This is a genomic window from Tissierella pigra, assembly GCF_009695605.1.
Taxonomy (GTDB): Bacteria; Bacillota; Clostridia; order Tissierellales; family Tissierellaceae; genus Tissierella; species Tissierella pigra.
Window position 1 is genome coordinate 1 of record NZ_VUNQ01000030.1, and the last position, 42,781, is coordinate 42,781.

At 32.6% G+C, this 42,781-nt stretch carries 39 protein-coding genes and 2 tRNA genes; 34 read left to right on the forward strand and 7 right to left on the reverse strand.

The window, feature by feature from the left end:
• The first annotated feature begins 450 nt into the window (after positions 1-450).
• A complete protein-coding gene (locus tag FYJ83_RS12905; protein WP_154441094.1) occupies positions 451-1,596 on the forward strand; it encodes an S-layer homology domain-containing protein in 1,146 nt (381 codons plus the stop codon).
• Between the two features lie 91 nt (positions 1,597-1,687).
• Positions 1,688-2,692 carry a stalk domain-containing protein gene (locus tag FYJ83_RS12910; protein WP_154441096.1) on the forward strand — a complete coding sequence of 335 codons (1,005 nt, stop codon included), beginning with the start codon at positions 1,688-1,690 and terminating at the stop codon, positions 2,690-2,692.
• A 79-nt stretch (positions 2,693-2,771) separates the two neighbouring features.
• Here FYJ83_RS12910 and FYJ83_RS12915 read toward each other — a convergent pair whose 3' ends face one another.
• The 4 genes from FYJ83_RS12915 to FYJ83_RS12930 all read right to left on the reverse strand — a co-directional run bounded on the left by FYJ83_RS12915 (position 2,772) and on the right by FYJ83_RS12930 (position 5,339).
• On the reverse strand, positions 2,772-3,248 hold the full coding sequence (locus tag FYJ83_RS12915) for a hypothetical protein (protein ID WP_154441098.1): 477 nt from the start codon (positions 3,246-3,248) through the stop codon (positions 2,772-2,774).
• On the reverse strand, positions 3,245-3,904 hold the full coding sequence (locus FYJ83_RS12920) for a recombinase family protein (RefSeq protein ID WP_154441100.1): 660 nt from the start codon (positions 3,902-3,904) through the stop codon (positions 3,245-3,247). The genes FYJ83_RS12915 and FYJ83_RS12920 overlap by 4 nt, the downstream gene beginning before the upstream one ends.
• A gap of 152 nt (positions 3,905-4,056) precedes the next feature.
• Positions 4,057-5,049: a hypothetical protein gene (locus tag FYJ83_RS12925; protein ID WP_154441102.1), complete on the reverse strand. Its 993-nt coding sequence runs from the start codon at positions 5,047-5,049 to the stop codon at positions 4,057-4,059.
• A gap of 128 nt (positions 5,050-5,177) precedes the next feature.
• Positions 5,178-5,339, reverse strand: a complete 162-nt coding sequence (locus FYJ83_RS12930) for a ribbon-helix-helix domain-containing protein (RefSeq protein WP_154441104.1) — start codon at positions 5,337-5,339, stop codon at positions 5,178-5,180.
• A 260-nt stretch (positions 5,340-5,599) separates the two neighbouring features.
• Between FYJ83_RS12930 and FYJ83_RS12935 the strand changes: the two genes are divergently transcribed.
• The 9 genes from FYJ83_RS12935 (at position 5,600) to FYJ83_RS12975 (ending at position 17,291) form a co-directional block, all read left to right on the forward strand.
• The gene (locus FYJ83_RS12935) at positions 5,600-5,779 is read left to right on the forward strand and encodes a helix-turn-helix domain-containing protein (RefSeq protein ID WP_326828339.1); all 180 of its coding nucleotides are present in this window, start codon (positions 5,600-5,602) and stop codon (positions 5,777-5,779) included.
• 35 nt (positions 5,780-5,814) lie between these two features.
• Positions 5,815-9,084 carry a helicase-related protein gene (locus FYJ83_RS12940; RefSeq protein WP_154441108.1) on the forward strand — a complete coding sequence of 1,090 codons (3,270 nt, stop codon included), beginning with the start codon at positions 5,815-5,817 and terminating at the stop codon, positions 9,082-9,084.
• An 11-nt stretch (positions 9,085-9,095) separates the two neighbouring features.
• Positions 9,096-9,815 (forward strand): DUF4391 domain-containing protein, encoded by a 720-nt coding sequence (locus tag FYJ83_RS12945; RefSeq protein WP_154441110.1) that lies wholly within the window; start codon positions 9,096-9,098, stop codon positions 9,813-9,815.
• A gap of 24 nt (positions 9,816-9,839) precedes the next feature.
• On the forward strand, positions 9,840-10,367 hold the full coding sequence (locus FYJ83_RS12950; protein ID WP_154441112.1) for a hypothetical protein: 528 nt from the start codon (positions 9,840-9,842) through the stop codon (positions 10,365-10,367).
• 1 nt (position 10,368) lies between these two features.
• The gene (locus tag FYJ83_RS12955; protein ID WP_154441114.1) at positions 10,369-11,199 is read left to right on the forward strand and encodes a hypothetical protein; all 831 of its coding nucleotides are present in this window, start codon (positions 10,369-10,371) and stop codon (positions 11,197-11,199) included.
• A gap of 206 nt (positions 11,200-11,405) precedes the next feature.
• Complete coding sequence (locus FYJ83_RS12960; RefSeq protein WP_229768584.1) at positions 11,406-13,100, forward strand: site-specific DNA-methyltransferase; 1,695 nt, start codon at positions 11,406-11,408, stop codon at positions 13,098-13,100.
• A 15-nt stretch (positions 13,101-13,115) separates the two neighbouring features.
• On the forward strand, positions 13,116-16,088 hold the full coding sequence (locus FYJ83_RS12965) for a type III restriction-modification system endonuclease (RefSeq protein WP_154441118.1): 2,973 nt from the start codon (positions 13,116-13,118) through the stop codon (positions 16,086-16,088).
• A 193-nt stretch (positions 16,089-16,281) separates the two neighbouring features.
• Positions 16,282-16,611 (forward strand): MerR family transcriptional regulator, encoded by a 330-nt coding sequence (locus FYJ83_RS12970; protein ID WP_154441120.1) that lies wholly within the window; start codon positions 16,282-16,284, stop codon positions 16,609-16,611.
• Positions 16,612-17,051: 440 nt separating this feature from the next.
• Positions 17,052-17,291, forward strand: a complete 240-nt coding sequence (locus FYJ83_RS12975; protein ID WP_154441122.1) for a hypothetical protein — start codon at positions 17,052-17,054, stop codon at positions 17,289-17,291.
• 61 nt (positions 17,292-17,352) lie between these two features.
• On the opposite strand, the gene FYJ83_RS20460 is transcribed toward FYJ83_RS12975, so the two are convergent.
• Both FYJ83_RS20460 and FYJ83_RS12985 read right to left on the reverse strand, forming a co-directional pair.
• Positions 17,353-18,453 carry a helix-turn-helix transcriptional regulator gene (locus tag FYJ83_RS20460; protein WP_326828340.1) on the reverse strand — a complete coding sequence of 367 codons (1,101 nt, stop codon included), beginning with the start codon at positions 18,451-18,453 and terminating at the stop codon, positions 17,353-17,355.
• Between the two features lie 297 nt (positions 18,454-18,750).
• Positions 18,751-19,770, reverse strand: coding sequence for a class I SAM-dependent methyltransferase (locus FYJ83_RS12985; protein ID WP_154441124.1), 1,020 nt, complete (start codon positions 19,768-19,770; stop codon positions 18,751-18,753).
• 379 nt (positions 19,771-20,149) lie between these two features.
• Between FYJ83_RS12985 and FYJ83_RS12990 the strand changes: the two genes are divergently transcribed.
• The 3 genes from FYJ83_RS12990 to FYJ83_RS13000 all read left to right on the forward strand — a co-directional run bounded on the left by FYJ83_RS12990 (position 20,150) and on the right by FYJ83_RS13000 (position 22,895).
• Complete coding sequence (locus tag FYJ83_RS12990; RefSeq protein WP_154441126.1) at positions 20,150-20,536, forward strand: hypothetical protein; 387 nt, start codon at positions 20,150-20,152, stop codon at positions 20,534-20,536.
• Between the two features lie 552 nt (positions 20,537-21,088).
• A complete protein-coding gene (locus FYJ83_RS12995; RefSeq protein WP_326828341.1) occupies positions 21,089-21,289 on the forward strand; it encodes a helix-turn-helix domain-containing protein in 201 nt (66 codons plus the stop codon).
• A gap of 100 nt (positions 21,290-21,389) precedes the next feature.
• Positions 21,390-22,895, forward strand: coding sequence for a tyrosine-type recombinase/integrase (locus tag FYJ83_RS13000; RefSeq protein WP_154441128.1), 1,506 nt, complete (start codon positions 21,390-21,392; stop codon positions 22,893-22,895).
• A gap of 64 nt (positions 22,896-22,959) precedes the next feature.
• On the opposite strand, the gene FYJ83_RS13005 is transcribed toward FYJ83_RS13000, so the two are convergent.
• Positions 22,960-23,045: transfer RNA gene (locus FYJ83_RS13005), tRNA-Leu, on the reverse strand.
• A 310-nt stretch (positions 23,046-23,355) separates the two neighbouring features.
• Here FYJ83_RS13005 and polA point away from each other — a divergent pair.
• The 20 genes from polA to FYJ83_RS13105 all read left to right on the forward strand — a co-directional run bounded on the left by polA (position 23,356) and on the right by FYJ83_RS13105 (position 42,618).
• Positions 23,356-26,019 (forward strand): DNA polymerase I, encoded by a 2,664-nt coding sequence (polA, locus tag FYJ83_RS13010; RefSeq protein WP_154441130.1) that lies wholly within the window; start codon positions 23,356-23,358, stop codon positions 26,017-26,019.
• Positions 26,006-26,623: a dephospho-CoA kinase gene (coaE, locus tag FYJ83_RS13015; protein WP_154441132.1), complete on the forward strand. Its 618-nt coding sequence runs from the start codon at positions 26,006-26,008 to the stop codon at positions 26,621-26,623. The genes polA and coaE overlap by 14 nt, the downstream gene beginning before the upstream one ends.
• An 18-nt stretch (positions 26,624-26,641) precedes the next feature.
• Complete coding sequence (locus FYJ83_RS13020) at positions 26,642-27,292, forward strand: lytic transglycosylase domain-containing protein (RefSeq protein ID WP_229768585.1); 651 nt, start codon at positions 26,642-26,644, stop codon at positions 27,290-27,292.
• 12 nt (positions 27,293-27,304) lie between these two features.
• Complete coding sequence (locus tag FYJ83_RS13025) at positions 27,305-29,044, forward strand: peptide ABC transporter substrate-binding protein (RefSeq protein WP_154441135.1); 1,740 nt, start codon at positions 27,305-27,307, stop codon at positions 29,042-29,044.
• Between the two features lie 56 nt (positions 29,045-29,100).
• Positions 29,101-29,184, forward strand: a tRNA-Leu gene (locus tag FYJ83_RS13030).
• Positions 29,185-29,308: 124 nt separating this feature from the next.
• Positions 29,309-30,187, forward strand: coding sequence for an ABC transporter ATP-binding protein (locus FYJ83_RS13035; RefSeq protein ID WP_154441137.1), 879 nt, complete (start codon positions 29,309-29,311; stop codon positions 30,185-30,187).
• A gap of 1 nt (position 30,188) precedes the next feature.
• Positions 30,189-32,351: a M1 family aminopeptidase gene (locus FYJ83_RS13040; RefSeq protein ID WP_195838000.1), complete on the forward strand. Its 2,163-nt coding sequence runs from the start codon at positions 30,189-30,191 to the stop codon at positions 32,349-32,351.
• Positions 32,344-33,087 (forward strand): hypothetical protein, encoded by a 744-nt coding sequence (locus tag FYJ83_RS13045; protein ID WP_154441141.1) that lies wholly within the window; start codon positions 32,344-32,346, stop codon positions 33,085-33,087. The genes FYJ83_RS13040 and FYJ83_RS13045 overlap by 8 nt, the downstream gene beginning before the upstream one ends.
• A 39-nt stretch (positions 33,088-33,126) precedes the next feature.
• Positions 33,127-33,639, forward strand: coding sequence for an RNA polymerase sigma factor (locus FYJ83_RS13050; protein ID WP_154441143.1), 513 nt, complete (start codon positions 33,127-33,129; stop codon positions 33,637-33,639).
• Positions 33,640-33,659: 20 nt separating this feature from the next.
• Positions 33,660-33,971 (forward strand): hypothetical protein, encoded by a 312-nt coding sequence (locus FYJ83_RS13055; protein ID WP_154441145.1) that lies wholly within the window; start codon positions 33,660-33,662, stop codon positions 33,969-33,971.
• Positions 33,955-34,809: an ABC transporter ATP-binding protein gene (locus tag FYJ83_RS13060; protein ID WP_154441147.1), complete on the forward strand. Its 855-nt coding sequence runs from the start codon at positions 33,955-33,957 to the stop codon at positions 34,807-34,809. The genes FYJ83_RS13055 and FYJ83_RS13060 overlap by 17 nt, the downstream gene beginning before the upstream one ends.
• Before the next feature lie 5 nt (positions 34,810-34,814).
• A complete protein-coding gene (locus FYJ83_RS13065) occupies positions 34,815-35,966 on the forward strand; it encodes an ABC transporter permease (RefSeq protein ID WP_154441149.1) in 1,152 nt (383 codons plus the stop codon).
• Positions 35,932-36,576: a hypothetical protein gene (locus FYJ83_RS13070; protein ID WP_154441151.1), complete on the forward strand. Its 645-nt coding sequence runs from the start codon at positions 35,932-35,934 to the stop codon at positions 36,574-36,576. The genes FYJ83_RS13065 and FYJ83_RS13070 overlap by 35 nt, the downstream gene beginning before the upstream one ends.
• Positions 36,577-36,712: 136 nt before the next feature.
• Positions 36,713-37,231 (forward strand): adenine phosphoribosyltransferase, encoded by a 519-nt coding sequence (locus FYJ83_RS13075; RefSeq protein ID WP_154441153.1) that lies wholly within the window; start codon positions 36,713-36,715, stop codon positions 37,229-37,231.
• A 450-nt stretch (positions 37,232-37,681) separates the two neighbouring features.
• The gene (gene rsxC / locus FYJ83_RS13080) at positions 37,682-39,010 is read left to right on the forward strand and encodes an electron transport complex subunit RsxC (protein ID WP_154441155.1); all 1,329 of its coding nucleotides are present in this window, start codon (positions 37,682-37,684) and stop codon (positions 39,008-39,010) included.
• Between the two features lie 17 nt (positions 39,011-39,027).
• A complete protein-coding gene (locus FYJ83_RS13085) occupies positions 39,028-40,035 on the forward strand; it encodes an RnfABCDGE type electron transport complex subunit D (protein ID WP_154441157.1) in 1,008 nt (335 codons plus the stop codon).
• Complete coding sequence (locus tag FYJ83_RS13090; protein ID WP_154441159.1) at positions 40,036-40,584, forward strand: FMN-binding protein; 549 nt, start codon at positions 40,036-40,038, stop codon at positions 40,582-40,584.
• 19 nt (positions 40,585-40,603) lie between these two features.
• Positions 40,604-41,209: an electron transport complex subunit RsxE gene (gene rsxE, locus FYJ83_RS13095; RefSeq protein ID WP_195838001.1), complete on the forward strand. Its 606-nt coding sequence runs from the start codon at positions 40,604-40,606 to the stop codon at positions 41,207-41,209.
• A 15-nt stretch (positions 41,210-41,224) separates the two neighbouring features.
• Positions 41,225-41,797, forward strand: coding sequence for an electron transport complex subunit RsxA (gene rsxA, locus FYJ83_RS13100; RefSeq protein ID WP_154441161.1), 573 nt, complete (start codon positions 41,225-41,227; stop codon positions 41,795-41,797).
• Positions 41,798-41,808: 11 nt separating this feature from the next.
• Positions 41,809-42,618: an RnfABCDGE type electron transport complex subunit B gene (locus tag FYJ83_RS13105; RefSeq protein ID WP_154441163.1), complete on the forward strand. Its 810-nt coding sequence runs from the start codon at positions 41,809-41,811 to the stop codon at positions 42,616-42,618.
• The last annotated feature ends 163 nt before the right edge of the window (positions 42,619-42,781 follow it).

Here is a 42,781-nt window from a genome sequence, read left to right on the forward strand (position 1 = left end):
ACAGATTAAAAGATAGAAAAGAGTATATGTCTTCTAGAAAAGAAATCACAAATACTCTTTTAAATAAATAAATTCTCTGCACTTTTTAAATGACTTTTTTATGTAGAATTAGATTGTCGTTGACAATACCTATATGATACCTAAGAAGTGTGTAATAGACTATGTAACAGGTGAGCACTATGCCGAATACAAGTATTCTTTAAAGGTTCAGATATAGTATAAGGTAGTAAATAAAGTTGAAGCCATTAAGGATATACCCTACGAGATTTTTATTTGCCCGTAGGGTATATTTTTATTTAATAGCCTGCCTGTAATAGTTATTCCCAGTATCTATCTAAAGTGATATGGCTATTAACATTTGTACATGATATAATAATTGGTATTATGTGCCAGTGGCATACCAAGATAGTAAGCAATAGATAAAAGTTTAAAGGGGGTATTACAATAAAAATGAAAAGAATATTAAGTTTATTATTAGCATTAGTAACAATTTTATCAGTACCAATCACCTCATCAGCAGCATCGATAAAATACGAGAAAGTAGAAAAAATACCTAATGTAGGTATTCAGTTTTCTAATAAATTGGTTGGGATAGAGGTAGAAGTTCCAGAGGATGTATATAGCTACTATATAGGTTATGTAGAGCAGGCATTGAAGCATAACTTAATCCCAAAGGAAATTCAAGCAAGATATAAAGAGTCTATTACTAGGGGTGAACTCTCTACACTTATAGTAAGATTTTACGAACTAATTAAAGGTAAAGAAATAAGTGAGAGAAAGAAATTTACAGACACTAATGATGTAGACTTTGAGAAAGCAGCAGGTTTGGGTATCGTAACGGGCATAGGTGGAGGGATATTTAGACCTAATGACGTACTCACACAGGAGCAAGTTGTTGCAACATTATATCGTTTTATGGAAAAGGTGGGTTATTATTTCCAACCAGTTGATGAACTGGAATACGAATACAAAGAAGCTTATGAGTATTATCTTGAAGAAGCTAAAAAACTCGGAGCGTCTAGTTGGGCACAAACTGTGTTTGCAAAGGTTTCCATGACACCTGTAATATGTAACGTAGGCATTTTTGAACCTAAAGGGACGTACCTTGTTGAAGATGTTATCGTTCTTTTAATAAGCGTATTCAGAGAAGTGGATGTCTTACTTTTAGAGGGGCATAATAGTATAGACGAAGTAAAAGTAAAGGAGCAACTTAAAAAAATAGAAAAAATGTATCCAACTGGAACACCTTGGGGTTTAGAAAAAGAGTATACGTATATATATAATGTTTTTAGGTCACCTATAGTACGTACCGTTCATGCCTGCGATGCCTTTGCGACTATGGTTAGTGAATCTATCTTTGGAGACTTACCCGAACGTGTTATCAACAAAAACTTTGATGGAATTAGAGTGGGTGATATAGTAGGATATAATAACCACGTTGTTATAGTAATAGATAAAACAGATAATAAAATAGTAATTGCCGAAGGTAATAATGGTGGTAAAGTTAGATGGGGTAGGGTAATTACTCGAGAGAGATTTGAACGAGATGGCTACGGGTACGTTACTAGGTATCCATTAGTAGTCGAGCACTATTAATAGGTTATTATGTACACAACCCTATAAACAGTCGGGGTAAAACCCTTATCCCGATTAAAATAAAAACTAAACAACAAAGGAGAGATTTAGAATGAACAAGAGAATATTAGCAGTAGTCTTAGTATTAGTCTTAATGTTATCAATGGCAACAACATCATTTGCAGCACCGACGAGCACAGTAACAACTTTTAATGGACAAGTAGAGATAACAAATGTTAAGAAAGAAGTGCGTTATAGCGGCGACGCCGAATATGGTGGGGTAATTGGGAAAATGCACGAATTGCTTGAACTTGAGCTTGGGCTTGAAGACGCAGACCTAGTACACGATGGGTACTATGAAGCCTATGTTGTGGGAGCACCAGCGACAATAACAGTTAAAAAGGCAGCATACGACGATTATTATGGTGTGTTATGGTATTCAGTATATGCGGAAACTAAGGACAAGAGACCTAATTATGCCATGAATGAGTACACTAAGGGTGCGTGGGACTATAACTACGAGTTACAAGATAGAACAGCCTATGAGGGAACAATTACCTTGGAAAAACCCGGTGTCTATCATGTATACTTCTCTAACGGGAGTGACGCAAGCTCTGACGCAGCTATATCTATATACTTTGTAGTAGAAGATACAGCACCAACAACACCAACACCAGCACAGCCAAAACCAAACGCAACCCCAACAACCTCAACAGTTTTAGTCAACAACCAACCTACAACATTTGAGGCATACACAATAGACGGCAATAACTACTTTAAACTAAGAGATTTAGCCCAAGTAGTAAATGGAACAGAAAAGAACTTTGAAGTAGAATGGGATGGAGTAAAGAACGCAATCAACCTAAAATCCAACGCACCCTATACACCAGCAGGAGGCGAACTAGCAAAAGGCGATAATAAAGCTAAAAATGCAACCCAATCAACTTCTGTAATCTATAAAGACGGGGAAGCAATCAACTTAAAAGCCTATACAATTAATGGGAATAACTTCTTCAAACTAAGAGACATAGCCCAAGCCTTTGACATAGGCGTAACTTGGGACAATGCAACTAAAACAGTAGGAATAGACACAAGCATAGGATATACAGCAGAGTAGTACAAGCAATTATATGTAAGTAATACCTATATAATATAAAAGACCCTTGGACATTTTTATCCGTCCCAAGGGTCTTTTGTTATAGGTATCCAGCCAGTATTAATATAGCCTTACAGGCTTCAGGGTCCTTACTTTTAAGCCAAACTTCGAGGTTACTTATAGTAAGTAGTTTATCAAACTCTATGCTCAGATTATCTGATTCACTTGGTGGATGCCTACATACACAACCAAGCATGGATAACTCGGATTCTAATACTTGATTATTTTTCACTAGGTGATACCCGCTAATGAGCCAGTCGGGTGGAAGTTCGTAAAATATGGCCTCTGGGTATTTAGCCCCAAAGTCAATGCGAATATGAGTATTTTTGCCTATACCTTCTTGGTTCTCATGTGTCGTAGAACTAGCACCGACGACTATAAAGCCCCTATTAAGAAACATTTGAACAACTCCTATAAGTTCCACACTGAGACTAATGGTCTTAGACTCACAGTTACAGCAAGGCTTAGACCATAAGTCGCTATATAACTCAAAACATATAGGACACATAGACATCATATGGTAGAGACCCCCTTGGTATATGGCTCGTTCTTTACTTGTTTAGCATATTTATAGTAGGTAGACTTTGCCATACCTAGTTGTTCCATTAGTTCAAATGGCTTTGTTAGACCTGCTTCAACCTTACTATATTCCTTTTTGAACTTATCATAATCTATAGCAACAGGTCTACCATATTTACTCCATTCACCTCGGTCTTTCATGGCCTGTATACCCTCAGCTTGCCTTTTTTCTCTTTTGACCATCTCAGCATGTGCTATGGTAGCATACATCTCAATAAGCATATTATTTATAGTTTCCATTAACATGGTGGCCAAAGAGTTATCCATAGTAGAATAATCAACTAAGGTAGTAGGTATTTCTAGTATCATTAGTCTTACACCAAGACTCTTATAGTGTTGTAGTTCCTTCAAAGTCTCATATTTATTACGGCCAAGTCTGTCTACTTCCGAAATTATTATTATATCGTCCTTATTTTTGGCTATTCGTTTCAAAGCTAGATAGTCTGGCCTATTGAAGTTCTTCCCAGTCTGTTGGTCTGTAAACATTTCAGTCAGTTTAATGCCACTAGTAGAGCAATAGTCGGTAATAGACTTAATACCCCTGTCAAGATGCTGGTCTGTGGTACTGGTCCTATGGTAACCATAGATAGCCATAGTAATTCCCCCTTCCTAATATATTTAAAGGTCTATAAATGCCTACACTATCTATGGACTAGTCCATAAAGCCCAGTGTATATATTTATAGACCTATTATTAGTCTAAATAAGGCAGTCCATAAAGGTATACATTTATAGACTGCCTAGCAACTAATTAACTATATTCTCAACCATAGATATATAGTTGCTAGCTCCTTGTAGATTATCCAAGCCTAAATTCTTTAGCATATCTGCTAGGGCATCTAAGCCTTTATAATCTAATTCGTATCCTACAAAGTTACTATCATAAGACTTACGGACAGCGAAAATATCAAAGGTCATCAATTTACCGACAAATTCAGCAGTTATTGTAACATTAGCCTTATGCTTATCTATAAGTTTTTCAATATCAGCGTAAAGTGTTAAGGGGTCGTGTAGATGGTTGTCAGTCCAACCCTTAAGTAGCATACGGTGCATATGCTCTTTAACTTGCAAAGCATCTATAGATTTGTTATTTTCCAGCAATTTATTAAGTGAAGAACTAAATAACTGTATAAAGGTTTTATTAGAAATATCAAGTTTATAAATATAGCCTGTATCATAATAGCCTACCAAGGACCTCTTACGCCAATTAAGTTCCAGCATAGGCGACATACAAGTCCCGTATATCAAGTCAGAAAGTATATCGCCTATTCTAAGACCTTCATATTCTCCCTGTAGTAGATAATCCAATAATGGCATAGATGCCAGTGCTCGCCAATCTGTCTGGTCAGGTTGATACCAGTCATGCAATAAACCATCTCCAACTTTAGGAAGTGGTAGAGGGTCAAAGCCTAGGTAATTAACAAAAGGGTCTACATACTTGGTTATAGCCCTATCTAAAGCACTTGCAGGTGTCTTTTGAAGACCGATAAGTTTTTCCTCTAATAAGTCAGCCCTTCTACCTAATGCACCAAAGCCATAGCATGAGTGGTAGAAGCAATCAACTAATTCAGGTATTGTAGTAACGGACTTAATCTGTTTACCTATATAAGCCATTAAGTCCTGCTCTGCTCTTTTGTAAGCCCTTATAAGTGCTTCCTCTTTATCGTGATTAGATTTTAAGTTCTTGTAATCTAAGTTTTTATCAATAAGTTCTGCTGCTGTTGTTACTATTGATTTCATATATTTTCTCCTTTCAAATGTTCTTGAAGCTAGACTAGTATATGATATAATCATAGTGAGCCAGTCGCCTCAAGTGATTGGTTTGTAGGGAGCAACCTCTCCGCCAAGAGTAAGGGTTGCTTCCTTTATTATTTGCTTTCTTTAGCCTGTCCTTTTAAGTACAGGTCTATTCCTTGCCTAATAATGTTTGCCGTAGGTACTTCTTGCTCTTTAGATAATTTCCTTAGTTGGGTTATTGTACTTTCTGGCAGTCGTACCTTAATGGATACAGTTTTTTCATTAGTTTTCAATCTACCATTACTACTCCTTCCAATTTGTCAGCACCCCCTCTTCTATAAGGGTTCCCTGCTTAGTGACCCCACTTGATGATGTTATACCGCGCTAAGCGTGAAAATGTCAACATATTTTTAAGTTTTATTTGTGGCCTTAGCTTTTTTATCCTATAGAGTAAAGAAAACATCTAATTTGTGAGCATATAAAAACTCTTGCTATTGTTCGCACAATAGAATATTATTAGGTCATAGACTTCTAAAATTTGGAGGTGAAATTAGTGAATTATTTATCAGCAAAGGAAGTAGCTGAAAAATGGAATATATCAAGACGAAGAGTACAAGTTCTTTGCGAAGAAGGCAGGATTGAAGGAGCATTTAAACTAAGTGATGTGTGGGTCATACCCAAAGATGCTGAAAAACCTGTAGATAGAAGAATAAGGAAGAAAGCTGATGAATAATGGTATACGATAAATAGGGTTGGAGGGTTGATAATATGAAGCCACCTAAGGTATTGGATAATAAGAAATATAGGGTTGTAGATGAATTGAAAGAGGAACTTAATAAAGGTTCAAAGCTATCGGTTATATCGGCGTACTTTACTATCTATGCTTATGCAGAATTAAAAAAGGAACTCAGTAAGATAGATAATATGAGGTTCATTTTTACCGAGCCCACCTTTGTACATAAGGACCAAGAACTTATTAGAGAATATTATATAGAGCGTAACCTTGAAAAAAAGATGTCTGGTAATGAATTTGAGATAAAGCTAAGAAATGAGATGAAGCAGGCGGCCATAGCCAAAGAATGTGCAGAATGGTTGGAAAAGAAAGCAGAAATAAAGTCTTTAAGACGGGCAAACCCAGCCCAGCCAAGACTGGTTTACATAGAAAACCCCGAAGACAATGTTTCTATAAATGGAACCGTGGACTTTACTTCTGATGGTCTAGGTATTACGCCTTCTAATAGACTAGATAGCAATATGTGTCTATATGGTAAGGACTATACCATAAGTTTTTTAAATGCCTTTAATGACCTGTGGGAAGATGATACTGCAGTTCAAGATGTTAAACACAAGGTTCTAGAGCAAATGCGTATCCTTTATAGAGAAAACACTCCCGAGTTTATCTACTTTGTTACTCTTTACAATATATTTAACAACTACCTTGATGAGCTAACGGAAGATAACATTGTTAAGAGTCGTACTGGTTTTAAAGAGACCTTAGTCTGGAATAAACTTTATAAATTCCAGAAGGACGGCGTTATGGGAGCCATAGATAAGATAGAAAAGTATAATGGTTGCATCATAGCAGATAGTGTTGGGCTAGGCAAAACATTTACTGCACTTGCAGTTATTAAATATTATGAACTCCGGAATGATAGGGTCCTCGTTATAGTACCTAAGAAACTTCGTGAAAACTGGACTGTATACACCATGAACGATAAACGTAACATCTTCTCAGGAGACAGGTTTAATTATGATGTCCTAAATCATACTGACCTTAGTAGGACGAGTGGATACTCAGGAGAAATTAACCTTGCAACTCTTAATTGGTCAAACTATGACCTAGTTGTAATAGATGAAAGCCATAACTTCAGAAACAATCCCCCGGTAAAAGGGCGTATTACCCGCTATGAACGGTTTATGAATGACATTATAAAGGCAGGAGTTAAGACCAAGGTTCTAATGCTATCAGCAACTCCAGTAAACAATAAGATGAATGATATAAAGAACCAGATCGCTTTCATAACGGAGGGGAGGAATGATGCCTTTAAAAGCGTTGGTCTAGATAATCTAGAGATTATCCTTAGGAAAGCCCAGACTGTATTTAACAGGTGGTCTGAACTGCCCGACCTAGATAGAACAACGGAAACCTTTGTTAATATGATGGATTTAGATTACTTTAAACTACTGGATACTGTAACAATTGCCCGTTCAAGAAAGCATATAGAGAAGTATTATAACTTAGACGAGATAGGTAAGTTTCCAAAAAGACTTGCTCCTGAAAATAGATACCCTATTATTGATACCAAAGGAGAGTTTCCACCAATAGAGGAAATCAACAGACTTATAAAAAAACTTACCCTATGTGTTTATTCACCTTTGAGTTATGTATTACCTGAAAAAAGAGCCTCTTATGAGAGTAAATATGATATGAAGGTAGGGGTAAACAACAGTATTTTCAGGCAAGCCGACAGGGAACAAAGTCTAGTTGGGTTAATGCGTATAGGTATCTTAAAGAGGATGGAAAGTTCTATTAATTCTTTTGCCTTAACCGTTGAAAATATCCTCTATAAGATAGATAAAACTCTTGAGGCAATAGAAAAAAGACAATTTGATTATGATGCTGAGATGGATATTGGAGATATTGATATAGATGACCCAGAATATGACAGTCTGATGTTTGGTAATAATGTCAAGGTCCTACTGCAAGATATGGACCTTATAAAGTGGCAACAAGACCTTTTAGATGATAAGGACAAGCTTGAAACCATACTTTTAGAAGCCATAAATGTAACACCTGATAGAGACGCCAAACTAATAGAGCTTAGGCGGTTAATAGAAAACAAGATTAAGAACCCTATAAACCCTAATAATAGAAAGGTAATAATATTTACAGCATTTGCAGATACGGCCAAGTACTTGTACAAGCATTTATCCGAGGAATTTGCAAATAAGGGTATCTACTCTGCTATTGTAACAGGTAGTGGAGATAATCACTCTACTTTGTCAATACCAAAGGATTTAAGAAAGTCAGTTAAGATGACTGATATAAACACAGTCCTAACTTTATTTTCACCTATTTCAAAAGAATGTTCCAAGGTATACTCAGAGATTAATGAATATATTGATATTCTTATTGCAACTGACTGTATATCTGAAGGCCAGAACCTACAGGACTGCGATTATCTTGTAAACTACGATATACACTGGAACCCAGTTAGGATTATCCAAAGGTTTGGTCGTATTGACCGTATAGGCTCTTTAAACCAACAAATCAAATTAGTAAATTTCTGGCCTACTGCTGATTTGGACGAGTATATAAACCTACAACAGCGTGTCAAGGGCAGAATGGTTTTACTAGATGTATCAGCAACAGGTGAGGAAAATGTAATTGAGACAAATCCTAGTAAAGAAATGAAGGACCTAGAATACCGTAAAAAGCAGCTTAAAAAGTTACAGAATGAAGTTGTAGACTTAGAGGATATATCAGGTGCTATATCAATTACAGACCTTACCTTTAATGACTTTAAAATAGAACTAATGGAATATATGAAAACCAAAAGAAAAACCTTAGATGAAGCACCAAGTGGTATGTATGCCGTTGCTAAAATAGATGAGAGCATCAGCGATATAGTGAAGCCAGGAGTAATCTTTACCTTAAGGCAGGTTAAGGGTAAGGAGCAAAGCAAGGAGCAGAACCCACTATTCCCTTACTATATGGTCTATATTACAGACGATGGAGAGGTACAGCTATCCTTCCTTCATGCTAAGAAGATACTGGATTACTATAAGAAACTATGCTCTGGTAAAAATGAAGTATTAAAAGAGTTAGTAGAGGAATTTAATAAAGAGACCAATGATGGTCGTAAGATGGAGCATTACTCTGATTTGCTGGAAAACTCCATTGAAAACTTAATAGGTAAAAAGCAAGATATAGGGATAGCCAGTTTATTCTCTAAAGGCGGTACTTCAATGCAAAAGAGCCTGTTTGATGGCATCGAAGACTTCGAACTGATTACTTTTTTAGTCTTAAAAAGTTAAGGGGTGAGACTATGGATACTTATAAGTTTTTAAACATTCCTGACAATTGTTTTATCGGCAATACTATTTATAAAAAGTTGTTTTATGAAAATGCTGACCTGTCTACAAGTGACAAATCCTTGTTTACAGATACCATAGGTAAGATAACCTGGCTTTACTGCTTGAAGTCAGAAACTATAAATATAGCAGTCTATAGGGATGAAGAGCGAGATTATCCTGAGATTGAAGTTGTAGAAATAGTTTTAAATAAGGACTACAAACTTAAAAGAATAGCTGAGATTATGATGGGGACTATACCCTACCCTATGTTACTGATTTTTAAGTTGGAGGATAAAATACTTTTTTATGTGGCTCACCAAAGGACTAACCAAAGCGATAGCAGTAAGAATACCATTGAGGAGTTTATCGCTACTGATTGGCTGGAAAGTGATAATGATTTATTTGCAAAGCTTGATATAAAGCAAATGAGATTTACAAACTTCTATGCACTTTATAGTGATATTGTTGATTATATCAGTATTTATAACCTATCAACTATTATGCCACTGAAAGATGATATAACTGGTGTAGAGGCAAGAGAACTTTCAGCTAAGATAGAAAATATAGAACAAGAGATTACAAGCTTACGAGCTAAGTTGAAAAAGGAAACCCAGTTTAATCGTAAGATGGAACTGAATATTGAGATAAAGAGATTGGAGCTATATTTAGATAAATTGACTAATAATAATTAGCCAAACAATTGGAGGGAGGTAAAGATGAGTTTCTTATATAAAATTTTATTAACATTCAATGCAACTTCTACGATGATTGTTGTTTATTTGATAAAAGAGAAATGTTATATACCATTCTTGGGAATATTCCCAATTTGGGTTTCACATATAGGATTTCTTTTATTTCCACTGTTACTAACTCTAATTAGTATTTGGATGAAAAGATGGCTGAGTAAAGATGATATAAATCATGATTTGTTAAGTGTTGAAGAAGCCAACAGTTCATTTCTACCGAGTTATCTAGGATATTTCTTTGTTGCACTCAGTGTTAACTCGGCAGAAACAATGATATTTGTTTACTTAATTGTTTTTGTATTTACATTTTTTTCTCAGACTTTGTATTACAACCCTTTATTTTTATTGTTTAGATATAAATTTTATTATATTACTACTGCAAATAATATTAAGCTATTCATTATAAGTAAGAGAGAAATTAATACAACTAGGGGCACTGTATTCCCTAAATTAAGGCGTATTAATAACACTACATTTATTGATGAGGGGGAATATTAAGATGAATCATACAATAGGGAAGATAAGGAAGCGAGGAACTGATTTCAAATATCGTAAAATATTAACAGGAGAAACTTTATATACACTACCCGATAATTTAATGCATTTTGTAGAATATAGTCCTATTCATAACTTAGATGAAGACAGTTGGTTTGGGATAGAACATTTTTCACAAAAAGAATATTGCCTAGATTTATTGAGAGGAGAATTTATATCAGCTGAATATAATGCACTGTTAACACGTGAAGAGGCAGATAATCTAGATTTTATTTTTACATATCAGGATAACAATGTGTATTATTTCCAGAGTATAACAAGGAGCCAATTGAAATACAGAAGATGTATTAGTCTAGGAGATAGATATTCATTCGAATCTAATAGCCGAGATATTACAATAAATTTAATACCTGATGCTATATATATTAAGGATGTTGATATAATGTATTTCAAAAAATTGTCTTCTATATCTAGAATTTTTGATGGCATTAGTGTTTTGTACCGTGAAGCTACACAAGAAGAAACCACTATATTTTTAGGGAATGACTTTATTAGTTTGCAGAATGATTATTCGGCAGAAAATGTGAAACAAGCTAATAGAAAAAGGATAGCGATGGCTATTGATACAATGAATAGATATGATAATGAACAGAAAGTTGCTGTATTTAATAGTATAAAAGAATATTGTTCAGATTTAATTGCAGAGGATGGCGCTTTTTGTATCAGTTCTGAGCACGAACTTAAGCTTTTACTCTATGGAATTGAACAGAGATTTTATACTACAGCAGATGGAAGAGAACGAAGGATTGCAAATTCTATAATTACAATAAGTTAAAAGGAGGAATTTTAATGATAGAGACAACTCTTAAGGGCAATACCCCTGATATAGCAGAAGAAAATATTCAAAAATTGAAACAGATATTCCCAGAAGTCTTTACAGAGGATAAGGTAGACTTTGAAAAGCTACAACAAGTATTAGGTGATTATGTAGAAGATAGCAACGAACGCTACAACTTCACATGGAACGGCAAAGGACGAGCCTTGCGTTTATCTCAAACACCTTCACTAGGTACACTAAGACCCTCCAAAGAGGAAAGCAAGGACTGGGATAACACCCAGAACCTTTATATAGAAGGTGATAACCTTGAAGTATTAAAGCTTTTACAAAAGAGCTACCATAGTAAGGTTAAAATGATATATATAGATCCTCCATATAACACAGGAAATGACTTTGTATATCCTGATGACTTCCGCGATAGTCTTGAAAACTACAAGAAAGTCACAGGGCAAGTGGATAGCGAGGGTAATAGAATAAGTACGAATACAGAAGCAAGTGGACGCTATCATACTGACTGGCTTAATATGATGTACCCTAGATTGAGGCTAGCAAGGAATTTGCTTACAGATGATGGGGTTATTTTTATTAGTATTGATGATAATGAAATTGACAATCTGAAAAAGATTTGTGGTGAAGTATTTGGAGTAGATAACTTTTTGACCTGTATTACAAGAGCCACTGGAACGCCAACTGGCGGTGGTTTTGATGGTTTTGTAAATGAAATAGACTATATTCTTGTTTATGCAAAGTTAAGAGAATCGGTAACAATTCGGGGATTGAGCTTTACTGAAGATGATGCAAAAATCTATAATTTGGAAGATAAAGATGGTAAATATCTTACTCGTCCATTAAGGAGAACAGGGGGCGAAGACCGTCGAGAGGATAGACCAACCATGTACTTTCCTATTATTGCTCCTGATGGAACGGAAGTATTTCCTCTTGGACCAACAGGATACGAAAGCAGATGGATTTGTGGCAAAAGTAAATACGATGAGCTTGTTGAGAACAACTTGATTGAATGGAAACAGATAGAAAAAGATGGTGTAAAGGTTTGGCAAGTCTATCAAAAATTTTATTTAGAAAACAGAACAAAACAACCCGGGAATCTGTGGATAAATGTAGAGGGGAATAAAAAGGCGACTAGGGCAATCAGAGATATATTTGACAGCAATAAGGTGTTTGACTTTCCTAAGCCAGTAGGAATTATTGAGAATTTACTTGAGTTAGCTTCATTTGGCAATGATTTAATCCTAGACTTCTTCTCTGGCTCTGCAACCACCGCCCATGCCGTAATGAAACTTAATGTCAAAGATGGTGGAAACCGAAAGTTTATTATGGTTCAGCTTCCTGAGTCGACAGATGAAAAGTCTGAAGCGTACAAGGCTGGTTATATGAATATATGCGAGATAGGCAAAGAGCGTATTCGCCGTGCAGGTGAAAAGATTAAAGAAGAAAAAGTACTAGAAGCACAGAATCTTGATATTGGATTTAAAGTATTGAAACTTGACACTTCCAATATTCGTAAATGGCAACCAGACTATGATAATTTAGAGCAATCTATATTGGACTATGTAGATAACTATGTAGACGGCAGGACAGCGCTGGATGTTGTCTACGAGATAATGATTAAATACGGACTTGACCTAGACTATCCAGTTGATGAGTTTACAATTGCTCAGAAGAAAGTCTATTCTATTGGCTTTGGTATGCTTATGATTTGTCTTGATAACGAGATTACAACAGAAGTTGCTAAAGGAATTTTAGAAAAGGTAAAGGAATTAGCACCTGAGAGCACCAGAGTTGTATTTAAGGATAATGGGTTTAAGACAGACAGCAACAAGACCAATATCAAAGAAATACTCAAATCTGGTGGGATTGAAGAATTTATAACTTTGTAAGGAGGTATGGTTTAAATGAAACTGCAATTTGATAAAGATTTAGAATACCAACACCAAGCCATAGCCTCTATTGTTGATTTATTCAGGGGACAAACACCTATGCAGACTAATTTTACTGTATCAGCATACAAGGGACAGATAGGTATTTATGATAGTGCCAACGGTATTGGTAATAGGCTTGAGCTTGATGAAGATGAGATATTAGAAAACCTTCAGGAGATCCAACTTAGGAATGGTTTACCGCAAACTAAAAGGTTAAAGGCTGGTAACTTTGATTTTGATGTGGAGATGGAGACGGGCACAGGTAAGACTTATGTTTACCTTAGGACAATACTAGAACTCCATGAAAAATATGGCTTCTCTAAGTTTATTATTGTTGTTCCAAGTATTGCTATTAAAGAAGGGGTTTACAAGTCCTTACAGATTACTAAGGAACATTTTCAGGATTTATTTGATAATACAATTTATAACTTCTTTATTTATGATAGTAGTAAGCTAGAACAGGTTAGAAGCTTTGCAGTAAGCGATAATATAGAGATTATGGTTATCAATATAGATGCCTTTAGGAAGAGTTTTACAGACCCTACTAAGGAAAACAAGGCAAATATTATCCATAGGACAAATGATAGGTTAAACGGTATGAAACCTATTGAACTTATACAGGAAACTAGACCCTTTGTTATTATAGATGAGCCTCAATCAGTAGATACAACACCTAAGTCCAAGGAAGCTATCAAGTCTCTTAACCCCCTATGTACTCTACGCTACTCTGCTACCCATGTGGAGAAGCACAACTTGGTATATAAGCTAGACGCAGTAGATAGTTATAATTTGGAGTTGGTGAAACAGATAGAGGTAGCAGGATTTGCTACTAGGGACTATCATAACAATGCCTACTTGAAACTTTTATCCGTGGATAACAAGAAGTCGACTATTACAGCAAAGATAGAGATGGATGTTAAGAATAATAAGGGTGAAGTTAAACGAAGTACTGTAACTTTAAAACGTGGAGATGACCTATATGATAAATCAAAGGGTCGAGATGTCTACGAGGGTTATATCATAAGTGAGATTTATTGCGAAGAAGGAAACGAGTATGTTGCTTTTACAAGCAAGCCAGATATTTTGCGTATAGGTAAAGCCATAGGGGATGTGGATGACTTAGCCATAAAAGAGCAACAGATAAGAAAGACGATAGAGGAACATTTAAATAAGGAACTCATACTTAATAAGCAAGGTATTAAGGTCCTAAGCCTCTTTTTTATAGACCGTGTGGCTAACTATCGCTATTATGATAAAGATGGAACCACCCAAAAGGGTATTTATGCTCAGCTTTTTGAGAAACATTACTCTGACCTTATAAGACAGCCTAAGTATAATACCCTATTTAAGGATATTGATTTAGATACTGCTGCTGAAGATGTCCATAATGGCTATTTTTCAGCCGATAAGAAAGGTATCCTAAAAGATACCAGTGGTTCAACTTTGGACGACGAGGACGCCTATAATCTTATTATGAAGGATAAGGAACGCTTATTATCTTTTGATACTAAGCTTAGATTTATCTTCTCCCACTCTGCACTTCGTGAAGGTTGGGATAACCCTAATGTATTTCAGATATGTACACTAAATGAAACAAGAAGTGAGGTTAAGAAGCGTCAGGAAATAGGACGAGGCCTTCGACTTTCTGTAAACCAAGATGGAGAACGTCAACACGGTTTTTCTATTAACACCCTGACAGTTATGGCAAATGAGAGTTACGAAGACTTTGCAGATGCTCTTCAGAAAGAATATGAAACTGAAAGTGGTATAAGATTTGGGGTTGTTGAAAGTCATTTATTCGCAAATATTCCAGCAAAACAGATAGATGGAAGTATAGAATATCTAGGACAAGAAGCCTCTGAGACTATAGTCAAGGACTTCCTAGATAATGGATATATTGATGAGGCAGGAAAGGTACAGGATAAGTTGAAGCTTGCTTTAAAAGATGGCAAACTGAATATACCTAAAGAATATGAAACCGTAAGAGCTGAGATTACAGCTCTTGCAAGAAAGGTATGTAGTAGCCTTAATATCAAGAATAATAGTGATAAAAAGACCATTAAACTAAATAAACAAGTATATTTAGACCCTGAATTTAAAGACCTATGGGATAGGATAAAGTATAAGACTACCTATTCTGTAGACTTTGACAGTGAAAAGTTGATTGATGAATGTTGCAAGGAAATGCAGAACAGTCTATCCGTAAGTTCCGCCAAACTTGTATATACAAAAGCTGGTCTAGACATAGGTGTTGGTGGGGTTGTAGCTAAGGAATCAGATAGGTATGCAGTAGGTTTAAATGACTTACAGGAAAACATCCCAGATATAATTGCCTATTTACAGAATGAAACTAACTTAACGAGGCAAACCATTGTAGAAATACTTTTAAGAAGCAAGACTATACATCTATTCAAGAAGAATCCTCAAAGATATATGGAGCAAGTAGTTCAGATTATAACTGCTAAAATGAGGCTTATGATTGTTGACGGTATTAAGTATACCAAGATAGGTGATGATGAATATTATGCTCAAGAAATTTTTGAGAAAGAGGAGCTTACAGGCTACTTATCCAAGAATATGATAGAAAGTAAGAAGTCAGTATATGAGTATGTAGTTTACGACAGTGCTAATGAGGAAAGTTTTGCGACTAGCTTTGAAAACAATAAGAATATTAAGTTATACGCCAAGCTACCTAACTGGTTTACCATAGCTACTCCACTGGGTACCTATAATCCAGACTGGGTGGTATTAATAGATATAGACGGTAAGGATAAACTCTACTTCGTGCTAGAAACCAAGGGAGACATAATGTTTGACGCCTTAAGACCAACGGAAAGTGCTAAGATTAAGTGTGGAAGAAAGCACTTTGAAGCCCTAGGGAACGATGTAGCCTTTAAAGACATAGATAGTTTTGATGAATTTATAGAGCAAGAAGTGGTCGTGTAGGAAAATTACTGTATAAAATAAATGTGGTACATCAAATATTAGTTTGGTGTACCACATTTATTATTTTAACCAAAATTAATACCTTAGATTCTACTTCAGGCCTTTTCAGGTTATACAATATTAAACAAAGTTAAGTATAGGTTTGTACATTAGCTTTGATTAAGTTTATATAATATAGAAAAGAGGTGTATTTATGAAGGATAAACTTTTGACTGTAGCCCAAGCAAGTGAACTTGCAGGTGTAAGCACGGAGAGTATTAGAAGGTGGACTAATTCAGGGAAGCTTAAAACTTATCGAAGTGCAGGGAATCACCGTCGGATTAAAACTTCAGATCTAATGCGATTGATAGATAATCAATCCAGCTATCCGGCTGAACCATCAGTATCATATATAGAGTTCCTTGGTGACGATATGAAACCAGACCCAACTAACATACCTCCACTCCGTGATTTGCATAAGTTTTTGGCGATGTATGATGACAAAGGGCGTGAGAGAATAACTGCGGATACAATAAGTTTTTAAAGGTTTTATTTGTGAGGAAATGACATGCTAAAACATCTGCAAATGGGCTCTATAACTAAGGTTGAGACTATAACCCTAGGCGTTTTAAAATGCCCTAGGATAAGTTTTAAATATTTTTAGATATAAATCCTTAAGTGATGATATAAAAGGCTTTTAAAGAGTTTTAAATGGTGTATAAAGAATATGACTATAGAGTCTCTGGTAAAATTAGATAAGGTGGAAAGATATTCTATTAATTAACCTGTAAATTTTCTAGAGGATGATATTTTTATATTCGATTTTTAGTGAGGTTGCCTAAACTCCTTTTTATCAATTGATTTCAAGGATGCCCTAGGCCGATGCTGAAAATATAAAATTAAAATATTAATTTTAAACTTTATCAAACAAAAACAGGCATGTCAAAAAGCAAAGTATATTTTAAAACAAAGGAGGTGAATAAGATGGCCACTATTAAAGGTAAGTTTGAGAGTATTAAAGTAGGTGATTCAAAGATATTTGTCCAAGGTAAGGAGTTACCTATTAATACAGAGGTTGAAGTAACGTCTCAATATGGAAACATCTATAGTACAATTATCACCAAAACACACTCTAAGGTTAGAAATGGTTATTTATACAACTATACTCTAATTGACAGTCAACCGAGCGTCGCAGATTTAGATGAATTACTGGGTTTACTTTAATTGTTTAAGTGAAAAATAGGATACTGTCGTATCCTATTTTTCATTTTCATACAAAATGATTTTATAGTGGGCTTTGATAGCCAGTATTTACATTAGCGCTTTTAAAATAGTGTTCATCATAACCGTCATAATAATCTGTTCTCTCTTCATCTGCTTCAATAGCTTGTTTATGTCTTAGGGTATTTACCTTTGCTATCTCATTTATAGAATCAGGTTCTAAGCCAAATAGCTTAATTACTTTGCTTAAGAATACCTGTGATGGAGTTTCACGCCCATTTTCCACATTGCAGTAGTATGCCTTACTACATCCAAGTAAATCAGCAATTTGTTGCTGGGTAAAAGATGCATTACTTCGCAACTCAAATAGTTTCTTTCGCTGGCTTTTCCAGGTGTTGAGCTTTGACCTTGCTATTTTATCAAACTTATTCGCCGTACTATCAAATCTAGGAAAATTACCCTCATGCCATTCCCCAGATTGGTGGCGTATCTTACCTTCCTCTGCACCTTTGTACACACCAGCCTTTATCAATATACTACGTATAGCAGCCTTCTTGATACCAAAGCCAGAGTTTTCAAGTTGTCTTAGACCCAATCCATTTAAATACATTAATATTATTAGTGTGTTGCGTTCATCTTTGCTTGTATAAGTCGGTCTAGAAACACTAGGTAAATGCTCTGGTAATGGGCTGTTTAAGTAGTCTTGGTATAATCCTACTCCGCAAGCATTAAGTAGGGCATAAATATCATCTGCCGGGGATGTATATCCGCTTACAATGTCCACTAGCTGCAAAATAGTTATGTTTAATCGTTTTAAAATTTTATGGTAGCCAATAAGTACAATGGATTGCTGTACACGCACCATACCATCAATGGTAAGGCTCTGGCTATTTAGAGGCTTTATTTTGTTATATCGTTCATATTTTTTTAAGACTTTAAAATCTTCTGTAGAAACATACACAATAAACTTAGCTTTCGATATTCCTCGCGTGTTTAGGATTCGATTAAGTGACTGGGAATCAGCATCCGCAATATTATTAGACGAATCTGTTATGGATTTATAAATAGAATTATTTGCAAGATTATCCAACCTCGAAGTCGTGGATAATAATAAATTGCTATAAATACTCAAATCTACACGTTTGTTCTCAGATTCAGGTGTCACTAGTTATCGCCTCCATAATAATGATAATAATATAAGATTTATAATATCATACCGCATTTGTTAAGTGAAATCAATTTTATTTATTAAGGTAATTAAACAGTGAAAGAGGCCCTTCTGATATAGAAATAGGGGAAGGAGTAATGCAGGATATAATAAGGTTGGGAAGGAGAGAGTACTGTATCGTATAAGGGAGTCTTGCTTCATAATAATTAGATAGGCTAGGCATATGATATATATTCCATAAGGGAAAATAGATGTGGAATATTACATAGGAAGTGATATAAGTTAGAATTACTACTAATCCTTATATTCGAGATATTCAGTAATCCTACGCTTACTTATTTTTACGCACTCGTCCTTTATATCCATACCAATAACCTTAGCACAGGAGCCAGTGTGTAGACTTGCTAGTAGGCTTGTACCAGCTCCGCAACAGGGGTCAAGTACCACACTATCACCATGTTGAATAAACCTCTTAGCGAGTTCGTCGAATACATCAAGTGGTTGTTCCCACTCTATTTCACGGGTTTTATTGGCAGGACTAGCTGTTATTAGGTCGCTGTAAATCTCACCCTTATATCTAGTCCCACAGGTCATGTGTATAACTGGCTTGGCAAAAGAACTAACACCAATCCAACCCAAATTAGATGACCGTCTTGGAAATATAGTGGTAAGCGTCCAGTTATAGCATAATCTTTTATCGGTATGCAGAGCACTCATAATTTCAGGAAGTGCTCCGTATCCTGTCATGCATACAAGGCTTGCTATACCATCTTTTTTAAGTACACGTCCTGCTAATTTACTTAGTGCGCGATAAAGTTCAACATAATCCACAGAATAGGGTAAATCCGTTAGAATTAAATCCACGCTATCATCGGCTATCCAACTTAAATCATTTGTAAGCAGGTCGCACTGTCTTATATCTACCTCTGGTACCATACCAGAGGTGTTTTTACGTCTATCTGCTTTTCGCTGCCTATTAAGTGCAGCTTGACAGCTACGAGGGCTTAGTGAACCGCGTTCTTGCATTAAATTTAAAACTCCTGGTGCCTTTAGTGCTCGTAAGCCTCTAGCATCAAGGCCTTCGAGTATCTCAGGATGCTCTTTTAGGTATGGATGAGACAGGTATTCAGGTAAAGTGTCCACAGTGGTTAATTGTCCACTTGCAAGCAGTTCTTTTCGCACTTTTTCTACGGTTACATGACTTACGCCAAGCTGTTTTCCAATTGTTCTTGAAGACAAAGATGGTTCAATTTTTATCTGTTGCTTTATTAATGCACGCTTCTCAATTTGCGTTAATTTCTTTGTTCGAGGCATTTCATCCCCTCCTTAAAACTGATGGTTACCAATAAATTATACCTACTTCTAGGCCGAAAGGCTATAAAAAACTTTATTCTTTTTTGTTTCTGCAAAATCAGGCGTTGCACAAATCGAACTATATAAAACATAAGTTGTAAATCCAAGTCGACAGCAAAACTTAAAGTGGAAAATATTTCTCAAAAACATAAAATTCAATCAGGCATTAGCTAATACAACTTATTAGTAAAAGTAAAACCAGGAGGTGTGTGAAAGTGTCAAGGACAAGAACTAGTTTTAAGAGTCTATATATAAATAAGTATAAACCCCCATAGATTTTAATATTTAAGGTAAATACCATACGAAATTTAATAACTATAAAACAAAGGAGACTATATAAATGAAAATAAATAAAGCAATTTCATCAAATTTAACAAATGGAACTAGCTTTGGAGTGCACGATTATGATGGGAAACTTACTTGGAATGAGGTAGACTACATGCTTTCATCACTTAATAGGATAGTTATCCCTGAGATAGATATTAGCTTATCTATAAATACCTTTATTGATGAGCTTATTAATGAACTTATTGGTATCTTCCCTACATTACAGCTTAGCCTATTTGAGCCGAATGTTGAAGAGTTGGTAGAGAAGATTGCCAAGGAACATCCTATTAGTTGTTACTCCCTTGTATCTTTATTAAAGAAAACAATAATCGATAATCATAGTGGTTCTGAAGAAGAGTACAAGGCTTATATTGAGCAGTACCTTAAATTAAAGAAGTAGGTAGTCGAGTATTTAATGGTTTTATCTGAAAATAGACCGACCAAAATGACTTTGAATTGGCCCTACAAGCTATGTAGAGACAGTTTGTCCTTAGACGCTCTAAATTGCCACTAGAAGCTTTCTAATCTACAAATAGGTACAATTACCCTAGTGAAAGTCTAAAGTCTATTTAGGGGCAAATAAGGGTTTGGAAAACAATAGATATTAATGCTAGGAAAGATAGTATTGAATCCCATAGTGTGTAAAGTAGCAGGTCTTGTATGGGATTTAGGAAATAAGATAAAACTAACCGTTTGTATAAAATCATACCATATTTGTTAAGTGAATTTATATTGTTTATTTAGGATGGATAGGAAGATAACTAGGCCTTGACATGAATGAATATGGGGAGCAAATACTGTAGGAGTAAAAGAGTAAAGAAGAAAGGTAGTAGGGATTGTTGATAAGGTCACAGTGCTCGTATAGACGAGGGCAAAAATTAAATACAATAATGTTATCCCGTGACCTGTTCAACGTCCTTCATAGAAAAGTAATAATTTAGGAGGAATTACAGTGAAAGTAGAAAATGTTAAAACAGATATATTTAACGAATACCCAGAGGTAGTAGATGCAGAGCAAATGAGTGAGATGCTTGGAATTAGTACAAAAACAGCCTATAGACTTCTAAAAAACAATGAGGTTAAACATTTCAAGATAGGTAGAGTTTACAAAATTCCTAAGCTACATATCTTGCAGTATATAGATGTAGCTTAAAGTCTAATGCGTCAACAATTGTAAACAGCCAGCAGTAGCGGTATAATACCAGTGTCAGTAGTAGATGGTTGGCTGCTAATATTAAAGGAGGAAGAAAATTATGTTAGCAGGACATTTAAGAGAGAAAAATGGATATTATCACATGATAATAAATTATAAGGGTAGTGATGGCAAAAGAAAGACAAAATCAATAAGTACAGGACTTCCTGTGAAAGGAAATAAAAAACGTGCTGAGACCATGTTGTTGGAAACAAGAAAGAATTATGTACCAGAAGATATTTCAACTGGCAAAGATATTCCGGTTCACTTATTGTTAGAGCAGTTTATAAAAGATAGGGCTAAGTCGGTTAATGATAATTCACTATCAATATATAACCACAATATAAGATTTTTTATCCGCCCATACTTCGAGGATAAGACAACTAAAGTGTGCGAGTTAAGTGCTACTGTTATAGAGAGGTTCTATAACTATGTAAAAACAGAGCATCATGCAACTAAGAAAGTTATTTTACAACTACACGAGATAATAACTATAGCTCTTGACTATGCTTTAGAACTAGGTTGGATTGATACTAACCCAGCCAAGAGTATTAATCCAGCAACGGATGAGGTTTCCATATTATTTACAGATTTTATGCTTGATTGGTTGGAGATGATGAAATCACGCATTGAGACTACAACCTTTGCATCATATAACAGTGTTATTAATAAGAGCATCATCCCTTATTTCAAAGAAAAAGCGTATACGCTTAAAGAAATGGAGGAGAACCCTAAATATATCCAAGACTATTATCAGCATGGGTTAAATTCAGGATTATCGCCAAATACAGTTATACGACGCCATGCTAATGTGCGTAAAGCCCTGCAACATGCTTTTCAACTGGATTTAATTAAATCTAATCCAGCAGACAAAATAGAACGACCTAAACAAGAAAAGTTCAATGGCTCTTATTACACAGAAGAAGAACTAATTAAACTGTTTGAAGTATCAAAAGGAGACCCTATGGAATTAGCCATTATCTTAGCAGGTTTCTATGGACTACGTCGTAGTGAAGTTCTTGGATTAAAGTGGGATGCTATTGATTTCAAAGCAAAGAAAATTTCAATCCATTATACTGTAACGGAAACAAATATTGGTGATGGTAGAGGTAATATTGTTGTAGAGAAAAAAGGGACTAAAACGAAATCTAGTATGAGAATACTTCACTTGGTTAAGCCAGTCGAAGATTTGCTTTTTAATATGAAAAAGGAACAAGCTGAGAACAGAAGACTATGCGGCAGTAGTTATAATGAAAAATATATAGAGTTTATAAATGTAAATAAAATGGGAGAACGATTAAAGCCTGGGTATTTAACACAGCATTTTTCAATAATCTTGAAAAATAATGGATTGCGTAAAATCAGATTTCACGATTTGAGACATACTTGTGCCAGCTTACTATACAAAAAAGGTAGGGGTTTGAAAGAAATCCAAGAATGGCTAGGACATAGCGATATTTCTACAACATCTAATATTTATACACATTTGGACCCTAGTAGCAAGGTTTCTTCTGCTAATGCTATTGTAAGCGTTTTAGAACCTACAAAAGAAGAATTAGAATCCTAAAATGATTAAGAATTTTGGACAATAAAAAAGCTCCTTAGTTGCGAGCTAAGGAGCCTTTTGATATTGGTGCCGGTGGTGGGACTCGAACCCACACACCATTATAGTACTCGATTTTGAGTCGAGGTCGTCTGCCAATTCCGACACACCGGCCTAAATTTTTTATCCGCAGTACCTACTCATTCAATAGATTTTAGAAGGATGTGCAGGAGGGATATTGAGAATATTACAGTTTGCTAAGTTGCTGTAACCCTTGGTATATAGGGCTTTTGGTGTTTCGTTAATATAACCGACGAATTAGATTTTGAGTCCACTACGTCTGCCAATTCCATCACACCGGCAAATACATTACTCAAATATAATAGCATAGAATACTAAAATAATCAATATTTTATTTTACCTTTTGTTTACTGAAATTATGTTTTGAGGTATACTATAAAGTAGTAAAGAATGGAGTGATCTAATGGATAAGAAAAAATTAATGATTATAGATGGAAGTGCTTTAATACATAGAGCATTTTATGCTCTGCCCTTATTGTCCAATAAAAATAATGTATATACAAATGGAGTTTACGGATTTTTAACAATGTTATATAAAGTGGAAGAGGAAATTAATCCAGATTATATATGTGTAGTTTTTGATAAGAAGGGACCTACTTTTAGACATGAACAATATGAACAATATAAAGGACATAGACAGGCTACACCTTCAGAACTAGTACAACAATTTCCAATTATAAGAGAAATACTTGATGCTATGAACATAAAATATTTAGAGCTTTCAGGATTTGAAGCCGATGACATAGCAGGTACATTAGCCAAAATAGGTGAAAAGGAATCAATGGAAGTTGTTTTAGTAACTGGAGATAAAGATTATCTTCAACTTGCTACAGATAATACAAGAGTTTTAATCACTAGAAAAGGTATTACAGAAATAGAGGAATTTAATAGAAATAAAATAGTAGAAGTATATGGAATTACTCCAGAGCAGCTTATTGATTTAAAAGGATTAATGGGAGATCAATCCGATAATATTCCAGGAGTACCAGGAATTGGTGAAAAAACTGGACTAAAATTGTTAAAAGAATATGGTACAATTGAAAATATATATGAAAATATAGAAAATATCAGTGGTAAAAAATTAAAAGAGAACTTAATAGAAAATAAAGATATTGCATTTCTAAGCAGAAAGCTTGGAGAAATTATAACTTCTGTACCTATAGAAATTGGTCTTGAAGATTTAAAGACTAGGGAGCCAGATTGGGAAGCTTTAAGAAAGCTTTATGAAGAGCTTGAATTTAATAGTCTAATTAGTAAAATAGCAGGTGAAGATTTGCAAGAAGAAGAGATATATTCTTCTTTATCTTACAATATAATAGATTATTCAAGCTATGAAGAATTAATTAGTACTATAAAAGAAGAAAATAAGTTTGGATTTAAGTTTATTGTATCAAATAATAAATATATTGAGGATACAATAATGGCTGTAGGGATTAAAACAGCAAATTCAATGAATATTATCTATCTAGATAATCAAGAAGAGTTTGCTAATAGTTTTAAATCTATATTTGAAGATAAATCAATTAAAAAAGTAGGTCATGATCTAAAGTCAGATATAATTATTTTAAAAAGATTAGGAATTGAAGTAGAAAGTATTGTATTTGATTCTATGATAGCTGCATATTTAATTAACCCATCTCAGACATCTTATTCTATAAATAATATAAGTAAAGAATACTTAGGTTATTATGGTAAAGACGAAGAAATTTTACTAGGAAAAGGAAAGTCCAAGAAAAGCTTTGATGAACTAAGTAAGGAAGAAATAGGAGATTATTTAGCATTTTTATTGGATACAGTTTTCAATATAGAAGATAATATGAAAAAGATTATTGAAGAGCAGGAAATGCTGGAACTTTACTATGATGTGGAATTACCTTTAGTTGAAGTGTTAGGCAGTATGGAATATTATGGATTTAAAATAGATAAGGAAGAATTAAATGGACTTAGAGAAGAATATAATGAAGAGATAGATACTTTAACAAGGGATATATATGAATTAGCAGATATAGAATTTAACATTAACTCACCTAAACAATTAGGAGAAATTTTATTTGAAAAATTATCTTTACCAGTTATTAAGAAGACAAAAACAGGATATTCTACAGATGTAGAAGTTTTAGATAAATTAAAAGAACAGCATCCTATAATTAATAAAATTCTTAGATATAGACAAATTGTAAAATTAAAATCAACATATATAGATGGATTATTGAATCTTTTAAACAAAGATACAGATAGGATTCACTCAAGTTTTAACCAGACCATAACTACTACAGGAAGAATAAGCAGTACAGAACCAAATTTACAGAATATACCAATAAGGACTGATGATGGAAGAAAGATTAGAAAAGCTTTTATTGCAGAAAATAAGGACTATATTTTAGTAGATGCAGACTACTCTCAAATTGAGTTAAGAGTATTAGCACATATATCTAGAGATTCAAAATTAATTGAAGCATTTAATACTAATGAAGATATTCATACAAAGACGGCTTCAGAAGTATTTAATGTACCAAGAGAAGAAGTTACATCTTTAATGAGAAGCAATGCCAAGGCTGTAAACTTCGGAATAATCTATGGAATATCTGATTTTGGATTATCAAGGGATTTAAATATTTCAAGAAAAGAAGCAAAGGAATATATTGATAACTATCTAAGAAATTATGAAAAGGTTAAGGAATATATGGAAAATATAGTTGATTTGGGGAAAGAAAATGGATATGTAGAGACTATACTCCATAGAAGAAGATATATCCCTGAACTTAAAGCTAAGAATTTTAATATTAAATCTTTTGGAGAACGTATAGCTATGAATACTCCGATTCAAGGTTCAGCTGCAGATATAATAAAGGTAGCAATGGTTAAAGTATATAATGAGTTGAAAAATAGGAATCTAAAATCAAGATTAATACTGCAAATCCATGATGAACTTATAATTGAAGCAGATAGAGAAGAAGTAGAAGAGATAAAAGAACTGATGAAGGGTATAATGGAAAATTGTATAAAATTAGATGTACCTCTTATAGTTGATTTAGAAACAGGTGACAGTTGGTATGAAACAAAATAATTGTATATTAATAGGTTTGACAGGCGGAATATCTTCAGGTAAATCTACTGTATCTCATATAATAAAAGAAAAGGGTTATCCATTAATTGATGCAGATAAAATTGCTAGAGAAGTAGTTGAAATAAACAAACCAGCATATACAGAAATAGTTAAGGAATTTGGAGAAGAAATATTACTGAAAAATAAATCTATAAATAGAAAAGAACTGGGAAATATTATATTTATGGATAGGATTTCTAAGGAAAAATTAGAAAGTATAATTCATCCCTATATTTTTCAAGAAATTAAAAATGAAATAGATAAACTTAGTATTTATAATCCTACTATATTTCTAGATATTCCTTTATTATTTGAGCAATATGAATTATGGAAGGAATATGACATTAAATTTAATGAGATATGGGTAGTATATCTTGATAAAGCTACTCAATTAGATAGATTGATGAAAAGAGATAGCATTTCAAAAGAAGAAGCACTTAGAAAAATGGAATCACAAATGGATATAGAAATTAAAAAAGCAAAATCTTCCAAGACAATCGATAACAGCGGAGATATGAAGTTTTTAGAAAAACAGATAGATAAATTACTAGAAAAATTAATCTAATCTTGGAGGGGTTCTTTGTTGTTCAAAATAAGAAAATTAATTAAGAAAACTATTATATTTTTTACTATTATTATTTTAATAATTGTTGGTGGTCTTGTAGTTTTGACTACTAAATATCCAATAGGATATAAAAGTGCCATAGTAAAATATTCTAATGAATATAATTTAGATCCTTATTTAGTAGCATCAATTATTAATGTAGAAAGCAAATATGATAAAAATGCTATATCTAGTAAAGAAGCCAAGGGTCTAATGCAAATAGCACCGCAAACAGGACAGTGGGCAGGTGAAGTTCTAGGAATAGAAAATTATAATGCTGAAATGTTATTTGATCCTGAAGTAAATATTAGAATAGGTACATGGTATCTCAATAATCTTTTTACGGAATTTAATGGAGATTTAGATTTAGTTCTGGCAGCTTACAATGCAGGAAGTGGAAATGTAAGTAAGTGGTTAGACAATGAAGAATATTGTAGAGATGGAGTTACTTTGTCAGTTATTCCATTTAAGGAAACTAAGGATTATTTAGTAAAAATACAGGACAATTATAAAGTTTATAGTTCGGTATATAAGGAATATATAATGAATCCTACAGATAAAGACTCTTTATATATTAATCTATTGCATAATATTAGAAGGGTTTTAAAAGAATTAATGAGAAACATATAATGAGGTGAATAGATGAAATATAAAAAAAATTTATCTTTATTTCTTGTAATATTAATGGTTACTATGACCATAGGTTGTAGTGAAGATAGTATGGTTCTAGGAAATAATAAGGATACGAATTTACTTGAAGAAGGAGAAGGGACTAGGGACTATACTCCTGTCCCAGGAGGACAAGCAATACTTCCATTGACCAATTTTAATACTCTAAATCCCCTTCTAACTGAAAATAGTAACTATTACTTTTTTAGTAAACTTATATTTGAAGGTTTATTTGAATTTGATAATAATTTAAATATAACAAATCAATTGGCTGAATCCTATAATATAAAAGACAATGGAAGAATTGTTGAGATTCAATTGAGAAAAGATGTTCTTTGGCATGACGGACAAAAATTTAGTGCTGAAGATGTGGCTTTTACTATAGATACTATTAAATATGCTAGTTTAGATAGCACATATAAACAGATGTTTTCAAATTCATTGGGAGTATATGGACAAGGTGATATAAAAAACATCTTAAATGTAAATATTACTGGTACAAATAGTTTAAATATTACATTTGATAAATCTCTTGGTAATAATCTGGAAGTTTTAACATTTCCTATAATACCTAAACATATTTTCAATTCAGCAGGTAATAGTAGATATATTAAGGCGTTGGAAGTAAATAACTATAAGCCAATAGGTACTGGACCATTTAAATTTGACTCATATGAAAAGATGAAAGAAATAAAATTAATAGCTAATGATGACTATTGGAACGATAGACCTTATATTGATGAAATATTGGGTATGGTATTTGAAAGTGAAGAAGACATACTAACTGCTTTTGAAACTGGACAAATCAGCATGGCTACCACTGTAGATGTTGACTGGGATAAGTATGCTCAGAATAATAGAATAAATATATTAGAATTTGTTTCTTCTAATTATGAGTTTTTAGGATTTAACTTTGGAAAAGAATTATTCTCGGGAGAGAAAGGGGAAGGTCTGCGAAGAGCAATAGCCTATGCCATAGATAGACAAGCTATTATTCAAAAGGTATATTTAGGACATGGCACTCAAGTGGATGTACCAATACATCCAGACTCTTGGCTTTTATCTGATAATGCAAATAAATTTGGTTATAATATAGATTTAGCAAAAGCAGAGTTAAGCAAGATAGGTTTTAAAGATATGGATAATGATGGAATTATAGAAGATGAAAGTGGAAATAAGATTTTCCTTAAAATCTTAACTAATTCCTATAATATTACAAGGCTAAAGACTGCAGAGATGATAAAGGATGATTTAAGAAAAGTTGGAATACTGGTTAGTATATATCCAGAAAATAATAAAAGCAATAGTATCACTAGAGATGATATAGATAAACAATGGGAATTAGTAAATAATCATTTAGCATCAGGAGATTATGATATAGCACTTCTTGGATGGCAATTATCTGTAATTCCTGACTTATCCTTTGCTTTCCATAGTTCAAGGATTTCTCAAAATACAAACTTTATTAGATATTCCAGAGAAAATATGGACAACTTGCTTCAGAAAACTTCTACTGCTGGAACAAGAGAAGAAAAATTAAAGTCCTATAGTGAATTGCAGGAATTAATTACTAAAGATCTACCTTATGTAAGTTTATTCTTCAGAAATAAGGCTTTATTAATAGATAGCAAAATAATAGGAGACTTAAATCCTAGATTATTTAACCCATATAAGGGTATAGAAAAAGCCTATATACCAGAAGAATTCCAGTAATAATGTATTGAAAAAAAGTTGAAAATATAGTAAAATTATATTGTTATTAATAAGATGCGAGTATGCTGGAATTGGCAGACAGGCATGTTTGAGGGGCATGTATCAGAAATGATGTGTGGGTTCAAGTCCCACTACTCGCACTAAAAATTAGATATTCAAATTATAATATAATGACAAGGGTTTTGAATGAGAGATTCAAGACCCTTGTTTTTATTTTTGTAACTTTTTCTTCTTTTTTCCGTATATCTAGTGGAGGGTGATAAAATGGAAATAAAAATACAAAATCTTAGTAAAAAATATAAAAATGTAAAGGCTTTAAATAATATTAATTTAGCTTTCAATACTCCAGCGATGATTGGACTGGTAGGACCAAATGGAGCTGGAAAAAGCACTCTTATGAAAATTTTAGTAGGACAACTTAAAGCTACAGAGGGAGAGGTTTTAATAGACGGAGTTTCTCTCAATAAAAGAGAAAAATATTTAAAAGAAAGGCTAGGATATTTACCTCAAGATTTTGGGCTATATGAGGAGTTGAGAGTAGAAGAATACTTAGACTATATGGCTTCCCTAAAAAGAATAAAGGAAAATAAGAAAGATGAAATAAAAAGAGTTTTAGTAATGACTAATCTTGAAGAAAAGAGAAAACTTAAAATAAAGACTCTTTCAGGAGGACAAAAACAAAGAGTTGGAATTGCCCAGGCAATGTTAAACAATCCTGAATTGATTATAGTTGATGAACCAACTGTAGGACTTGACCCTGAAGAAAGAATTAAATTTAGGAATCTTTTCTCTGAAGACTCCATTGATAAAATAGTTATATTATCTACTCATATTATTGAAGATGTAGAGTCCATATGTAATCTAATCATTGTTATAAACAAAGGTAAGATACTATTTGTTGGAGAGCCTAGTGAGTTAGTTAGAAAAGCCATAGATCATGTAGGAGTTGTAGAGATTATAGGTGCTGATAAAGAGAAATTTTTAGAAAGAGAGGTAAAAGGAGAATTTAAGATTACATCTACAGTTATAACTCCCACAGGTACTAAATATAGAGTAGTATCTAAATCTTTACCTTTATCTTTTGAAAAAGTAGTTCCCTCCTTAGAAGATGCCTACATATATTGTATGTTGGAGGAGGAATAATATGGATTTACTTAAGAATGAAATTAAATTGATGTTTAAATCAAAGTTGATAATGCTTTTGATATTGGTATCCTGTGTTGCCGTAACTATTGGAATAAATTCCTTAAATATGTCCAATGACTTTGATTTGTTTTATATAAGAAGGTCTTCTTCAACTATTGCCTTTGGTGCTGTAAAATTTGGAGCCTCAATATCTGCATTGCTATTTGGATTGTTTACAGTATTGGCACTAGATAAAGATAAGAGAAAAAGAAGTAAAGAAATTATAGGATCTAATATAGATTACCATAAATTAATGATAATTCGTATTTTGGCTATAGTTTTTTATGAAGTTATAGCAACTATAATTGGAATGATGGCTGTTATTGCCATACAAAAATTTGTATTTAGTATTCCGGTTAATATTTTTTATTATCTATTTAACTATTGGATTATATTTTTTCCATCACTTTTATTTTCTACCTTAATAGTAAGTGGGCTATATCTTTTAACAGATAGTTTAGATATAAGCTTTATAACTTTAGGGGTATTATTTGTTAAGAGCCTAACTTCGAATAACTATTTATTTACATGGGTACAAACTAATTTAGATATTATTTCAGATTTTGCAGGAATACAGCCTGTAGGTAAAACCATTATTTATAATAGATTACTGTGGATATTTATCTCCGTTTTAATATTTGGAGTAGGATTGCTATTTAAAAGAAGATATGAATTCCATTTAAAAGAGTCATTTTTCATCAATGTAAAAAGTAGGGCATTAATAATATTAGTTGTAATTGCTGTATTGGGAAGTGGATTTACCTATATAAAAGAGCCTTATACAATGGAATTAATAAGAAATATGGAAAATGATATTGATGAAAATATATCTCTAACTGGTCTTAGACCAGAAATTGTGTTTGATAATGAAAAGGGAGAAATATATGGAAGGGTTCTGTATGATTTCATAAACAAAGGTTCTGATTCAATCAAGTTTCATACTAATGAAGGACTAAGTATAGATTATATAAAGGTTAATGGAGAAGAAATAGAATATAATCGAACTAAAGGCGAAGTTGAGGTATTTATACCAAATATGAAAGAAATAGAAATCATGATTTCCTATGGTGGAAAAGTAAAAACTGATAAAAATGGTGTAGGAAGAGGTATGCCAGGATATATTTCTAAAGATAGTATTTATTTACTAGAGAATTCTAATTGGATTTTCAGACCTTTAGTTAAAGAAGGAGATTCCATAAATATCAGTGGATATTATTCTGCACCAGAATATTTAACGGTGGTGGTTCCAGGAAGGCTTATAGGTACAGAGATAGAAGGTCAATTGAAGAAATGGATATTTGAATATAATTCTCATACTGCAGACATTGGAGCATTTGCAGGAAGGTATGAGAAACACGAAATCAGCTTTGAAGATATGAACATTGAATTTTACTATTCCCCTAGACATAAGGAATATGTCCAGAATATGAAAATAGAAGAATATATAAAAGATATGATGAAGTATTATATTGAAAATATAGGAGATTATTATTCAGATATATATCCATTAAAGATTGCAGAGGTTGCCTTATATAAGAGAGGAGGACATTCATCAGAAAATGTTATAACTATTTCTGAAAATATGTTAAATCGTGACAAGAATATGTATTCACTAATAGAAGATGAAAATACTCAGTATAGGGGTATGGATATAGATGTTTTTATGAGTGATCTAAGTCTTATAGCACATGAAATTGCACATCAATGGTGGGGCACAGGTGTTAAGGTAGTAGAAGATAGTCCTTGGTCAAGTGAGGGACTTGCACAATATTTTTCCTATAAGTATATACAAAGTGAATTTGGAGATATGGAATCAAGTTTATTTTTAAGCAGATGGGAAAGTCGTGTACGAGAACTGAATAATTACTATTATCTAAATAACAGTGAAATGCTAGATAAGATAAATGAAAAATATAGAAAATCCTTAGAGATGGAAAAGCTTCAGAGTGAATTATATTATTTAATGCCTATTAAATTACTAAAGGGAGAAGAAGTATTAGGGGAAAAAGAATTTTTAAAAGGAATAGAAAAGGTATATAAAAATTATTTATATAAGGATTTAACCTATGAGGAGTTTCTTAAAGAAATGAATCTTTCTGAGGAGGCGATGGAATTTGAATAATATTAATCTATTAAAATACGAAATTAAAAGAATGATTATATCAAAAAAATATTTATATATGATCCTTATATTGATAGCATTTACTTATGATTCACTAACAAGATTAGTAATAGGCGGGTACTATGGGACAGCTCCATTTTCTGAATGGACCTATACATTTTTCATTCAGTTAATTTCATCTTTAGTGATGAGCATAATGATATTTATGATGACAAATATTTTTAATGAGAAGGAACTAAGGGCTAGAAAGATATTATTCTCAGCGCCAATACCTCAGAGTAAATATTATATGTTGAAAATTGCTGGATTAGTGGTTACTTTTATATTGACAGCACTAGTTCCAATTATTATGAGCTTTATATATTACAAAGTATTATTTGATTATAGTCAATTCATTATCTTTGGGAAATACATTATATGGTTTCTTATTCCTACTTTTATATTTTTATTAGGAGTTGGCATGGTTTTAGGCAAAACAAGCTCAAAACTATTATATGGTCTGATTCCAATGGCATTTTTATTAGGAAGCATGAATACAAGTAGTATTTTGCCATTATGGTTAGATATATTTGGACAACATTTCTTTGAAATGTCAACCTTTGCAGAACTCTTTGGGAGAACAAGCCAGAATATATCATTTGATTTATCCAGTGATTTTATTTATTCTAGACTTGTATTCATATTTTTAGGGATTATACTTTTAGTGTATACATGTTTTAAAAGAGAAAAGGAATAAAATAATGATTGGCTATATAAAGAAGATGGAGGTGAAAGAGTGGAAGAACAGTTGCAGCTATTAAAGAGTGGTGATGAAAGTGCCTTTGAAGAATTTGTACTTAAGCATAGAAAAGAAGCTGTAAATTTTGCATTAAGTATACTTAAAGATTATCATGCAGCAGAAGATGTTGTTCAAGATAGTTTTGCTATTTTTTATGTATATAGGGAAAGATTAAAAGATTACAGTACATTAAAATCCTATTTGTTCTCTATTGTACACAATAAATCTGTAGACTATATTAGAGATAATGATAAAAATATCTATACTGATTATCAAATTGCTTCCACTATTTCTCCCGAAGAAATTATAGTAAATAGAGAAAAAGAACATAAATTTATAGATAGTTTTAATAAATTAGATGAAAGTCAGAAGAGCATACTTTATTTATATGCATTTCAGCAGATGTCTTATAATGAAATCTCAGAAGTATTAGGTATAAGCTTAGCTAAGGTGAAAATAAATATTTTTAGAGCAAGAAAAAAATTAAAGGCTTTATATGCTGAAAAATAAAGTTGATGGAGGTAAATTTTATGAGACCTGAAGAAAACAATAGAGATTATCTAAATGAAGTATGGAGAAGAGTAAGGGTACAGGAATATGATAAATATCAGTTAGAAAAGATAACAGAAAATAAGAAATTTGTGAGAAGAATGGAAATAAAGCTATCATTATTGATATTTGGAGGTTTATCTGTTATAAGTATAATTTTATATTTTATATTAGGGATCAGTATGGAATGGTTAATTATATGTATATCAGCATTTTTAATAGGTGCAGAAACCTATGATTATTTGAGTTTTAATGAAGCTAAAAGGAGGATTTATTATGAAAATTCAAATTAAAGAGCTAGAAAAATACTATGGAGCAAATAAAATATTAGATAGAATAAATCTTACCTTTGATGAGGGAATCCACGGACTTTTAGGACCTAATGGAGCAGGGAAGACAACTTTGATTAGAATTTTATCAACATTATTATCTAAGACATCAGGAGAAATTTATTATGATAATTTAAAGGTGGATAATAAAGAAGAAATAAGAAAAATAATAGGGTATCTTCCACAAGAGTTTTCCTTTTATCCAAATTTTACAGTATATGAAACCTTAGATTATTTTGCTTCCCTTTCTAATATAAAGCTAAATAAAAAGGAAATATTAGATAGACTAGAAATTGTACATCTTCAAGATATATATAAAGCTAAGACAAAGACTCTTTCAGGAGGAATGAAGAGAAGGTTAGGAATAGCTGTAGCAATGGTAGGGAATCCGGAAGTATTAATTGTAGATGAGCCTACAGCAGGTCTTGATCCAGAAGAAAGAATAAGAGTTAGAAATATGCTTTCTGACTTTGGAAAGACAAAAACTGTATTATTATCAACTCATATTGCTCAAGATATTCAATTAAGCTGTAAAAGTCTTTCGATTTTAAATAAGGGAAAGCTTATTTATAGTGGTACAGTAAAAGAGATAATAAAAGAAGCAGAAGGATATGTGTGGAATCTAAATGTAGACTTTGGAGATTCTGAACAGTATATGGACAAGTACAATGTTATTTCATCTATAACGGATGAGGATAAGATTTCTTTAAGGATATTGTCAAAGGAGAAACCGTCTCTAAATGCTAATAATATTTCTCCAACTTTAGAAGATGCCTATATGAAGCTTATAAAGGAGGTATAGAAAAAATGCTTAGAGAGATATTTTTGAAGCAAGTAAAGGAACAAATTAAAAGTCTAAGTATATTGATTTTAATAGTATCTATATTCCTGTTTTATTACACTCAATTTATAGGAGATATAAAAAGAGATGGTATAAAGCCTATGCCTCCTAGGTTCAAATATAGTACAACTGATGATTTAGCTGTGAAAGGAGTTACGTTAGAAGATCATATTGAATATGCTTATAATACTATGAAGGCTGATTACAACTCAGGTGATACTCTAAGAATTAAGGGAATAAATATGTTCTATGAAAAGATAAATGAAGAACAGAGAAAGTTTTTAGAAGAAGCAATAATAGAAATGGAGGACATAGACTTTCAAACTATTGATGAATATTATGGATTTATAGATAAGGTAGATAGAGCCTTAGGTGGCAACACCGTATATAGCAATGAAAATAATTTTTCATCTGTTATTGGTAGTAAATATTATGAAGAAGATATAGAAACTTATAATGCTATACTTAAAGAAGATAAGGTAACAAATGCCTATGGAAGACTCTTTGCAGATTATATAGGAATTGCAATAAGCTTCTTTGCTGTATTTGTAACGGCATTTAGCCTTACTAAAGATAAGAGATATAATTGTAATGAGCTTATATATACTACTAGGGTTTCTTCTTATAAATATGTATTAGGAAAATATTTGGGAGATATGGCTATAATAAGTTTAATATTGTTTTTAGTGACAGGTCATGGGACTTGGATATTTCATGGTTTTTCAAAATTAACAGGAGATCCTATTTCCTATGGAGGGTTCTTTAAATATTCTATAGTGTGGATTATCCCAACTATTATGTTTGTAACTTCTCTAAGTTATGTAATTCAGCTTATATTTGACAATGGAATAGTATCTATTATAGTTCAATTTTTTTACTGGATCTATAGCATGAAAAATTTGATTTCACAAGGGATTCAGCCTACAAAATATTTCATAAGATTTAATAAAATTATTCCTCACTCAGAATTTCAACCCTTTATGAAGGGAATATATTTAAATAGAATACTATTTACTATATTTTCTTTAATATTATTATTTTTAGCTATAAAGCTATGGGATAGAAAGCGAGGGGAGATGAGTAGTGGATATAAGACTAGAAAGAAGGATATTTTATAACAATATAAAGATAATTTCGTTTAATACCATGGTTTTAGCCTTAGCATATGTAGGAGCTATTTATCTGATGATTAATAAAAACGATTTATCAGGATATAGTTTAATATTCATGGGAGAACAGCTTATATCTCCCATTGGAATAGTGATGTTTGTTAGGACTACATTGATTGAAGATGAATATGGAATATCAGAAATGATTTATTCAAAGGTATATCCTTACTGGAAAAATATTTTATATAGAATTATTATTATTTCCACACAATTATTTTTTGTATATAGTATTTTCTTTATTCCATTGAAAATTATTGGAATGGATTTTCATATAGCGAATATTTTATTTGGATCTTATGCAACGGCATTGTACTTAGGAATAATTGCCATGATATTAGGATATATGTCCAAGGAAATATCTATTGGTATTTTAGCTCCTTTTCTCTATTATTTCTTCGAAATGTTTTCAAAGGGAAAGTTGACCAAAGGCTTATATTTATTTGGAATGGGTGTGGGAAACTATATAAGTAAGATAAAGCTATTTTCTATTGCTATAACTGCTATAATAGTGTTTCTTTTTATAATCAATAGGGATCATAGAAAATTAAACAGGTATTAATCAAAAATATATAAATACTATGGATAACAAGATTGATAATAATCCCAATCAAGTATATTAAATTTATATAGAAAATTTTTTTGAATATGGTAAACTATTATAGTGACGATATTTCATAAGATATGGAGGGGTTTAGTTGGATCTTAAATCTAAAATAAGAGTAATAGAAGATTTTCCAGAGAAAGGTATTAGCTTTAAAGATATAACAACATTGACTAAGGACGGAGAAGCTTTTAAGGAAACAGTTGATAGAATTGTAGCGGATTTAAAAGGAAGAAATATTGACTACATAGCTGGACCAGAGGCAAGAGGATTCTTGCTTGGGGCAGCAGTTGCTTATGCGTTAGGAGTTGGATTTATTCCAGTTAGAAAACCTGGGAAATTACCTGGAGAAACAGCTAGCTATGAATATGAGTTAGAATATGGAAATAGTAAGCTTGAAATTCACCTTGATGCCATAGAAAAAGGAAAAAAGGTTGCCATAGTAGATGATTTACTAGCCACAGGAGGTACAGTGTCATCTGTAGTAAAACTAATAGAGTCCTTAGGAGCAGAAGTAGTTGCCTTAGAGTTTTTAATTGAATTAGAATTTTTAAAAGGAAGAGAAAATATAGAAGGGTATCATATAAATTCATTGGTAAAATATGACAGATAAATAATTGTTAAGTTTTTTTAATAAATGTTTAAAAGATATAAAATTGGTAAAGAAAGACTGGAAAATATGACAATTGTTAAACAATGATTTTAAATTATAGAAAGATAGATATTTTAATATAAGTAAATATGAAAAAACTATGAAATGGTTCAGAACTCTAAGACTGTTTCATAGTTTTTTTGTAGAAAAATTACATATTATTAAATAGTATTTAAAAAATTAAGTTAATTTAAATGAATATAAAATGAAAATATTCCTCATTTATGCTTAAAAAAATCCCAATAATTATAGAAATTATAAAATTATTAACAATGCTTGAAAAACAATTAACAGTCTTTACAAGTTTACAAATGTGTACAATGCTAGGGTTTAATGTTATAATATAAAGGTGAGTCGTGGAATTAATATATAATTAATTAAGAAAAATACTATATAGAGAGGTGGAATAGAATGAAACTTGAGAATCTCACTTTTAAGGGTGGGGTACATGTACCACATAGTAAAGAGTTAACAGAGAAAAAAGCTCTAGAGTATGGGAAAGAACCTAGTATGGTATATATACCACTGCATCAGCATACAGGTGCACCTTGTGAACCTTTAGTTAAGGTAGGGGATACTGTTAAGGTAGGACAAAAAATTGGCCAATCTCAAGCCTTTGTATCAGCCCCAATTCATTCCAGTATAGCTGGAACCGTGAAAGAGATAACAAAAATAACTACACCAACAGGAATTAATTCAACTTGCATAGTTATAGAATCAGATGGAAGTAATGAAATATCTGAAGAAGTTAAACCTAAGGGAAGTTTAGAAACACTTTCTTCTAAAGAGATAATTGAAATAATTAAAGAAGCAGGAATAACGGGTATGGGAGGAGCAGGGTTTCCTACTCATGTAAAATTATCACCTCCACCAGATAAAAAAATTGATACTGTTATTTTAAATGGTGCAGAATGTGAGCCTTTTTTAACTTCTGATCATAGATTGATGTTAGAAATGCCAGATAAGGTTGTTTTTGGTTTAAAGTCAATAATGAAGGCATTAAATGTAAAAAATGGTTTTATTGGTGTTGAAACTAATAAAATGGATGCTGTAAGTGCTTTAGAATCTATAATTAAACCTGAAGATAATATAAAAATTGTAACTCTGCAAACTAAATATCCTCAAGGAGATGAAAAAAGACTTATTAATGCTGTTACAGGAAGAGTAGTTCCTTCAGGTGGTTTACCTATGGATGTTAACTGTGTAGTCAACAACGTAAGCACTGCTAAAGCCATAGCGGAAGCAATATTGGAAGGAAAACCTCTATATGAAAGAGTTGTTACTATTACGGGAAATGGAGTAAAGGAGCCAAAAAACCTTATAGTTAAAATAGGAACACTTTTTGGGGAAGTAATAGAACAATGTGGTGGTTTTAATGAAACTCCAGGTAAAGTAATAATGGGAGGGCCTATGATGGGCTTAAGTCAATTCTCTATAGATGTACCAGTGATTAAGGGTTCAGGTGGAATCTTGATTCTTACAGAGAAAGAAACCTTAGCTGAAAAAGTATCACCATGTATAAAATGCGGTAAATGTCTAGAAGTGTGTCCAGTGAAATTACAACCTTTATTTATATCAGCTTACGCTCTAAAGAAAGACTTTGAAGGCTCAGAGAAGTATGGGGCATTAGATTGTGTTGAGTGTGGAGCATGTTCTTTTATATGTCCAGCAAAAAGACCATTAGTAGAATCAATTAGATTTTCAAAAAGAGAAATTCTTGCTAAAAGGAAAAAATCATAAAGATAGGAGGAAATTTGATGGAAGGTAAAGTGTTAAACACTATAAACTCAAATTCAGTACCTGATATGTTAGTAGTATCTTCTTCGCCCCATATTAGATCCAATGAATCTGTTAAAAGAATAATGTTAGATGTAATCATAGCTTTAATACCAGCATCAATAGGGGCCGTATATTTTTTCGGGCTTAATGCTTTAAAATTAATTTTATTATCAATAGCATCAGCTTTATTTTTTGAAGCAGCAATACAAAAGCTATTTAGGAAGGAAATTACAATTAACGATTGTAGTGCCATAGTTACAGGTATTTTAATAGCTTTTAATTTACCAGCTAATGCACCATGGTGGATTCCGGTATTTGGTTCTGGATTTGCTATTATTGTAGTTAAACAATGTTTTGGTGGGATCGGTTCTAATTTTATGAATCCTGCATTGGCAGCTAGAGCAGTATTACTTGCCTCATGGCCAAATATAATGTCCAATTTTGTATTACCAGGAGTAGATGCGGTAACAGGTTCTACCCCACTTGCTATTATGAAGTATGGTGGAGCAGATGCAGGGGCTTCTGCTACTGTTGCTCAAGCAGTACAAGAACTACCATCTGTAATGGATATGTTTATTGGAAATATAGGTGGGGCAATTGGTGAAACATCAGCACTATTATTATTAATTGGTGGGCTTTATTTAATAATTAGAAAAGTTATAAACTGGAAAATTCCAGTTGTTTATATAGGTACTACAGCTATTTTATTATTGATTTTAGGAGTTGAGATGGACCAACTTATATATCATATTTTAGGTGGTGGATTGATTTTAGGAGCATTTTTTATGGCTACAGATTATTCAACAACACCTGTTACACCTCTTGGTCAGATAATATTTGCTTTAGGTGCTGGAATTCTAACTGCTCTTATTAGAGTTAAGGGAGGATTCCCAGAAGGAGTTTCATATTCTATTTTATTAATGAATGTAGCCAGTCCATTAATAGAGAAGTTCACTGCACCAAAAATATTTGGGAGGGCGAAATAGATGAAGGAAACTATAAAATTAGGATTAATTTTATTTATTATTACTGCAGTATCAGCAGGAGTTTTAGCTATTTCTAATAATTTAACTAAAGATAAAATTGCAGAAATAGCAATGGCTGGTAGTATAGAGGCACTGAAAGAAGTGTTTGGAGAAGAAAATGATTTCAAAGCTTTAGATGAAGGAAGACTTGATGAAATAAAAAAAGTGAACGAATCTACTGAAGAAATATTTGAGGTATATAGTGGTGAATCTTTAAGTGGATATGCCATAAAGATAAGTTCTAAAGGTTTTGGAAAAACAAATTTAATTACCTTAACTGGTTTTTCACTAGATGGAAATATAATAGGTATGAGATTAGTAGAACATTCTGAAACAGAAGGTATAGGTTCAAAAGCTACATTGCCAGATTTTACAGATAGATTCCAAGGTAAAAATGCTTCTGAGGAAATAACTGTGGACACTATTTCAGGTGCTACAATAACCTCTAAAGGTGTAATGTCTGGTGTAAATGAAGCTAGAAAAGTATTTAATGAACAGCTTTCAAACTAATGTAAGTGAGGTGGAAAAATTGAAATTATCTAAGATATTTAAAAATGGTATAATAAACGATAACCCTATATTTGTACAATTAATAGGTATGTGTTCAACATTAGCTGTAACAACGAATGTTACAAATAGTTTAGCTATGGGTCTTGCAGTAATTGCAGTATTAGTAGGCTCAAACTTTGTAATATCTTTACTTAGACATGTAATTCCAGATAAAATTCGTATTCCAGCATTTGTTGTTGTAATAGCCACTTTTGTTACTATTATAGAAATGTTTATGAAGGCATACGCACAACCTATTTATCAAGCTCTAGGCATATTTCTACCCCTAATAGTAGTAAATTGTATAATACTTGCACGTGCGGAGGCTTTTGCTTTTAAAAATGGAATAATTCCTTCAATAGCAGATGGTCTTGCTGTTGGATTTGGATATACTATTGCTCTAGTTATTTTAGGAAGTATAAGAGAAATCTTTGGTGCAGGAACTTTTTTAGGAAAAACACTATTTGGAGCAAACTTCCAACCAGCAGGAATATTTGTAGCACCTGCAGGAGCTTTTATTGTTCTTGGACTATTAATAGGGGTATTTAACTTTGTTAGAAATAAAAAAGCTTCCAGTGAAGTTTAATAAGGAGGGAAAACAATGAGTATTGCAGCAATCTTAATTAGTACAATCTTTGTAAATAACTATGTATTAGCTCAATTCTTAGGTATTTGTCCATTTCTAGGAGTATCAAATAAAATGGAAACTGCAGCAGGAATGGGAATTGCTGTAACATTTGTAGTTACATTATCATCTATAATTACTTATTTTATACAAAAATATATACTAGTAACTATGGGTCTACAGTATTTACAAACAATTGTTTTTATATTGGTCATAGCAGCATTAGTTCAATTTGTTGAAATAGTTCTAAAAAAAATATCTCCTACATTATATAACGCATTAGGAGTTTACTTACCACTTATTACTACAAACTGTGTAGTACTAGGAGTTGCAATTTTAAATATAAAAGAAGGATATGATTTACTTCAAACTACTTTTAATGGTATCGGGGCTTCAGTTGGATTTACTTTAGCTTTAATCCTCATATCAGGTATTAGAGAAAAACTTGAATTAGCAGATATTCCAGAGGCTTTAAAGGGTTTTCCTATAGCCTTAATAGCTGCTGGATTAATGTCCATAGCCTTTTTAGGTTTTAATGGACTTGTTTAGGAGGGAAAAATATGACAGATATATTAAATCCAATGTTAGTATTAGGCGGAATGGGATTAGTTTCTGCAGTCCTTCTAGCCATAGCATCTAATGTATTTGCAGTAGAAATTGATCCAAAAGTAGAAGAAATAAGAACAGTACTTCCAGGGGCTAACTGTGGTGCTTGTGGGTTTCCAGGATGTGATGGTTTAGCAAATGCCATTGCTGAAGGAAAAGCATCTGTTAATGCCTGTAACGTTGGAGGTAAACCAGTGGCTGAACAAATAGCAGATATTATGGGAGTCAATGCTGCTAATGTGGATAGAAAAGTAGCTACAGTTCTTTGTCAAGGTAGTTGTAATAAAGCAAAAGAAAAGTTTAAATATGAAGGTATAAAGGATTGTAGGGCAGCCAATATACTGCAAGGTGGAAGTAAGGCTTGTTCTTTTGGATGTTTAGGATGTGGAACTTGTAAAGATGTTTGTCAATTTGGAGCTATAGAAATGATTGATGGAATAGCATTTATAAATAAGGACAAATGTACTGCTTGTATGAAATGTATTGAAGTATGTCCTAAGGCTATTATTGAATTAGTTCCATACGATAATGAATTTATTGTAAAATGTAAGAGTAAAGATTCAGGTAAGGAAGTAAGGCAAAAATGTAGTATTGGATGTATAGGTTGTCAAATATGTGTTAAAAATTGTCCAGAAGAAGCCTTTAGTTTTGAAAATAACTTGGCAAAAATTAACTATGAAAAATGTATAAATTGCGGAATATGTGCTGAAAAATGTCCGACAAAAGCTATATATGGTAATAAAGTTGAAGATTTAGCAGACTAATAAAGAGCCTTAAAGGCTCTTTATTTTATTAAATTGTGATATGAGACAATACATTTGTGACAAGTAAATATGAAAAAAGGAAAGACCTCTGATATAATGTTGTTTACCATAACAAACAAAAATCGGAGGGATCTTTCCTTATGAAAACAATTATAACAGAAGA

What these genes read in the sequence shown, in the direction of transcription:
- FYJ83_RS12940 (WP_154441108.1), top strand. Translation starts at nt 5,815, where the DNA reads ATGAAGCCACCTAAGGTATTGGATAATAAGAAATATAGGGTTGTAGAT.
- FYJ83_RS13065 (WP_154441149.1), top strand. Translation starts at nt 34,815, where the DNA reads ATGCTTAGAGAGATATTTTTGAAGCAAGTAAAGGAACAAATTAAAAGT.
- FYJ83_RS13035 (WP_154441137.1), top strand. Translation starts at nt 29,309, where the DNA reads ATGGAAATAAAAATACAAAATCTTAGTAAAAAATATAAAAATGTAAAG.
- FYJ83_RS12975 (WP_154441122.1), top strand. Translation starts at nt 17,052, where the DNA reads ATGGCCACTATTAAAGGTAAGTTTGAGAGTATTAAAGTAGGTGATTCA.
- FYJ83_RS12985 (WP_154441124.1), bottom strand. Translation starts at nt 19,770, where the DNA reads ATGCCTCGAACAAAGAAATTAACGCAAATTGAGAAGCGTGCATTAATA.
- FYJ83_RS13040 (WP_195838000.1), top strand. Translation starts at nt 30,189, where the DNA reads ATGGATTTACTTAAGAATGAAATTAAATTGATGTTTAAATCAAAGTTG.
- FYJ83_RS12945 (WP_154441110.1), top strand. Translation starts at nt 9,096, where the DNA reads ATGGATACTTATAAGTTTTTAAACATTCCTGACAATTGTTTTATCGGC.
- FYJ83_RS13105 (WP_154441163.1), top strand. Translation starts at nt 41,809, where the DNA reads ATGACAGATATATTAAATCCAATGTTAGTATTAGGCGGAATGGGATTA.
- polA (WP_154441130.1), top strand. Translation starts at nt 23,356, where the DNA reads ATGGATAAGAAAAAATTAATGATTATAGATGGAAGTGCTTTAATACAT.
- rsxA (WP_154441161.1), top strand. Translation starts at nt 41,225, where the DNA reads ATGAGTATTGCAGCAATCTTAATTAGTACAATCTTTGTAAATAACTAT.
- FYJ83_RS12905 (WP_154441094.1), top strand. Translation starts at nt 451, where the DNA reads ATGAAAAGAATATTAAGTTTATTATTAGCATTAGTAACAATTTTATCA.
- rsxC (WP_154441155.1), top strand. Translation starts at nt 37,682, where the DNA reads ATGAAACTTGAGAATCTCACTTTTAAGGGTGGGGTACATGTACCACAT.
- FYJ83_RS12990 (WP_154441126.1), top strand. Translation starts at nt 20,150, where the DNA reads ATGAAAATAAATAAAGCAATTTCATCAAATTTAACAAATGGAACTAGC.
- FYJ83_RS13025 (WP_154441135.1), top strand. Translation starts at nt 27,305, where the DNA reads ATGAAATATAAAAAAAATTTATCTTTATTTCTTGTAATATTAATGGTT.
- FYJ83_RS12915 (WP_154441098.1), bottom strand. Translation starts at nt 3,248, where the DNA reads ATGATGTCTATGTGTCCTATATGTTTTGAGTTATATAGCGACTTATGG.
- FYJ83_RS12970 (WP_154441120.1), top strand. Translation starts at nt 16,282, where the DNA reads ATGAAGGATAAACTTTTGACTGTAGCCCAAGCAAGTGAACTTGCAGGT.
- FYJ83_RS12965 (WP_154441118.1), top strand. Translation starts at nt 13,116, where the DNA reads ATGAAACTGCAATTTGATAAAGATTTAGAATACCAACACCAAGCCATA.
- FYJ83_RS13055 (WP_154441145.1), top strand. Translation starts at nt 33,660, where the DNA reads ATGAGACCTGAAGAAAACAATAGAGATTATCTAAATGAAGTATGGAGA.
- FYJ83_RS12925 (WP_154441102.1), bottom strand. Translation starts at nt 5,049, where the DNA reads ATGAAATCAATAGTAACAACAGCAGCAGAACTTATTGATAAAAACTTA.
- FYJ83_RS12910 (WP_154441096.1), top strand. Translation starts at nt 1,688, where the DNA reads ATGAACAAGAGAATATTAGCAGTAGTCTTAGTATTAGTCTTAATGTTA.
- FYJ83_RS13085 (WP_154441157.1), top strand. Translation starts at nt 39,028, where the DNA reads ATGGAAGGTAAAGTGTTAAACACTATAAACTCAAATTCAGTACCTGAT.
- FYJ83_RS13090 (WP_154441159.1), top strand. Translation starts at nt 40,036, where the DNA reads ATGAAGGAAACTATAAAATTAGGATTAATTTTATTTATTATTACTGCA.
- FYJ83_RS13060 (WP_154441147.1), top strand. Translation starts at nt 33,955, where the DNA reads ATGAAAATTCAAATTAAAGAGCTAGAAAAATACTATGGAGCAAATAAA.
- FYJ83_RS12950 (WP_154441112.1), top strand. Translation starts at nt 9,840, where the DNA reads ATGAGTTTCTTATATAAAATTTTATTAACATTCAATGCAACTTCTACG.
- FYJ83_RS12920 (WP_154441100.1), bottom strand. Translation starts at nt 3,904, where the DNA reads ATGGCTATCTATGGTTACCATAGGACCAGTACCACAGACCAGCATCTT.
- coaE (WP_154441132.1), top strand. Translation starts at nt 26,006, where the DNA reads ATGAAACAAAATAATTGTATATTAATAGGTTTGACAGGCGGAATATCT.
- FYJ83_RS12955 (WP_154441114.1), top strand. Translation starts at nt 10,369, where the DNA reads ATGAATCATACAATAGGGAAGATAAGGAAGCGAGGAACTGATTTCAAA.
- FYJ83_RS13000 (WP_154441128.1), top strand. Translation starts at nt 21,390, where the DNA reads ATGTTAGCAGGACATTTAAGAGAGAAAAATGGATATTATCACATGATA.